This window comes from Nocardioides caeni (assembly GCF_004912195.1).
GTDB classification, from domain to species: Bacteria; Actinomycetota; Actinomycetes; order Propionibacteriales; family Nocardioidaceae; genus Nocardioides; species Nocardioides caeni.
This window is the reverse complement of record NZ_STGW01000002.1, coordinates 166,184-210,860: the sequence shown is the minus strand read 5'-3', so window position 1 is coordinate 210,860 and position 44,677 is coordinate 166,184. Positions and strand designations below refer to the sequence as shown.

Here is a 44,677-nt window from a genome sequence, read left to right as displayed (position 1 = left end):
CTGCGCGGCGAGCACCCCGCCCAACGCCCTTTTCTGCGAGGCCTGCGGCTACGACTTCACCACCGGTGCGATGCCCCGCCCGGTCGCGCCCCCGAACCTCGACAACGTCCTCGACCTCGCGACCCCGGCCACCCCTGCTGCTCCCGCAGCGTCCGTCGCGCCGCCCCTGACCTCGGGATGGGTCGCGGAGGTCTGGATCGATCCCGACTGGTACGCCGAGCAGGAGTCGAGCGATCCGCTGCCGTCCGCGGGCGTGCCCGCCGTCGTACCGCTGCGGGCGACGTCGGTCCTCGTCGGCCGCACCTCCCGCAGCCGCGGCATCCACCCCGACATCGACCTCACGACCGACAACGGGATCAGCCGCCGCCACTGCCAGCTGACGACCGACGGCTCGCGTTGGTGGGTCGAGGACCTCGGCTCCTCCAACGGCACCTATGTCGGGTCGGCCGTCGGGCAGCTGCCCAAGGCCCCGATCGCCGCCGGCGCCAAGCGCGAGCTCGGACCCGACGACCGGGTCTTCCTCGGCGCCTGGACCTGCATCGCCCTCAGGAAGGCCCAGCCCGGCGAGGTGTGAGCCCGTCCTCCCGTGCGAATCTGCTCCCTTCCGGGCGATGTGACGACAGATTCGCCCGGGACGACGCGCTAGCGACGGGTGGCGATCAACGCGGAGGCATCGGCGGCGACCATCACCTCGACGGTGGTGAACCGCTCGTCGGTCAGCCACTCCTCACGCAGCGTGTCGACGCGGCCGCCGGTGATGGGGGGCCACATCTCGCAGGGGAAGAAGTCGTCGAGGACGACGATGCCGCCTGGCTCGACGAGGTCGGCGATCTTGTCGACGCGCACGGCCTCCCGGTCGCCCGAGTCGAGGAACAGCAGCGAGTAGGGCCCCTTGTCGAGGAGGGTCGACCAGTCCGCCTCGAGTACGTCGACCAGCGGATCCTCGTCGAAGATCTCGCCGGCCGCCGCGGCGAGCTTCGGGTCCAGCTCGGCGGTCAGGATGCGGGCCTTGTCGTTGCGCACGCCCGAGCGCAGCCACGCCGTACCGACACCGCAGCCGGTGCCGAACTCGGCCATCGTGCCCTCACGCGTCGCGGCGAGGGTCGCCAGCAGTCGGCCGGTCTCGTTGCGGCAGAAGGACACGTAGCCGGCGCGCCGGGAGACGTCGAACGCGCGGGTGACGACGTCGGGAAGCTCCGGGGGCGCGCTCATGGATCGAGTCTCACCCGCCGTACCAACGCCACGGACCGGGGTCTCGCATCGCGAACACCCGCACGGATTGTCGGGACAGGGCGTCGCGCATGTCCTACGCTTTCCTCACCATGCGGAGCGCTTTCCTCGTAATCGTGCGCCGCGGCGAGGCCTGAGAGAGGCCACCTCGCCGCGGTGATTGCGGCGTTCCCACACCGCGTGGGCTTCTCGACTCCCGTTCGATCGAAGCCCCGAAGGAAACCAGCAGCATGTTCACCACTGCCGCCAGCACGACCCGTCGCAGCACCGCCCGTTACCTCGACTCCCGCGAGTGGGGGCCGGCCAAGCACGACCCCGACCACCCGCTCCACCTCGAGGTCCTCGAGACGCCGGCCCACGGGATTGACCTGCGAGACGGTGACGACCGCCGTCCGGACGACAACTAGGGTTTTCGGTCATGAGCGACTCCACCGCATCCTCGACCACGCCCGTGACCACCGGACAGGTGGCGCTCGGCGTCATTCCCGGCGACGGCATCGGCCCCGAGGGCACCGCCGAGGCGCTCAAGGTCCTCGAGGTCGCGGCCCCGTCCGACCTCAAGTTCGCCCAGACGTCCTACGACCTCGGCGCCGAGCGCTACCTGCGCACCGGCGAGGTGCTCCCCGACAGCGTGCTGGAGGAGATCCGCGGCCAGGACGCCCTCCTGCTCGGTGCCGTCGGCGGCAAGCCCAACGACCCGAACCTGCCCCCGGGCATCCTCGAGCGGGGGCTACTTCTCAAGCTGCGCTTCGAGCTCGACCACTACGTCAACCTGCGGCCGTCGCGGATCTACCCCGGCTCGGTCGCGCCGCTCTCCGACGCGGTGCTGGCCAAGGGCGAGGTCGACTTCGTCGTCGTCCGTGAGGGCACCGAGGGCCCCTACACCGGCAACGGCGGCGCGCTGCGCGTCGGCACCCCTGCCGAGGTCGCCACCGAGGTCTCCGTCAACACCGCCTTCGGTGTCGAGCGCGTCATCCGTGACGCCTTCGCCCGTGCCCAGAAGCGGCCAGCCAAGTTGCTGACGCTGGTCCACAAGACCAACGTGCTGGTCAACGCCGGCCAGGTGTGGTGGCGCCTCTTCCAGGAGGTCGCCGCCGAGTACCCCGACGTCACCACCGACTACTGCCACATCGACGCGGTCATGATCTACCTGACCACCGACCCGCAGCGCTTCGACGTCATCGTCACCGACAACCTCTTCGGCGACATCGTCACCGACCTCGCCGCCGCCATCTCCGGTGGCATCGGCCTGGCCGCCTCCGGCAACGTCAACCCCGACCGCACCGCGCCGTCGATGTTCGAGCCCGTCCACGGCTCCGCCCCCGACATCGCCGGTCAGCTGATCGCCGACCCCACCGCCGCGATCCTCTCCGGCGCGCTGCTCCTCGACCACCTCGGCCACCCCGAGGCCGCCGCCCGCGTCGAGACCGCCGTGCTCGCCGACCTCGAGGCACGCGAGCCGGGTCAGCAGCGTCGTACGCCGGAGGTCGGCGACGCGATCGCCGCGCGAGTAGCAGGCTGAGCCCGGTTCAGGGGAATCCCCCTGAGCGCGGGCAGACGGCCCACTCCCGACCCGCGTTAACGAGGACTAACCTGATGACCATGCAGATCACCACCACGCTCTCTGCGAACCCCACCGACGACGCCCGGCTGGCAGAGATCCTGGCCAACCCCGGCTTCGGCACCCACTTCTCCGACCACATGTTCACGGTCGAGTGGACCCCCGAGCGGGGTTGGTACGACGCGCGCATCACGCCGTACGGACCGATCACGCTCGACCCGGCGGCGGCTGTCCTGCACTACGCGCAGGAGACCTTCGAGGGGATGAAGGCCTACCGTCACGACGGTGCCGACGGGGACTCGCTGTGGCTCTTCCGTCCGGAGGCCAACGCCGAGCGGATGAAGCGCTCCAGCCACCGCCTGGCGCTGCCCGTCCTCGAGGTGCCCGACTTCATCCAGGCGGTCGAGGAGCTCGTCAAGGTCGACGCCCGCTGGGTGCCCGGCAACGCCGACGGCGGCGAGAAGAGCCTCTACATCCGGCCCTTCATGTTCGCCTCCGAGAAGTTCCTCGGCGTGCGCCCGGCCCAGCACGTCACCTTCATGGTGATCACGAGCCCTGCCGGCGCCTACTTCAAGGGCGGCATCAAGCCCGTCACGCTCTGGCTCACCGAGGACTACACCCGCGCGGGACGCGGCGGCATGGGCGCCGCCAAGACGGGCGGCAACTACGCCTCGTCGCTGGTCGCCCAGCAGGAGGCCTACGCCGAGGGCTGCGACCAGGTGGTCTTCCTCGACGCGCAGGAGGGGAAGTACGTCGAGGAGCTCGGCGGGATGAACATGTACTTCGTCTACGACGACGGCTCCATCGTCACCCCCGAGACCGGCACCATCCTCGAGGGCATCACCCGCGCCTCGATCATCGAGCTCGCCGGCAAGATGGGCCACCAGGTCACCGAGCGCCGCTTCGGCATCGACGAGTGGCGCGACGACGTCGCGAGTGGCCGGATCACCGAGATCTTCGCCTGCGGCACGGCCGCGGTCGTCACGCCCGTCGGCTCGTTGAAGTACGCCGGTGGAGAGACACCCGCGCCCGCGAGCCAGGACCTCACCATGCGGATCCGCGAGGCACTCGTCGGCACCCAGCTCGGCCGCAACGAGGACACCTTCGGCTGGATGCACAAGGTCGTCTGAGGCTCGCCCGTGGCGCACCCGATCATGTTCAGCGGGGACGAGCCGGAGCTGATCCGGCTCCGGGAGGCCTGCGCCGCCCTGCCGTCGGCCGTGGAGTTCGTGAGCCACGGCCGACCGAACTTCAAGGCGGGGGAGAAGGGCAAGGTCTTCGCGGTCTACGGCGGAGGCGAGAAGCGCGCTCCCGGCGAGCACCATCGGGTCGACACCGCGCTCCTGGTCAAGATCGACCCGGCCGAGCTGACCGCCGTCGACGAGGACGAGCGCTTCTTCGTGCCCGCCTACTACGGTCCGGCCGGGTGGCGTGCCCTCGACCTCGCCGACGAGCGGACCGACTGGGACGAGGTGGGCGAGCTGCTCGACGCGTCGTTCCGCCTCGTCGCCGGCAAGCGGCTGATCGCCGAGCTGGACGCGTCGTCCGAGTAACCTCGCTGCGTGACGACCCGACCCGGCGAGCCCCCGACGTACGTCGGTGACTACCGCCTGCTGACCCGCCTCGGCGAGGGCGGCATGGGCATCGTCCACCTCGCGCAGGGCGCCGACGGCCGCCGGGTCGCCCTGAAGCTCCTGCGCCCCCAGGTCGCCGGTGACGAGGAGGCGCGGGGACGGCTGGCCCGGGAGGTCAACTCGCTGCAGCGGGTGCGCAGCCCGTGGATCGCCGAGATGATCGACGCCGACCCGTGGGCCGAGGTGCCCTATGTCGTCACCCGCTACGTCCCCGGCCTGTCGCTGCACGAGCACGTGCAATCCGAGGGGCCAGTGGTCGGCAGCGACCTGCACTGGCTGGCCGGCTGCCTCGCCGAGGGCGTCGCGGCCGTGCACACCGTGGGCGTGCTGCACCGCGACGTGAAGCCGGGCAACGTGCTGATGGAGGGGCGTCCGCCGATCCTCATCGACTTCGGCCTCGCGAGGGTCGCGGACGACGTACGTCTCACCCAGACCGGCTGGCTCCTCGGCACCCCGGGCTACCTGGCGCCCGAGATCCTCTACGGCGACGACGCGACCCCCGCAGCCGACGTGCACGCCTGGGCCGCCACCGTCGCCTACGCGGCGACCGGACGCGCGCCCTACGGCCGTGGTCCGTCGGCGGCGATCATGGACCGCACCCGCCGCGGCCAGCACGACCTGGCCGGCATCGAGCAGCCGCTCGCCGACGTCCTCGCCGCGGCGCTCCACCCCGATCCGCTCGAGCGGCCGCTGCTCGCCGAGATCCTCGCCTGGCTGCGCCCACTGAGCACCCGGCCCGACCTGCCGTCGGTGGCGCCGCCGGGCGTGCTCTTCGCGCCGCCTCCGCCCGAGGACGACGACTTCACGCTGCCGCTGGCTCTCGCGGGTGGCCTCGACGTCGCGACACCGCCACGCCCGCCTGCGCCGGTCCGGGCGACGCCGGCCCCACCCCTGCCACCGGCCCCGGCCATGCCGGCAGCCGCGCCGCCTCCGTCGCGTCCGGCGTCCCCGCCACCACCGACCCTGCCGCCCACCCTCGCCGCGCCCGTCGCCCGCACCGACGCGATGACGCGGATGGAGCAGGAGTGGGACCAGGCCTACGGCCTCGTCGAGCCGGGCCCGGCGCCGAAGGCGCCGTTGCCGGAGCGGCTGCGCCAGTGGGTGGCGATCGGGATCGGTGCCGTCGGACTCGGCGCCGGCTTCGCGGCCGTGCCGTGGGTGGCCAGCGTCGTCGTGGTGATCGCGGTCTGGCTGCTGCGCGCCGGCTCCCTCGCGACGTCGGCGGTGGCGGATCGCCGTACGGTCCGCGGGGTCAAGTGGTACGACGCCCTGCGCTGGATCTCGACGAGCCCGTGGCACCTGGTCCGTGCGATCACCGGGACGGTGGTGCTGGTGTCGTGGAGCGTCGGCCTGGGGTTGGCCGCGGGCCTGCTCTGCTACGCCCTGGCCCTCGACGTCGGGAGCACGCTGCTGATCACGGGGACGACGCTCGGCGTCGCGCTGTGGTCAGGCCCGGGCGCGAGCCGCTTCCGCTCGCCGATCTCACGGGTCCTGCACCCGGCGTGCCAACGCACCGGCTCCTGGCTGTTCGTCTGTGCGGGACTCCTGGCGGTGGCCGTCGTGCTCGGCCTCCTCGCGATCAGCGGCGTCAACTGGATGCCGTGGTCGACCGGCCCGTTCGGCTGGTGATTCGACCTGTGAGACGCCCGTCTCACCCACGTGGGAGACTGAGCCCGCGATGAACGAGCAGCTCGACCTCCACGGTTCCTTCCACGTCTACGACACCACCCTGCGCGACGGCATGCAGCAGGAGGGCCTCAACCCGACGGTCGCCGACAAGCTCGCCATCGCGCGTCACCTGGACGGGCTCGGCGTCGGCTACATCGAGGGCGGCTGGCCGGGAGCGAACCCGAAGGACACCGAGTTCTTCCGTCGCGCGGCGGCGGAGCTGGACCTCGAGCACGCCCGCCTCGCCGCCTTCGGCGCGACCCGCAAGGCCGGCATCCGCGCGGCCGACGACCCGCAGGTCGCCGCGCTCCGCGACAGCGGCGCGGGCGTCGTCACCCTCGTCGCGAAGTCCCACATCGGCCACGTCGAGAAGGCGCTGCGGACCACTCCCGAGGAGAACCTCGCGATGGTCCGCGACACCGTCAGTCACCTCCGGGCCGAGGGACAGCAGGTCTTCCTGGACGCCGAGCACTTCTTCGACGGCTACCGGCTCGACCGCTCCTATGCGCTCGAGGTGCTGCGCACGGCCTACGACGCGGGCGCGGAGGTCATCGCGCTGTGTGACACCAACGGCGGCATGCTGCCCGGCTGGGTCGCCGACGTGGTCAACGACGTGGTGGGCACGACCGGCGTCCGGGTCGGCATCCACTGCCACAACGACACCGGCCTCGCCGTCGCGAATACGCTGGCCGCCGTCGACGCCGGCGCGACGCACGTCCAGGGCTGCATCAACGGCTACGGCGAGCGGACCGGCAACGCCGACCTCGTCAACGTGGTCGCCAACCTGGAGCTCAAGCTCGACCGGCAGGTGCTGCCGCCGGGCCTGCTGTCCGAGGCGACCCGGATCGCGCACGCGGTCGCGGAGGTCACCAACATGCCGCCGTCCGCGCGTCAGCCCTACGTCGGCACGTCGGCGTTCGCGCACAAGGCCGGCCTGCACGCCAGCGCCATCAAGATCGACCCCGACCTCTACCAGCACATGGACCCGGCCGGTGTCGGCAACGACATGCGCCTGCTGGTCTCGGACATGGCGGGTCGCGCCACGATCGAGCTCAAGGGCAAGGAGCTCGGCTTCGACCTGTCCGACTCACCCGAGCTGGTGACCCGGGTGACCGCGCGGGTCAAGGAGCTGGAGTCGCGCGGCTACACCTTCGAGGCGGCCGACGCGTCCTTCGAGCTGCTGCTCGCGGAGGAGGTCGAGGGCCGGCGTCCGTCGTACTTCGACGTGGAGAGCTGGCGCGTCATCACCGAGACGCTGACCAACGCCCAGCCGGGCGAGGAGGCCGTGTCGGAGGCCACCGTCAAGCTGCACGCCGGTGGAGTCCGCTATGTCGTGACGGGTGAGGGCAACGGTCCGGTCAACGCGCTCGACCAGGCGCTGCGCTCGGCGATCGGTCAGGCCTTCCCGGAGATCGCGAAGTTCGAGCTCATCGACTTCAAGGTCCGCATCCTCGACCAGGGGCACGGCACCGACGCGATCACCCGCGTGCTCATCGAGACCTCCGACGGGGAGTCCTCGTGGGTCACCGTGGGGGTCGGCGCCAACATGATCGAGGCCTCGTGGGAGGCACTGGCCGACGGGCTCACCTACGGTCTGCTGCGCCACCACGAGGATTGATCGGGGACCGAGCAGCGGCTCACAGGCAGCGTTGGGCGAGCGATTCCACCCGGCTCTGCAGCTCGGACGAGGCCTGGCTGCTGCTGAGCTCCGCGATCGACAGCTCGCGCACGAGGACGTCGGCGTAGCAGCGCGCGAACTCCTCCGGCGCGCCGCCGGGCAGCACCTCGATCGCGATCTGCCCGCGCGCCGCCGCCAGCTGCAGCGCATCGGCCGATCCGCCGTTGCCCGCTCGTGAGCGCTCGCCGGGGTCGCAGGACTCGAAGCGGAGGCCCTCGTCGTGGTCGGAGACGCTCGCCGTACCGCCCGGACCCTCGGCGATCCACGAGCGCAGGGCGGAGCGGAGCTCGGTGACGTCGCGCCGGCTGTCGCCGACGTAGTCGACGCGGATGCAGGTGCGGTCGTCCTGCTCGTAGGCGACGTAGTGGTCGCCGCCCCAGCCGTCCGCGGCCCCCAGCGCGACCTGGGGCGAGATCCGCTCGGCGAGCACGAAGAGCAGCGAGGGCGAGCCGAAGGTGCCCGCGTCGATCTCCTCGGCGCCGTCGGGGATGTCCGGCTCATCGACCGAGGTGGCTGACTCGTCGTCGACCAACGCCGTCCACGGATCGACCAACGCCTCCTCGCTCACCGGTGGGTCGGAGAAGAGGTCGTCGATCCCGTCGGTGCCGTCGAGCTCGTCGGCGAGGCCCAGCAGGATGCTGCCGAGGGCGTACGACGACCCGATCAGCGTGGTGAGGAAGGGCGGGACGTCCGCGAGGTCGTCGGCGGCGTCGCGTGACTGGTCGGCCTGGGCCCGCGTCAGCTCCTTGCGGTCCTCGGGCGAGAGGGACTCCGCCCAGGCGTCCTCGACGCGGTCGGCGTCGCCCTCGACGATCGCGCTCCACACGGCCGCGGCGCTGCTGTCGTCGCTCTCCTCGTGCTCGTCGGCCTTCTCCTCGAGGTCGAAGTGCTGGTCCTGGAGGGCGTGGGTGAGCTCGTGGACCAGCGTGGAGCGGACCTCGGGTGTCAGCTTCGTGCCCCGCATCCGGATCCGCTTGTCCTCGGGGTCGTAGAGGCCGATGACGGCGCCGGTCAGCAGGTCGTTGGTGGCGTCGAGCAGGTCGACGTCGTGAGGGAGCAGGCCCAGGGCGCGCAGGATGCCCTCCGACTGCTGGATCTCCTCGCGGTCCTCGTCAGTGAGCTCGGAGTCGTCGGAGCTGACCTCCTTGTCGAACTCCTCGTCGGTGAGGAAGTCGACGTACACCGGATGCTCGAAGTCGAGGCCGCGCTCGTCCTCGACGAAGTCCACGAACTCGACCACCCGGGGATCCCACTTGTCGGGGTGGTCGGGCTCGCGCTGGAGCCACCAGGCGCCGAACGCGGCCGCCGAACCGAGCAGCAGCACCCCGGCGGTGGCGAGGGCGATCGGGCGGCGTCGACTGCGCCGGGGCTGCGGGGCCGGCGGCTGGACGTCGATCATGGAGTTCCCTTCACGATGCGCTGGACCAGCTCGGACCAGCCGGCGAGCACCTGCTCCTCGGTCATCCCACCATGGTCGATCTGTTGACGCAGGACCGGGATGCCGAGGGGAGCGATGATCGCGGTGGCGAGGTAGGGGAGGTTGCCCTCGACGCCGAGGAGGCCGAGAAGGATGCGCACGTGCATGCTCGCGAAGCCGAGCACCGCGTAGTTCTCGCCCCAGGTCCGTCCGGCCGCCTCGATGAGTGCGCCCTGGTCGAGGTGCAGGCGCAGACGTGAGGCGCCGAACGCCAGCAGGCGGTCCATCGGCTCCGCGCCGGGGCCGAGCGGCGGCGGGCCGCTGATGACGGCCGCCTGCCACTCCTCCTCGCGGTGGTTGAGCAGCGAGGCCATCAGCCCCTCGCGGCTGCCGAAGCGGCGAAACACCGTGCCCTTGCCGACGCCGGCCCTCGCGGCCACGGCGTCCATCGTCAGGGCCTCGGCGCCACAGCCACCCATCAGCTCCGCCGCCGCGTCCAGCAGCGCCCGTCGGTTGCGGGCGGCATCCCGCCGCTCCGCGGGCGCCGAGACGAGCAGCGGGAGGTCCTTCGACATGGTTGCGTCAGCCTAGGCGGTGGCTCCGACACCCGCCCGGGAAAAGGATCGGAGGCGCGGGAATGAAAGCGGACCACGGTCCGTTTAGCCCGTCATGACTGACACCACCCGCATCGCCGTCCTCGTCGGCAGCCTCCGCGCCGACTCCCTCAACCGCAAGCTCGCCGAGCTGCTCCGCGACGAGGCGCCCGCCGGCGTCGAGCTCGACATCGTCGAGGGCCTGGGCGAGCTGCCGTTCTACAACGAGGACCTCGACGCCGCCTCCGCGCCGGCCGCGGCCGTCGCCCTGCGCGAGCGCGTCTCCGGCGCCGACCGCGTCCTCGCCGTCACGCCGGAATACAACGGCACCATGCCGGCTGTCCTCAACAACGCCATCGACTGGCTCTCGCGGCCCTACGGCGCGGGCGCGCTCGTCGGCAAGCCGTTCGGTGTCGTCGGGGCGACCCCGACGCCCTACGGCGGCAAGTGGGCCCACGCCGACACCGTGCGCTCGGCCGGCATCGCCGGAGCCGTCGTGGTCGAGGAGGTCACCGTCTCCCAGTCGGCCATCGAGGTCGACCCCACCACCGACGCCGACGTCCGCGCCAAGCTGGTCGCCGCCGTCACGACGCTGGCCGAGTTCGCGCCGGCGGTCTCTGCCGCCTGACGTCCCCGAGGTTTGGAGGCTCGCAAGCTCGCACCTCAACCACCGGCATAGGGTCGGGGCGTGGCCGAACTCCACGACCTGACCGCCCTCGAGCAGGGGGAGCTGATCCGCTCCGGCGAGACCAGCCCCGTCGAGCTCACCGAGCACTACCTGCAGCGCATCGAACGCGCCGCCGCCGTCTCCTCGGAGTACGTCGACGGCGCGTTCGCGTTCCTCGACCCCGACGCCGCGCGCCGGCGTGCCCGCGAGGTCGCCGCGGTGGGTCCGGTGGGCGACGGTGCGTCACCGCTCGCCGGCGTACCGACCGCGATCAAGGACCTCAACCTGACCCGCGGGGTGCCGACGGCCTTCGGCTCGCCCGCCTTCGCCGGCTACGTGCCGGAGGTGTCGGACGGCGTCACGCTGGCGATCGAGGACGCCGGCATGGTGAGCCTCGGCAAGACCAGCACGCCCGAGTTCGGCTCACCCTGCTACACCGAGCCGGAGGGGCGGCCGCCTGCGGTGACGCCCTGGGACACCACCCGGATGGCCGGCGGCTCGTCCGGTGGTGCCGCCTCGGCGGTCGCGGCCGGACTGGTCTCGGTGGCGCAGGGGTCCGACGGCGGCGGCTCGATCCGGATCCCGGCATCCTGCTGTGGCCTGGTCGGCCTCAAGCCGACCCGCGGCCGGATCTCCGGCTTCCCGATGTACGGCGACCCGGTCGGTCTCGCCACGTCGGGCTCGATCGCCCGGTCGGTCGCGGACGCGGCCGCGCTGCTCGACGTGCAGGCGGGGCGGCGGATCGGCGACCCGACATGGGCGCCCGCGGCGGGTGAGACCTTCCTGGCAGCGACCCGGCGCGAGCCCGGACGCCTGCGGATCGCCTGCTTCGACGCGCCCGTGATCGCCGAGGTCGACATCGACCCGGAGGTACGGGCGGCCTATGACGCCACGACCGCCTTGCTGTCCTCGCTCGGCCACGTGGTCGAGGACATCGCCGTCCCGATCCCGCCGGAGGCCGTCGGCGTCTTCGAGACCTGCTGGGCCGTGCTGACGGCCCTGTCGACCGTGACCCTGACGCCGGAGCAGCGCGGCACGCTGCGGCCGTTGACCCGGTGGCTGGGCGAGCGCGGGGAGGCGGTGTCCGGCCCGGAGTTCGGGCTGGCGATCGGTCAGCTGCGACGGCATGCGGCGGACGCGCTCGTCGCGCTCACGCCGTACGACGCCGTGCTGACGCCGACGCTCGCCACCGTCCCGCTGCCCGTCGGCGCGATCCGCGACGACACCGATCCGGCCGCCGACTTCGAGGCGCAGAAGCGGTTCACCCCGTGGACCTCCGCCTGGAACGTCACCGGCATGCCCGCCATCTCGCTGCCGCTCCACCAGTCGTCGACCGGGCTGCCGATCGGCATGATGCTCGCCGCGCGCCCCGCCGAGGAGGGCGTCCTGCTCTCCCTCGCCGCCCAGCTCGAGGCCGCGCAGCCGTGGCGGGGCCGGCGGCCGCCGCTGTGGTGATGTAACACGTTGCTGGCCGATCAGGGCGACCCGAGTCGGATGTAACACGTTGTTGGCCCGCCTACGCGACCCGTGTCGGCGAAATCAGGCTCTGCACGGTCCCCGAACATCCGACACGGTCCCCCAAGGTCGGCCGACGACGTGTTACATCCGACTCAGGGCTGCCAGGCCGGCGATCAGCGTGTTACAGCCCGAACCACCCCGGCGCCGCGGCCCGGAAATCGGGAGGGGCGAGGGAGCCGGCGCCTGCCGGGAGTACGCCGAGCACGGGCACGCCGGTGATGCGGGGGAGGTCGTCGCGGTTGCAGGACTCAGCCAGCGCGGGCTCGGCCGGCCAGGCGCCGATGATCAGGCCGGCCGGCTCGACCTGGACGGCGCGCAGGGCGGTGACGGTGAGCTCGGTGTGGTTGAGGGTGCCGAGGCCGGCGCGGGTGACCACGACGACCTCGACGGGGGAGGAGACGACGTCGTCGGGTCCCCGGCGGCGCAGGGCGAAGGTGAGGTCGCGGGCGATGTCGAGCAGGGTGCCGCCCTCGGCGTCGAGTCGGACGAGGAGGCCGCCGGCGCCCTCGACGATGACCAGGTCGTACGACGCCCCGGCGATCAGCTCCCGGATGCGGCTGACGTGCTCGCGCACGGGCGGGATCGGCACCCCCTGGCGGCGGGCGGCGGTGTCCGGCGCGAGTGGCTCGTCGAGCGCCACGAACTGCACGGCCTCCACCCCGGCCAGCCCCCGCACCGTGGCGACGTCGGGCACGTCGGGGTGCGCGCCGCCGATGCCGGTCTGCACCGGCTTCACGACGAGCACCCGCTCGCCGGCGGCCACCGCTCGGGCAGCGAGCGCGGCGGTGGCGACGGTCTTGCCGACCCCGGTGTCGGTGCCGGTCACCACCACCACGCGGGTCACTGGTGCTCCTTCACGAGTGCCACCAGCGTCTCGACCGCACGCGCCCAGTCGTCGGCCGGCACGCCGGCGGTGACCGTGATCCGCAGCCGGGAGATGCCGTCGGGCACGGACGGCGGGCGGAAGCAGCCGACCCGCAGCCCGGCCTCGAGTGCGGCAGCCTGCGCGGCGACCGCTGCCTGCGGCGAGGACATCGGCACGGACAGCACGGCGCCCGCGGGCGCGACCACGCCGAGCGCGTCCGCCAGCGCGGCGACCCGCGCGCGCACGGTCGCGCCCAGCTCGGGACGACGCCGGATCTCCCGCAGCGCCGCCAGCGCACCGGCAGTCGACGCGGGGGCGAGCCCGGTGTCGAAGATGAACGGCCGCGCGCGGTTGACCAGGTGCTCGCGCAGGGCGACCGGCCCGAGGATCGCGCCGCCCTGGCTGCCCAGCGCCTTCGACAGCGTCGCACTGACGACGACGTGCGGCAGACCGGCCAGCCCCAGCTCGGCCACCAGGCCGGGGCCGTGGACGCCGACGCCGTGGGCCTCGTCGGCGACCAGCAGGGCGGCGTACTCCTCGCAGAGCGCGGCCAGCTCGACCAGCGGAGCGGCGTCGCCGAGCACCGAGTAGACGGACTCCGCGAGCACCATCGCGCGCTCACCCGCCTCCGCGGCGGAGACCAGGCCGGCGCGGACGGCCTCCACGTCACTGTGCGGCACCACGGTCAGCTGCGCGCGGGAGAGCCGGACCGCGTCGACCAGCGAGGCGTGGATGTGCGCGTCCGAGATCACCCGCGTGGTGCGGTCCGCGAGCGCGGAGACGATCGCGAGGTTGGCGTGGTAGCCGGTCGAGAAGACCAGCGCGGACGGCTGCCCGAGGTAGTCGGCCAGCTCCTGCTCGAGCTCGGCGTGCAGTGCGAAGGTGCCGGTGACGAGCCGCGAGGCGCTGGCGCCGGACCCCCACTCCAGCGCGGCATCCGCGGCCGCCCGCCGGACGGCGGAATCGCGGGCGAGGCCGAGGTAGTCGTTGCCGGCGAGGTCGGTCGTCGGGTCGTCGGCCGGCCGCTCGCGCAGCCGCCGGGTCAGCCCCGCCTCTTCGCGCGTGCTCGCCTCGTCGGCCAGCCACTGCTGCCAAGCGCTGGCTTTTCCGGGGTCCCCGCGGCGTTGTTCGGGGGAGCGCAGCGGAGGAGAAGAAGGTCGTGGGGTGATTTTCATCCGGCTCGCACCGCCGCTCCGATCCCCGCGACGAGCGTGTCCAGCTCGTCGTCACTGATGACGTAGGGCGGCATGGCATAGACCAGGTCGCGGAAGGGACGCAGCCACACGCCTGCCTCGATGGCCGCGTCGGTCGCCGCCACCACGTCGACGTCGTGGTCGAGCTGTACGACGCCCACGGCGCCGATCGTCCGCACGTCGGCCACGCCCGGCGCCTCCCGCAGCGGCTCCAGCCCGGCCGTCAGCCGGTCGGCGATCCGGCCCACGTCGGCGGCCCAGTCGGAGGAGACCAGCAGGTCGATCGACGCGCTCGCGACCGCGCAGGCCAGCGGGTTGCCCATGAACGTCGGGCCGTGCATCACCACGCCGGCCTCGCTCGCGGAGATGCCGCGGGCGACCTCGTCGGTGGTCAGTACCGCGGCGAGGGTGAGGTAGCCGCCGGTCAGTGCCTTGCCGACGCAGAGGATGTCGGGGGTCACGAGCTCACTGACGAAGAGGTGGCCGGTGCGGCCGAAGCCGGTCGCGATCTCGTCGAAGACGAGCAGCAGGTCGTGCTCGTCGGCGAGGTCGCGCAGCACCACGAGGCACTCGGGGTCGTAGGCCCACATGCCGCCCGCCCCCTGGAGCAGCGGCTCGACGATGATCCCGGCGAGCTCGCTGCGGTGCGCGGCGATCTCGTTCACCAGATGCGATGCCCACATCTCGACGTAGCCCGGCCCCGCGCCGATCCGCGGTGGGACCTGCCCGAAGACCTGCGTCGGCAGGACTCCCTGCCACATCGCGTGCATCCCGCCCTCGGGATCGGTGACGCTCATCGGGTGCGCGGTGTCACCGTGATAGCCGCCGCGGACGGTGAGCATCCGGGTGCGCTCGGGGCGCCCGCGCCCGCGTTGGTACTGCAGCACCATCTTCATCGCGACCTCGACCGACACCGACCCGGAGTCGGCGAGGAAGACCCGCTCCAGCGGCTCCGGGGTCATCGACACGAGCCGCTGCCCGAGCTCCACTGCAGGCGCGTGGGTGAGCCCGCCGAACATCACGTGCGAGAACTCGCCGGCCTGCCGGGAGAGGGCCGCGTCGAGGACCGGGTGCCGGTAGCCGTGGATCGCCGCCCACCAGGACGACATGCCGTCGACGACCTCGCGGTCGTCGTACCCGAGCCTCGGGTCGGTGAGGGTGAGCCGTGCGCCGGACGCGCCGGTGACGAGCCGCACCGGGGTGGGCTCGGTCATCGACGTGTAGGGGTGCCAGAGGTGCTCGCGGTCGAAGGCGAGGGTTTCGGCGGTCGCGAGCACGGGCGTGGTCCTCAGGCGTTGGCGGCGACTTCGGTGCCCGCGCCGCGGGCGCGGATCACCGGCTTGTTGTCCTCGGCGGGCGCCTGGGCGATCGAGCAGCCGCCGCAGCCGTCGCCGCACCCGGTGCCCGCCGACGAGCCGCACGGCGTGGTCGACACCGCGTGCGACCGGTGCACGGTCGCGGCGTTGGCTGCGTTGAGCTCGTGGGTGGCGATCAGCTCGGCGAAGCCGGCGTCGTCGAGGCCGAGGATCGAGAAGCCGTTGTCGCGCAGCATGTGCAGGTCGGCGAGTGCGTCCTGGCCCTCGGAGGTGAGGTAGTCGCCGAGGAAGATCGAGTTCGCGACGTGCAGCGCGGTCGCCTGCAGCGTCCGCAGGTGCAGCTCGCGGCCGCCGGCGATGCGGATCTCCTTGTCGGGGCACACGAAGCGCGCCATCGTCAGGATCTTGACGCAGCGGGTGGGGGAGAGCTCCCAGGTGTTCTCGTACGGCGTGCCGTCGAACGGCATCAGGAAGTTCACCGGGATCGAGTCGGTGTCCAGCGCCTTCAGCGCGAAGAGGGCCTCGACCAGCTGCTCATCGGTCTCGCCGAGTCCGGCGATCAGGCCGGAGCAGGGGGACAGGCCGGCCGACTTGGCCCTGCCGATGGTGTCGATCCGGTCCTCGTAGGTGTGGGTCTGGACGATGTTGTCGTGGTGGGACTCGGCGGTGTTGATGTTGTGGTTGTAGGCGTCGACCCCGGCGTCCTTGAGTCGCTCGGCCTGGCCGTCCTTGAGCAGGCCCAGACAGGCACAGACCTCGACGCCTTCGTATTCATCCTTCAGCGCCTCGGTCATCTCCACGACCTTGTCGATGTCGCGGTTCGACGGCCCGCGGCCCGAGGAGACCATGCAGACGCGGGTGGCGCCGCCGCGGAGGCCGGCGCCGGCCTGCTCGAGGGTCTCCTCCTTGGAGAGGTAGGAGTACTTGAGGATCGGCGCCTCGGAGCCGACGGCCTGGCTGCAGTAGTTGCAGTTCTCCGGACACAGGCCCGACTTGAGGTTGACCAGGTAGTTGACCTTGACCGTGTTGCCGAAGTGCTGGCGGCGCAGCCGACCGGCTGCCGCGACGAGAAACATCAGTTCGAGGTCGGGCGCCTGGAGGACCGCCAGGGCGTCGGCCTCGGTGGCCTCGCTGTCGGGGCCGCCGTCGAGGATGCGGGTCGCCAACGCGTTGAAGTCGATGCTCATGGGGCTCCTTCGGCCGAACTGAACAGTGTTCAGGTCGAGAGGATACGTGAGGCCCGATGGCCTACGCCACCCGTCTCAGTCGTCACCCAGCCCGCGCGCGTGCAGCGCGTCCCCGGTCGCGCGGGCGTGGGCGACCACCCGGATGACCAACGGGGTCAGCAGCGCGCGCGGGTTGCGCTCGAGGCCGCGCGCCCGCGCGGCGTCGCGGGTCTCGGCGGCGATCTCGAGCGTGAGCGGGATGCTGCGGATGGTCAGCGAGAACGCCAGCGCCACCAGCTCCGGGCTGACCCCGAAGCGGCGGAAGGGCTCGAGCCACCGGGTGACCGCGTCGATCATCTGCTCCGCCGACGTGGTCGTGGTGAAGACCGTCGCGAGCAGCACCATCGCCACCAGCGCACCCACGACGACGAAGGCATGCTCGGGACCCCGCTGCCAGGTCTGGTACGCCGACAGCAGCACCAGTCCGATCAGCACTCCGCGCAGCGCCCGCACGGCCCGGCCGAGCCGCACGCGCGCGACGAACGCGAGGACCAGGGCGAGTGCCAGCAGGCCACTGGTGGTCGGCACGCCGCGGAACACGACGGCCAGCACGCTCAGGACGACCAGGCCCGACAGCTTCGCGCCGACCGGCAGCCGGTGCAGCACGGTGGTGCCCGGCTGGTAGTCCCCGATCGGGCTGGCCGCCATCAGGTGTCCTGCGGGGTGACGGCGAGGGCCCGGTAGTGCGCCACGACCTCGGCCGGCGCGCCGTCGGCGACCACGGCGCCGTCGTCGATCAGCAGGGCGCGGTCGCAGCGCTGCGCGAGGTCGAGGTCGTGGGTGGCGAGCACCAGCTGCTGTGGCAGCCCGAGCAGCAGGTCGCCGATGCGCCGGGCGTTGCGGAGGTCGAGCAGGGTGGTCGGCTCGTCGGCCACGAGGATGGCCGGATCGGTGGCGAGCACGCCCGCGATGGCGAGGAGCTGGCGCTGGCCGCCGGAGAGCGTGTGGACGCTGCGATCTGCGAGCTCGGCCAGCCCGTAGCCGGCCAGCACCGTCCGGGCGGCCTCGCTGCGTGCCTCGCGGCCGCGGACGCGGTGGCGCAGGGACAGGGCGACGTCCTCGAGCACCGTCGGCATCACGAGCTGCGCGCTGGGGTCGGTGAAGACGAAGCCGACGCGGCGTCGTACGTCCCGACCTTTGCGGGCGACGTCCAGGCCGTCGACCACGACCCGCCCGGCGGTCGGCTCGACCAGCCCGTTGACCAACCGGGCGAGCGTCGACTTCCCCGAGCCGTTGGGGCCGATCAGGGCGATCCGCTGCTCGGTCAGCTCGAGGCTGGTCTCGCGCAGGATCGTCACCTCCGGCGCCGGTCCACCCGGCGTCGGGGCGGTGACGACGACCCGCTCGAGCTGGATCCGGCTCATGCCGGGCTGAGCTCCTCGGTGACGTCGACGGGGCGCCGCCGGCGGGCGATCAGGTCCGGGAAGGCGCGATGCACGGCCGTGGCGACCAGCGCCATGACGATGTTCTTGGCGATGTCACCGGGGAAGTAGGCGGCGTCGTACGTGAAGGCCTCGCGGATGCTCAGGTCCGCCCGCCAGGCGAGGTTCAGCGGGCCGAGGGTGTGGACGAAGACGAAGCTGCTGAGCAGGCCGCAGGTGAAGACGAGGGTGAAGTCCGTGGCGCGCGCGGCGTTGCGGTGGACGAGGTAGCCGCAGAGCGCCGCCGCGAGCGGGAAGGCGACGAGGTAGCCCGCCGTCACGCCGCTGTAGTGCGCGATGCCGGACGAGCCGCCCGAGTAGATCGGCAGCACCAGGCCCAGGGCGAGATAGAGCACGACGGCCAGGAAGCCGCGGCGCGGACCGAGGACGGCGCCGGCGAGCAGGACGCCGAAGGTCTGCAGGGAGTACGGCACGCCGACCCCGGTCTTGATGTCGGGGAGGATCGCGCACACCGCGATGAGCGCGGCGAAGGCGGCGATGAGGGCGACGTCCATCAGGGGGCGGCGGGTCATGGAGATGCTTTCGTCGAAGTGAGCGGGGCCGGCCGAGGCTCGGCCCGGACTGAACGGTGTTAAGGTTAGAGTGGGGTCTCAGATCGGGCCAGTCAGGGGGAGGGGGAGATGCGTTACCGCAAGACCGACGTCGTCGCCCGGGCGATCGCCCTGCTCGACTCGACCGGGGTCGACCAGCTGTCCATGCGCAAGCTCGCCGCCGACCTCGGCATCCAGCCCAGCGCGCTCTATCACCACTTCACCAACAAGGACGCCCTGCTCGCTGCGATCGCGGAGGAGCTGCTCGTCCGTGGCCGCCGGGGCGCCGAGATCGTCACCTGGGACGCCGAGCTCCGCCTGGTCTGCGCCGAGCTGCGCGACGCGATGCTCGCCTGCCGTGACGGCGCCGCCCTCGTCGCACGCGTTCACGCCCTGGGCCTGGGCGCCACCGGTCCCGAGCAGCGGATGGCCGATGCCCTGTCCCGGGCGGGTGCGGACGGCGATCTCGCGCGCGTGGGTGCCCGGACGCTGCAGCACTTCGTGTTCGGCCACGTGATCGACGAGCAGCTCCAGCAGCAGGGCCGACCGACGGCAGACCGCGCCTACGACACCGACGACTTCCACGTCGGCCTGACCGTCGTGCTCGCCGGACTCCGCGCCCGCCTCGGCTGACGCCGGCTCTCCGCTTCGCGTCAGCCAGCCGGGGGTCGCTTGTCGTTATCGTGGCGGAAACACCGAGGAGGCACAGTGGAGGACATGGCATCGAGGACGCAGAAGCCGGTGACGGTGGTCCTGTTCGGGGCGACCGGCGACCTGGCTCGCCGCAAGCTGCTGCCGGGGATGCTCCACCTGTTCGAGACCGGCCTGCTGCCCGACCTGCGCATCGTCGGTACGTCGCTCGACGACCACACCACCGAGTCCTTCGTCGCGTTCGTGCACGAGGCGGTCAAGGAGTTCTCCGGGGACGACGGCGACATGGCCGCCTGGCCTGAGTTCGCCCAGCAGCTGCACTGGGCGCCCGGCGCCGAGGGTGCCTCCGGCCTGCGGGCCGCGGTCGAGAAGGCCGAGTCCGGGCGCGACGGCGACCGGATCCGCCTGCACTACCTGAGCGTCCCGCCCAAGGCCGCGCTCTCGGTCGTGAAGACCCTCGACGAGGCCGACCTCGTCGAGGGCAGCCGGATCATCATGGAGAAGCCGTTCGGCGTCGACCTTGCGTCCGCCAAGGCGCTCAACGCCGAGCTGCACCAGACCTTCGAGGAGTCGCAGATCTATCGGATCGACCACTTCCTCGGCAAGGAGGCGGCCCAGAACATCCTCGCGTTCCGGTTCGCCAACGGTCTCTTCGAGCCGATCTGGCACCGCAACAACATCGACCACATCCAGATCGACGTCCCCGAGGAGCTCGGGCTCGACCAGCGCGCCAACTTCTACGAGTCCACCGGCGCCTACAAGGACATGGTGGTCACCCACCTCTTCCAGGTGCTCGCCTTCATCGCGCTGGAGCCGCCGACCGAGCTGACGCCGCACGCCATCAACGAGGAGAAGAACAAGGTCTTCCGCTCGATGCTGCCGATCGATCCTGCGGACGTGGTGCGCGGGCAGTACCAGGGCTACCGCGACATCCCCGGCGTCGCACCCGAGTCGGAGACCGAGACCTTCATCGCGCTCAAGTGCTACATCGACAACTGGCGCTGGGCCGGCGTGCCGTTCTACCTGCGCACGGGGAAGCGGCTGGCCGAGGGCGCGCGGATCATCTCGATCGCCTTCAAGGAGCCCCCGAAGTCGATGTTCCCGAGCAATTCGGGCGTCGGCGACCACGGGCCCGACCACCTGACCTTCGACCTCGCCGACAAGGCCAAGATGTCGCTGTCCTTCTACGGCAAGCGACCGGGTCCCGGCATGAAGCTCGACAAGCTCTCCATGCAGTTCGCGATGACCGACACCACCTGGGCCGGCTCCGTCCTGGAGGCCTACGAGCGGTTGATCTACGACGCCGCGCGCGGCGACCAGACGCTGTTCACCTCCGCCGAGGGCATCGAACGGCTGTGGGAGGTCTCTGCGCCACTGCTCGACAACCCGCCCGTCGTGCGGCCCTACCGTCAGGGCAGCTGGGGACCGAACCAGATCCACCAGCTGATCGCCCCCTATGCCTGGCGGCTGCCGTTCGAACGCGCCTGGCGCGACCCGAACGCGACGGGTTGACGGATCGGTTCTCCGCAGAATCGCCTGTCACCGTCGGCCCACTCTGGAAGGCTGCCGGCTGACCCCCTGGTTCCCTTCTGAAGAGGTTGTGATGTCTTCACGTCTGCGCCCGCTCGGTGGCGCGTTCCTTGCCGCTGCCCTCGCCCTCCCGGTGATCCCGACCGCCGCTCACGCCGACGACGGCAAGGGGCCCGGCGCCGCGTCGGGCCCCACCGCCCGCCAGGCAGCCGCGTCGGCCACCCTGGCCAGGGCCGAGGCCGCCTTCGAGGGCCCGGCCGCGGGCGATCCGTCCCGCTCCGCGACCCTGGCGCTGCGCGACCTGCGGGTCGCGCTCGGTGATCTGCCCCGCGCGGACCGCGCGGTGGCGAGAGCGCTGCTCGCCCGCCCCCTGGGGCCACAGACCGTCTGCAGTGCCTCCACGTGCGTGCACTACACGACCGTGGGCGAGGACGCCGTGGCCAGTGTGGACAACAGCGGCAACAGCATTCCCGACTACGTCGACACCGTGCTCGCCACCGTCGATCAGGTGCGGCAGACCTACGTCGACGCCGGCTACCGGCCCCCGCTGTCGGACGCCGACTCGCCCGACAACGGCGGCGACGGCAGGCTCGACGTCTACCTCGAGGACCTGGTCAACGAGGACGAGTCGCTCTACGGCTACTGCGACAGCGACGATCCGAAGACCCAGCCGGGATCGCTGGAGCCCGGCTACGACGTGTCCGCCTACTGCGCCCTCGACAACGACTTCTCGGTCGAGGAGTTCGGCGCACCGCCGCTGGACAGCCTCCGGGTGACGGTCGCCCACGAGTACTTCCATGCCGTGCAGTACGCCTACGACTTCCTCGAGGACGGCTGGCTGATGGAGGCCACGGCCACCTGGGCCGAGGACGAGCTCTACGACGACGTCAACGACAACCGGCAGTACCTGTCCGCCGGGCAGCTCCGACGGCCGTCGGTCTCGCTCGACACCTGGAGCGGAAGCACGCACTACGGCAACTGGATCTTCTTCCGTCGCCTCTCCGAGCGCTTCCCCGCAGCTCAGGGCGGACTCCCGACCATCGTCCGCGACATCTGGAACCGCCTGGACGGGCGTGCCGGTGCCGTCGACGACTTCTCGATGGGGGCCATCACCCGCGTGCTCAAGGCTCGCGGGACGACCTTCCAGCGGGAGTACGCCCTGTTCGCGGTCGCCAACCGCAACTCCCGCAGGGCCTATGCGGAGGGAGCTTCCTATCCGGTCGCGCCGGCGAGGGCCGTCAACGTGAGTGCCACCCGACGGGGCAGCAACCCGGCGGCGTACGCGCCGCGGATGCGGCACCTCACCTCGGCCACGGTGCGCTACGTCCCGCGGGGCCTGACCGCGCGCAACTGGAAGCTCAAGCTCGCCTTCAACCTGGACAACAGGGTCCGCGGCTCCTTCGCCGCGGTCACCACGATCAGGCGCAACGGCACACGCAGCACCACCCTGGTGCCGCTCAACGCTCGGGGCGACGCGGTGATGCGGGTGCCGTTCACGACCGCCACGGTCGCAGCGGTCGAGGTCACCCTGCTCAACACGAGCATCCGCTACCGCAACTGCTGGGACTTCGCGACGCCCTACGCGTGCGGAGGCGGGACCTCGGCCGACGACAACCTGCGGCAGAGCGTCGATCCGATCGCCTACCGCTGAGCGAGCCGCGTCAGGCCGTGCGGAACTCGTAGTCGTCCAACGGGAACCGCGCGGCCTCGCGGTGGGCGGACAGCGTCGAGGTCGGGCGCAGTAGCACGGCTTCGCCGTGCTGGTTGTAGTAGTAGCTGCGCGCGGTCGAGCACTGGCCGGCGTTGAACACCGAGTTGTCGAGCAGACCGGTCATCCGGTCGAGGAACTCGGTGTTCGCCTGCTCGGTGACCTCGAAGACCTCCGCCTCCCTCTTCTCCATTCCCTTGAGCAGGCGTGCCATGTGCGCCATCTGCGTCTCGATGGTCGTGAAGTAGGACAGGCCCGAGTAGGAGTACGGGCTGTTGAGCGAGAAGAAGTTCGGGAACTTCGGCACCGCGATGCCCTCGTAGGCGCTGAAACGGGTCTCGCGCCACCACGTGCCGAGGTTGCGGCCCTCGCGGCCGATGATCTCGATGGCGGGGAAGTTGGTCTCCCACAGGTCGAAGCCGGTCGCGAGGACGAGCACGTCGAGGTCGGCCCGCTCGCCGTCCGCGGTCACGATGCCGGTCGCGTCGACGTGGTCGATCGAGGTGGTCTCGAGGTGCACGTGCGGCTGCGTCAGCGTCGGGTAGTAGGTGTTGCTGAAGGTGGGTCGCTTGCAGCCGAAGTCGTAGTCGGGCGTCAGCTTCGCGCGCAGCTCGGGGTCCTTGACCTGGCGCCGCAGGTGCGCCTCACAGGCGCGCCTGCCGATCTGGTTGGCGGCCGGCAGGTTCCGGAAGTGCAGCACCCCGGCGACCATCATCAGCTCGAGGATCGACGTACCGGCGAGGCGGGCGACCCGCTGCGTCAGCGGCAGCTTGGCGAAGGCGCCGCGGACCAGTCCCGGCACGGGGCCGTCCAGCTTCGGGCTGACATAGATCGGCGTCCGCTGGAAGACGGTGAGGTGGCCGGCGATCTTCGCCAGCTCGGGGATCAGCTGCACGGCGGTGGCGCCGGTCCCGATGATGCCGACCCGCTTGCCCTCGAGCTCCACGTCGTCGTCCCACCGGGTGGTGTGCACGACCGTGCCGGCAAAGTCCTCGATGCCCGCGATGTCGGGCAGCTTCGGCTGCGAGAGGAACCCGGTCGCGGTCAGCAGGAAGCGGCCGACGACCGTCTCGCCGGTGGTGAGCCTGACGTGCCAGGTCGAGCTCTCCTCGTCCCAGCGGGCGCCGTCGACGACGGTGTCGAAGCGCATGTGCCGACGCAGGTCGTACTTGTCGGCGACGTGCTCGGCGTACTTCTTGAGCTCGGGCCCCGGTGCGAAGAGACGCGACCAGTGCGGGTTGGGCTCGAAGGAGTAGGAGTAGGTCGCCGATGGGATGTCGACGGCGAGGCCGGGATAGCGGTTGACGTGCCACGTGCCGCCGAGGTCGTCCTCGCGCTCGAGGATCGCCAGGTCGTCGTGGCCGAGGCGCTTGAGCTGGATGGCGGCTCCCATCCCGCCGAAGCCGGCGCCGACGATGACGGCGTCGTGGACGTGGGTCGCGGCACTCATGCGTTGCTCCGATCGGTGCTGTCGTTGCTCCGGGTGGCGCCGGCAGCATGGTCGAGACGTGCGGAGTACGACGCCCGCGCCGACTCGTCGGGGTGGAGGGCGCGGTCGCCCTTGATCACCTTGCGGACCCGGTCCAGCACCGGGACGGGGACGAGGTGACTGCCGGCGGCCAGCGCCCCGACGTAGCGGGGGACGGCGATCTCCGCGGCGCGGTTGGCGACGGAGGCGATCACCGCGTGGGCGATGTCCTCGGGCGCGACCTTGGGGATCGGCTTCATGTCGAAGCCGGAGGCGAGGTCGGTGTCGACGGCGCTCGGCAGGATCGCGGTGAGCGTGACGCCGTGTGGTGCCATCTCCAGCCGGGTCGCGGCGGTGAGACCGACGACGGCGAACTTGCTCGCGTTGTAGACCGCGAGGCCCGGCACGGGGAACTTGCCGGCGAGGGAGGCGATGTTGACGACGTGGCCGTGGCGGCGCTCGACCATGCCGGGCAGCACCCGGCGCATGCCGTTGAGGACGCCCTGGACGTTGACCTCCATCGTCAGCCGGTCGACGGCCGGGGTCTGGTCGAGGAAGGCGCCGCTCGGCATCACGCCGGCGTTGTTGACCAGCACGTCGACCGGACCGTGCTCGGCCTCGGCAGCATCCACGAAGGCGTCGTACGACGCCGCGTCGGCCACGTCGACGTGGTGGGCGCTGGCGCCGGTCTCGGTCGCCATGGCGGTGGCGGCGTCGAGGTCGAGATCGCCGATGGACACACGCGCGCCGCGGGCGAGGAAGGCCTCGGCGGTCGCACGGCCGATGCCGCGGGCGCCGCCGGTGATGACGACGTGGGCGCCGTCGAGATCGATGCGGGTGGGTCGGGTCATGACAGGGGCTCCAGGGTCGTGAGGCGTCGGGAGACGAGGGTGGGGGCCGAGGCCCGGGCGGTGGCGCGCACGTCCTTGAGACGAGCGGCATCCATGAAGTTGGCACCCATCGCGTCGAGGTCGGCGCGGCTGGGCTCGATCCGGGCGACGCGGGCTCCAGCGGCGCGCAGCGCCGCGACCTCGCGGTCGACGCGGCGGGTCATGGGGTGGCGCAGCAGCCGCTCCCCGCGGACAAGGCCGCGCGCGGGCGCGCCGCCGTGGCTCGACATGGGCGCCACGATGACGACCTCGTCGATCCGGCCGTCGGCGACCTCGGGCAGCAGCAGGTCGGCCGAGGTCGGGGACACGGCGCCACCGTCGAGCAGCCGTCGGCCACCGACCTTGACCGGCGGGAACCAGCCGGGGATCGCCCAGCTCGCGGAGATGGCGGTGCCGAGCGTGGTCGCGGGTGCGTCGGGGTGGCCCAGCGGGACCCGCTCGCCGGTGCGGGCGTCGGCCGCGACCAGCCACGTGGCGGGGTGCTTCGTCCAGCCGCTCCGGGTGGCGAGCGCGTCCCCCAGGTCGACGAGCCAGTGCGCATCGCCGCCGCCGCGGGGAAGCAGGCCGGAGAGCCCGGCGAGCAGGTCGACCCGGCGGCGCAGGGCGGCCAGCGTCAAGCCGATCCCGGGCAGTGAGGGCCGGGGAAGGCCGGGCAGCTTGCCCGGGGCGTCGGGGGAGGAGAGGTGCGCGGCGACCGTGCGGTCGGCGGCGGTGTCGATCGCCGAGGCCCGGATGCCCGAGCCCAGCATCGCGACGAGCTCGGCACCGGCCGACGTACCGACGAGGACGTCGGCAGTGCGCGGGTCCCAGCCCTGCCGCTCCAGCTCGGCGAGGACGGCGGCCGTCCACGCGAAGCCGAGGGTGCCGCCGCACCCGATCACCAAGGCACGTCCCACGAGGTCCCCCTGACCGAACGGAATGGAATGTCAGTTTCGGAACGTATCGTCATTTTCGCCGGCGCTGCAATAGGCTCGACGGCATGACGACGGTGGATCCCGGGCTCTCGCGGGTGGAGCGGCGCAAGGCCGAGACGCGGCGCGAGATCATCGACGCGGCCTTCACCTGCTTCGCCGAGCAGGGCTATCACGCCACGGGGATCGCCGACATCGCCACGCGGCTCGGGATCGGCCACGGCACCTTCTATCGCTACTTCGAGAACAAGCGCGACATCGTCGAGCACGTCATCGACGACCTGATCGAGCGGATCGTGGCCACGCTCGCTGCCGAGAACGCGCCGGACGCGGTGAGCACGCTGGAGGACTATCGCGCGCAGTCGGAGCGGATCGGTGCCGGCCTCGCGCGGATCTTCAGCGAGGACCCGCGGGTGGCGCAGCTGCTCCTCTCCGCGGCCGGCATCGACGACGCGATGCGCGAGCGGATGCTCGATCTCTTCGACACGACGACGCCGCTCACCGCGGCCTACCTCGAGCACGGCGTGCGACTCGGCTACCTGCGCGCGGACCTCGACGTGGAATCCACCGGCCAGGCGATCAACGGCATGATCCTCGGCTCGGTCCTCGCCGCGCTCCGTGATCCGACACCGGAGCGTCAGGCCCGCTTGAGCGCGGCCATCCGGGCGGTGATGTACGACGGCATCGCCGCTCGGTGAAGTGCGGACGAAGGCGCAAACTGGACATTGTCACGTTGATAGGTAGTCTTTATCACCAATCGTAACTTGGCGATGGGGGTCCACTCATGTGGCTGGTCGCAGCATTCGCCCTCGCTGGCGGTCTCGCGCAGCTCGTCGACGGCACACTCGGCATGGGGTTCGGGGTCACCTCCGCCACCGTGCTGCTGGCGCTCGGCGTCGCCCCGGCCACGGCCAGCGCGGCGACGCATGCCGCGAAGCTGCCGACCACGTTGATCTCCGGCCTGTCGCACTGGCGTGAGGGCAATGTCGACCGCGCGGTGCTGCTGCGGGTGGCGATCCCCGGCGCGATCGGTGGCTTCCTCGGCGCCGTCATCCTGACCTCGATCAGCCTCGAGGCGGCGAAGTCGTCGATGGCCGGGCTGCTGGTCTTCTTCGGTGTCGTGATCCTGGTGCGCTTCGGCTTCGGTCTGCGGATCATCCCGGTCCCGAAGGGCGGCCACACCGCCCGCTGGCTCTCGCCGATCGGCCTGCTGGGTGGCTTCGTCGACGCCACGGGCGGTGGCGGCTGGGGTCCGGTCGTGACGCCGAGCCTGATGACCGTCACGCGACACGAGCCGCGCAAGGTCGTGGGCACCACCAACGCTGCCGAGTTCGTCGTCGCCGTCTCGGTCTCGACGGGGTTCATCACCGGCGCCGCCCACCAGGACATCCCGTGGCTCCCGGTCCTCGGTCTCGTCCTCGGCGGCGTCTGCGTCGCCCCGATCGCCGCCCGACTGGCCGGCCGGCTGCCCCACGCCCCGATGGGCGCGATGGTCGGTGGCCTGGTGATCCTGGTCAACGCGGTCACCATCGTCGGCGCCTTCGGTGATCTGCCGCTGTGGCTCGACCTCGCGCTGATGCTCGGCTGGATCGGCTTCGTCTCCCGGATCGCCTGGGCGGCCTGGGGTCGCGAGAAGGCCGAGCGCGCCGCTGTCGAGGAGGGTGAGCTCACGCTGCCAGTTGGCTGATCAGCCGTGCGGTGAAGTGGGCTTCGAGGCGCGAGCCGCTGGCCCCACTGCTGGTGTCGGTGGTGATGCGTCGTGTGCCGGTCGGGTCGACCAGGTAGTGGGCCCCGTAGGGATCTCGCCCGATGGTGATCTCAGGGGTTGGGTTGTCGTACTTCCCAGTTGTCGTGAGTCTTGATCCGGTGGTGGCTTCTCGTGACGGGGCCCAGGTTGTCCGTGGACGTCTCTCCGCCTTCGCCGTGGGGGATCTGGTGGTCGAGGTCCATCTCCCTGCTGAGGTTGACGGCGTAGGGGAACACGTCGCCGGGGTGGATGAGCCGGACGGCTTGACGGAGTCGGTGGGGGATCTCGTAGGCGTCGACGGCGATGGTCTGGTTGAGGTCGCTCACGGGTTGGACGCGGACGTGTCCGGCGATGTCGCGCACGGGGTGGCGGACGTAGTCGCGGGTGACGGGCCCGTGGCCTTCCATTCGGGCGATGGGAGAGCCGGGGGCGAGGTGGAGGTAGATCTTCACCCGCGGCCCATTCCTCTTCCCGGTGCCGGTGCCGGTGCCGGTGAGCCCGAGTCCTTCGGCGAGCGCGGTGATCTGGCGTTGGCCGAACGTCGTGCCGGGCAGGTCGGGTTCGAGTTCCTTCGCGCGCTGCCGTGCGGCGTGCGCGATGCTCATGATGGTGGCGGCGTCGCCGCGGACGGTGAGGGTGGCGGATGCCGTGCTCGAGCGCAGCAGCACGTTCTTTCGCGGCTGCGGTGGTGGGGGCTGCAGCGGCGACCTTGCCCTCGACGAGTGCCTCGGACCGGGCCCACCCGAGCCGCCCGTCGGCCGCCTCGTGGACCTCTGCGTCGACCCAGGCTGCGTCGTCGTCGCTCAGGTCGCGGGTCGCGGTCGCGACATGCCGGGCGTGCCCGACCCGCACCGTCCCCGCAGCGCCCCCAGCCTGGAGGCGGGGGAGGCGGTGGTGGATGTCCACCGCGTCGGCGATCAGCCGTTTCGCCCCGAACGGGGTGGTCTGGATGCGGGCGCCGAACGCTGCGGCGGCGTACTCGGTGATCAGCGGTGTCCCGGCCGCGCCGGCGGGCCGGGCGCGGTCCGCGGCGCGTTTCGAGAACGGGGCCAGCGCGTCGGGGTTGTGCAGGACAGCCCACTGATACGCCGCGGCCAGCAGTTCGCGCTCGGCCTGGAGGCGGGTCTCGTGGCGCGTGGTCGCGAAGGACAAGACGTCGGTCTTGCCCATCTCCCGTAGCTCGTCGAGCACCCGATTGCTCATGAGGAGAGTCAACACGGAGGCACCGACACAACCCTGCCGTCGCCGACCGTTGTCCACAGAGGCATGGGACACTCGCCGCCGTGACCGACCTGACCGCTGTCTGGAGCGCCCCCGTCCGCTACGCCGAGTGCGACCAGCAGGGCGTGGTCTTCAACGGTCACTACCTGACGTGGGCGGACGAGGCCGCGACGGCGTGGTGGATCGCGGTCGGGATGCCCTACGACGAGCTGGCTGTCGGCGGCGACACGATGGTCAAGGCCGCGGCGCTGTCCTGGCGCTCCTCGGCCCGCTGGGGCGAGACGGTGACCGTCGACGCACGGCTGGCCTCGCTGGGCCGGACGAGCCTGTCGCTGGAGCTGGACGTCCGCGTCGACGACCGTCACTGCTGCACGGTGACGATGACCTACGTCTGGGTCGAGGACGGTGCCGCCGCTCCGTGGCCGGAGCGAGTTCGGGCAGCGCTCAGTCAGTAGGCGAGGAGTCGCGTCGTCTCCTCGATCAGTCGCGCCCGCAGCGGCGCACCCCGCTCGGCGAACTCGCGCTGCGCCTCGACGTACGCCGCCTTGCCCTCCGCGGTCTCGATCCTGACCGGCTCGAAGCCGAGGTCGGCCAGGTCATAGGGCGCCGCGCGCATGTCGAGGGTGCGGATGTCCCAGGCGAGCTCGAAGCAGTCGGCAACCAGGTCGGAGCTGATCATCGGCGACAGCCGGAAAGCGTGCTTGTAGAGATCCATCCCGGCATGCAGGCAGCCGGGCTGCTCGAAGGCCGGGCGATCGTCCCTCCCGGGCGACAGCATGTTGAGCGGACGGGCCGGGGGAGTGAAGAAGCGGTAGGCGTCGAAGTGCGAGCACGCGACGCGATGACCCTCGACGACCTGGTCGGTGCCGGCAGGCCCGAGACGAAGTGGCCAGTCGGCGTGGCGGGTCTCGTCCTCGGCCAGGCGATAGACCATCGCCCACTCGTGCAGCCCGAAGCAGCCGAAGTGGGGTGCGCGAGAGGACGTCGCGGTCAGCAGGTCGAGCAGTGAGGAGAGCACCGGCCGCTGCGAGACGACGTACGACGAGGACACCGTCGCCCCCGACGGAGTCGTCGTGTAGCCCTTGAGGTCGGCGTACTCCGGCGCGTCCGCGAGCACCTCGCCGAAGCCGGGGTGCCAGCGACGCAGCTGGGTGGGCCGGTGGGAGTAGTAGGTGAAGAGGAAGTCGAAGACCGGGTGCTTCACCCGCGCCTCGCGCCGGGCGAGGTGAGGGGCGACGTACCTGTCGATGCGCTCGGCGTGTGACGCGGCCCGCTCCTGCCACGCTCCGCGGTCCATCACCTCCACGGCAGCCAAGGGTAGGTGGATAGGCTCACACGGTGCGCATCGTCAGATTCACGACAGGCGAGGAGCCGTCCTACGGCGTCCTGACCGGCGACCTCGACGCCTACGGCCAGCCGGAGGACGACGCGGTGATCGTCGGCCTCGCCGGCGACCCGCTCTACGTCGGCATCAAGCTCCTCGAGAAGGAGTACCGGCTCGACGACGTCCGTCTGCTCGCGCCGGTCCTGCCGCGCAGCAAGGTGATCGGCATCGGCAAGAACTACGCGGCCCACGCCGCGGAGATGGGTGGCGAGGCGCCGAAGGAACCGCTGATGTTCCTCAAGCCCAACACCAGCGTCGTCGGTCCCGGCGACGCCGTCGTCCACCCGCGCCAGTCGGAGTTCATCTCCTACGAGGGCGAGGTCGCGGTCGTGATCGGCCGCATCTGCCGCGACGTACCGCCCGAGCAGGCGACGGACGTGATCCACGGCTACACGATCGCCAACGACGTCACCGCGCGCGACCTGCAGAAGTCCGACGGGCAGTTCACACGGGCCAAGGGTTTCGACACGTTCTGCCCGCTCGGCCCGTGGATCGAGACCGACCTCGACCCGCACGACTTCTCGCAGGGCCGCCGGATCCAGACCTTCCTCAACGGCGACGTCGTCCAGGACGGCTCGACGGCCGACATGATCCACGACATCCCGACCCTCGTCGCCCACGTCAGCAGCGTGATGACCCTGCTGCCCGGCGACGTGATCCTCACCGGCACCCCCGAGGGTGTCGGCCAGATGGTCCCCGGCGACGAGATCGAGATCTCGATCGAGGGCCTCGGCACGCTCACGAACAAGGTGGAAGCACGCGCATGACCGTACGAGTCCGGATGGCCCCGTCCCCGACCGGCAGCCCGCACGTCGGCCTGGTCCGCACGGCGCTCTTCAACTGGGCGTTCGCCCGCCACCACGGCGGGACGTTCGTGTTCCGCATCGAGGACACCGACCGGGAGCGCAGCACCGACGAGTCGTTGAGCTCGATCATCGACCTGATGCGCTGGCTCGGGCTCGACTGGGACGAAGGCCCCGAGGTCGGCGGCCCCCACGGCCCCTACCGCCAGAGCGAGCGCGGCGAGCTCTACGCCGACGCGCTGACCCGGCTCGAGGGCAGCGGGCGGGTCTATCGCTGCTACTGCACCAACGACGAGGTCGACGCGCGCTTCAAGGTCCGCAAGGCCGCCTACGACGAGGCCAAGAAGGCCGCGGCAACGGGCGGCGAGAAGCCGGAGGCCCCGGTGATGGGCTACGACGGCTTCTGCCGTGACCTCACCAGCGAGCAGATCGCCGCCTTCACTGCCGAGGGCCGGGCCTCGGTGCCGCGGCTGCGGATGCCCGACGGCTCGATCACGTGGGACGACCTTGTCCGCGGCGAGGTCACCTTCGAGACGAAGCACGTCCCCGACTTCGCGCTGGCCCGCACCAACGGCGACCCGCTCTACACCCTGGTCAACCCGGTCGACGACGCGCTGATGGAGATCACCCACGTGCTCCGCGGCGAGGACCTGCTGTCGAGCACGCCGCGTCAGATCGCGCTCTACGAGGCCCTCAAGGAGGTCGGGATCGCGAAGGTGACGCCGCAGTTCGGCCACCTTCCCTATGTCATGGGCGAGGGCAACAAGAAGCTCTCCAAGCGCGACCCCGAGGCGCACGCGCTGGCCTACCGCGACCAGGGCTACCTGCCCGAGGGCCTGCTCAACTACCTCGCGCTCCTCGGCTGGGCGATCGCGGCCGACCGCGACATCTTCACCCTCGACGAGATGGTCGAGGCGTTCGAGATCGGCGACGTCGTCGCCAACCCCGCGCGCTTCGACCTCAAGAAGTGCGACGCGATCAACGCCGCGCACATGCGCCGGCTCTCGATCGAGGAGATCACCCACCGCGCGCTGCCGTTCCTCAAGGCCGACGGCGTCGTCGCCGATCCCGTCAACGACGCCGACGCGCAGCTGTTGGAGCTCGCGATGCCGCTCATCGCCGAGCGGATCAGCAAGTTCACCGAGGCCGGCGCCCTCCTTGCCTTCCTGTTCGTCGACGAGGACGCCTTCGAGGTCGACCCCGAGGACGCCGAGAAGCAGCTCGGTGAGGCGGGGAAGCCGGTCCTGCAGGCGTCGTACGACGCACTGTCGGCGTTGTCGAGCTGGTCGACCGACGCGATCCAGACTGCCCTGCAGGCAGCGCTGGTCGACGGCCTCGGCCTCAAGCCGCGCAACGCCTTCGGGCCCGTGCGCGTCGCGATCACCGGCAAGCGGATCTCGCCGCCGCTCTTCGAGTCGATGGAGCTGCTCGGGCGCGAGCGGAGCCTCGGGCGACTGCAGCGTGCCCTCGGCTGACGAGGCACCCGGCCGCTCCGGCGGACGGCGCTACGACGAGCTGCAGCTCCTCGGCCCACGCGGGACCTGGCGACCGCTGCTGGGGATCGTGCTCGTGGCGTTGCTGTTCGTCCTGTGCCAACTCCTGCTCAGTGCACTGTTCGGCATCTATGGACTGCTGTTCTCCGACGACAGCTACGACGTCACGGAGCTGTTGAGTGGCGACCCGGTCACCCCGGCCTTCCTGGCCTACGTCAACCTCGGCTGGGCAGTGGCGATCCCGATCACCTGGGTGGTCGCCCGCTCGCTGCACCTGATCCCGCAGGGCTTCCTCGCCTCGGTGGCCGGCCGGTTGCGTTGGCGCTGGTTCGCCACCTGCCTGGTGCTGGCCGTCGTGGCACTGATCCTGACGCTGACGGCGTCGTCGCTGCTGCCCGACCAGGGGGACGCGACCGTCGAGATGGACGGCACCGTCAACGCCTGGACGTCGGCCACGCGCGACTTCCTGCTCGTGATCGTGCTCTTGACGCCGCTGCAGGCTGCGGGGGAGGAGTACGTCTTCCGCGGCTATCTCGCGCAGGCGTTCGGTGGCCTGGTCTCCCGCTGGGGATCGCGGGCCAGTGCAGCGGTGGCGGTCGCCCTGCCGGCGGCGCTGTTCGCGCTCGCCCACGGCGCCAGCCAGGACGTCCCGATCTTCTTCGACCGCTTCGCCTTCGGGGTGGTCGCCGGCGCGCTCGTGCTCCTGACGGGCGGGTTGGAGGCCGGCATCGCGATGCACGTCCTCAACAACTTCCTCGCCTTCGGCCTCGCCCTGGCCTACGGCGACATGACCGAGGCGCTCCAGCCGACCGGCGGCTCGTGGTGGTCCATCCCGGTGACCCTGACGCAGTCGGTGAGCTTCCTGCTCCTGGTGCTGTGGGCTGCCCGCCGGAGCGGCATCGAGACCCGGACCGGGCCGGGCGTTTTGGCTGCGCGCGGCGGGCCTGTGTAGAGTTGTTGATCGTTCCGGCTGCCTTCTGGAGGCGGTCCGCAACGGTGGTCTATGGTGTAATTGGCAGCACTAGGGATTCTGATTCCCTCAGTCTAGGTTCGAGTCCTAGTAGACCAGCCACTCAACGCCGACGAGCCGGGCATTCGCCCGGCTCGCTGCGTTTTCCTCTGTCGTCGTGGGCGGTTCAGGCGGACTTGCCGGCGGCGAGGACGCCCTTGATCATCGGCCATTGCAGTGGCAACCGGGCCAGCATTAGGGCCTTGAGGCCCGTGTTGTCGGTCTTGAGTGCATCAGCCGCCATCTGCAGGTTGGCGGGATAGACCCCGACCAGCAGGGCGGCGCTGGCGTAGCCCGCCAGGCGCCGCGTCGGCGGGAACGCGAGGCCCGCGGCGCAGGCCAGCTCGGCGACGCCGCTGGCGACGATGACCTCGCGGTGGGCCGGCACCCACGAGGGCATGCCGACCTCGAACACGTCGGGCTTGACGAGGTGGACGATGCCGCTGACGGTGAACGCCCCGGCGACCACCTTGGCGGCGCGGGGCAGGGACGATGCACTCATGTCGGCATCCTAGGTGCGGGCGGGGCCCCGATTTTGTGGCGGTCGCGGCGATCCCCTAAAGTACTCATCGTTGTCAGGGCCAACGGCCACGACAGCATGTTGCCCCCGTCGTCTAGCGGCCCAGGACGTCGCCCTCTCACGGCGGTAACGCCGGTTCAAATCCGGTCGGGGGTACGAACCCCAGCAGGGCCCGGTCCATCGGACCGGGCCCTGCTGCTTTCGTCAGTCCGGCCACCGGTAGCGTCGTCGCCATGGCACAGGTGACCGCAACCGTCGACGCGACCATTCCTGCACCGCATGCGGAGGTGCTCGCCGCGCTCGCCGACTACGCCGTCGTGCGTCCTGAGATCCAGCCGGCCAACTACTCGGCCTACGAGGTGCTGGAGAACGGCGTGGGTGACGGCACCGTCGTCACCTGGCGGCTCCAGGCCACCAAGAAGCGCGTGCGCCACGTGATCGCCGACGTCACGGTCGCCGCCGACACCGTCGTCGAGACCGATCGCAACTCGACCATGGTCACCACCTTCGCCGTCGCCTCCGACGGCCCCGGCAGCAAGGTCACCGTCACGACCACGTGGGACGGAGCCGGCGGCATCGGCGGGTTCTTCGAGAAGACCTTCGCGCCCCTCGGCCTCGGTCGGATCCACGCCGAGCTGCTCGCGAACCTCGCATCCCGCTTCCCGGGCTGACGCCGGGCAGGGAGCTGCCTACTTCGCTGGAGGGACCGCGGCCCCCTTGCCTGCGGCCGCGGTCTTCTTCGCCGCCCGCGTCTTCGGCGGGGTCGGCTCCGCACCGACGATCGCGAACACCGGGGCGGTGACCTTCTCCAGGGCGCTGACGGCGTCGGCATGCCGCTCGGCGAGCTTCGCGACCACGCCGGCGAGCTCGGCCTGCGCCTCGGCCAGGGTGTGCACGGTGTCAGCGAGCTCGCGCTGCCGGACGATGAAGTCCTGCAGCGGCTGGGCGGTGGCGCCGGCGATGCCGGTGACCGCGGTGGCCATGCCGGCCACGGCGCCAGCGAGCTCACCGACCTGCTTCGCGAGCTCGTCGGGCTGGGTGACCCCGGTGACCGCGGTGTCGCGGACCGTGCGGAGCACGTCGGTGGTCAGCTTGAGAGCGACCTGCTGGGACTTCACCAGGAGGTCGAGTGGGTTGAGCGCTTCCGCCATGTCCACAGCGTGACAGACGCGCGCACCGTCGTGGCGAAACTCGCCGTGTCCGATTTCCGCCAGTGACAGTCGGTGGCGACGGGCAGGATGGTGGTCATGGACACGACGACCGAGCAGGCGGGCGAGCCGGGGCAGCTCGACTTCGGCCGCTGCTACACGGCCGTCCAGTCGCGGGACCGGCGCTTCGACGGCGTGTTCTACACCGCCGTTCGCACGACCGGCATCTACTGCCGGCCGTCCTGTCCGGCGCGTACGCCGGCCGCCGTCAACGTCTCCTTCCACCGCACCGCGGCCGCCGCGCAGTCCGCCGGCTATCGCGCCTGCAAGCGATGCCTGCCCGACGCGACCCCCGGCAGCCCCGAGTGGGACGTGGCCGCGACAGTGGCCGGGCGCGCCATGCGGCTCATCGGCGACGGCGTCGTCGACCGTGAGGGCGTGCAGGGCCTCGCGGCCCGCCTCGGCTACACCTCGCGCCACCTGTCCCGACTGCTCACCGCCGAGCTCGGCGCGGGCCCCCTCGCGCTCGCCCGCACCCAGCGGGCCCAGACCGCGCGGGCGCTCGTCGAGAGCACCACGCTCGGTCTGACCGACGTCGCGTTCGCTGCCGGGTTCTCCAGCGTGCGTCAGTTCAACGAGACGATGCAGGAGGTCTACGCCGCCACACCGAGCGAGCTCCGCGGTCGACGCGCCGCCGCGGGCAGGTCCTCGCCCGGCGGCATCGAGCTGCGGATCGCCGTCCGCACGCCGTTCCGGGGCAGCGCGCTGCTCCGGTTCCTGGCCGACCGTGCCGTCCCGGGGATCGAGGTCGCGGAGGTCCGCGACGACGGCTCCGGCTACTACGCGCGCACCCTCGATCTGCCGCACGGCCCCGGCACCGCGCGGGTCGAGCTCGCCGACCTCGACGGGGCCGGGACGTCGTACGTCGGGCTGCGGCTGGGTCTCGACGACCTTCGGGACACGGCAGCCGCGGTCGCGCGGATGCGGGCGCTGCTCGATGCCGATGCCGATCCGGTGGCCATCGACCTGCACCTCGCCGCCGATGCGCTGCTCGCGCCACTGGTTGCGCGGCGACCGGGACTGCGCGTCCCCGGCCACGTCGACGGGGCCGAGCTCGCGGTCCGCGCGGTCCTCGGCCAGCAGGTCACCGTGGTGGCGGCCCGGACCGCAGCCGCGCGGCTGGTCGCCCAGCACGGCCGGCCGGTGGCGACGGACGTCGACGGACTCACTCACCTGTTCCCGGACGCCGCGATCGTCGCCGGCCTGGATCCCGCCGAGTTCCGGATGCCACGCGCTCGCGGCCGAGCCCTCGTCGGCCTCTCCGCCGCGCTCGCCAGCGGTGACCTCGTCCTCGACCGTGGCCCGGACCGCGCCGAGGTCCGCGAGCAACTGCTCGCGCTGCCCGGCATCGGACCGTGGACGGCCGACTACATCGCGCTGCGCGCGCTCGGACACCCGGACGTGTGGCTGCCGACCGACGTCGGCGTCCGCAACGCACTGGCCGGCCATCCGGGATCCGCCGTGGTGCCGGAGACCTGGGCGCCGTGGCGCTCCTACGCCCTGCTGCATCTGTGGACCTCGCTGGAAGGATGAACCAACCATGTGGACCGTCATCGACTCACCGATCGGGCCGCTCCGCCTCGTCGAGCAGGCCGGCAGCATCACCGCGATCGAGTTCTCGCCGTTTCGCGACGGCGACGGTCGACCGCGCGGGGAGCGCGGCGACGACGCCCCGGTGCTCCGGGAGGTGACCCGTCAGCTGGGGGAGTACTTCGCCGGCGACCGCACCGAGTTCGACCTGCCGCTCGCCCCCATCGGGACCGAGTGGCAGCAGGCGGTGTGGACCCAGCTGCTCGGCATTGCCTACGGCGAGACCGCGTCGTACGGCGAGATCGCAGCCCGGCTGGGCAAGACCAATGCCGCCTCACGGGCAGTGGGCGTGGCCAACGGCGCGAACCCGATCCCGATCGTCATCCCCTGTCACCGGGTGATCGGCGCCAACGGCACGCTGACCGGCTACGCCGGGGGACTCGAGCGCAAGCAGACCCTGTTGGAGCTCGAGCAGGATGCCCTCTTCTGAGGACGCGAGGAACGAGCGCCCTCAGAAAACGAGGGCAGGTTGAGCAAGCGCACGACCGAGCTTGCGAGGTCGTGATCGCGCGTCGAAACCCGTGCGGCATGGAAGTGGTGGGCGCTGGGCCTCACGGCGCCGCGAGCAGGCCCCGCTCGACGAGGTCGGTGGCTGCCCGGAGCAGCTCGCGCAGCTCGGCCTCGTCGCGGCGCAGCCCGTCGGGCCGCCAGGCCAGGCCGATGATGCCGTTCCATGCGGCCCAGAGGGCGGTCGCGGTCAGCTCGGGGTCGACCGTGCGCAGCTCGCCGGCCGCGATGCCGCCCCGGATCGCCGCGACCAGTCGGTCGTTCTGCTCGCGGACGCGGTCGGCCAGCTCCTCGGCGGTCCGGCGGCCGGCCTCGTAGCGGCCGGGCTCCCGCGGGAAGGCCAGCATCTGGAAGTGCTCGGGATGCGCGAGAGCGAACTCCAGGTATTGCTCGGCCGCCGACCGGATCTGGTCGACCGGGCCGCGGTCCTCCACGTAGGCGAGGTCCATGTGGGCGCGGTCGACCTCGAGGGCCTGCTCGACGGTGGCGGCATGCAGGCCCGCCTTGGAGCCGAAGTGGTTGTAGACCGAGCCGACCGCCACGCCCGCCGCCGCCGCGATCTCGTCGAGGGTCACCTCGTCGAGCCGGCGGTCGAGGAAGAGTCGCTCGGCGGCCAACAGCAGTGCCTCACGGGTGCGCTGGGTGCGGGGGTCCATCTTGCAATCATTGCAAGAAGTGTCGGATCCGACTACTCTCGCACTTCTTGTAACCATTGCAAAAGGAGTCGTGATGTCCGGAACGCCTGCCGTGACACCGTCGATCGCCCCGGCCCTGTCGGTCGACGCCGTTGCCTTCGTCGCCGAGGCCGAGCGCCTGACCAACGCCCACGACGCCGCTGGAGCGGCGCGGGTCTATGCCGAGGACGCGAGCCTCGAGCTCGTGACGGACGGTGCCGTGGAGTGGCACCACGGCCGTGACGCGATCGAGCGGGCGTGGCGGATCGTGCTCGAGGCCGGAGGTGAACGTGGCTTCGCCGTCACCAAGACGGTGGTCGCCGCCTCGGCCACCACGGTCGTCAACCGGTGGGAGGGCAGCTTCGGTGGCGGCGGTGCGTGCCGCGGCATCGAGTCCTGGACGTTCGGCGCCGACGGGCTGGTCGTGGAGCACCGTGCGGAGACCTTCCTCGTGGTGCGGGCCGCCGCCACCTGGCGCTCGCGATTGCGCCTGCTGCTGGGATCGCCCCGCGTGGCGCTGGCCTTCGCGCGCGCCGAGCGCCGCCTCGACCGGGCCGCGGTGGCCTGATGGCGATCTCCGAGGTGTTGGGCGAGGAGCACGTCGTGGAGCTCGCGGCCGGTCCGATCGCCTACCGGGTGTGCGGTCAGGGCCTGCCGGTGGTGCTCGTGCACGGCGGCCTCGCGAACGCCGACCTGTGGCGCGAGGTGGTGCCCGCTCTCCGGGACCGCGGTGCCTATCGCTTGATCAGCCCCGACTGGCCGATGGGCTCGCACCGTCACCCGATGCGACCGGGTGCCGACGTCACGCCGCCGGGCATCGTGCGGATCATCGTCGACTTCCTCGATGAGCTCGGGCTCGACCGGGTCGTGATCGTCGCCAACGACGCCGGCGGTGCGATCAGCCAGATGCTGGCCGCGGCCCATCCCGAGCGGATCGACCGGCTGGTGCTGACGTCGTGCGACCAGCACCTGCAGTTCCCGCCGCGCTACCTCAAGCCGGTGCGGTGGCTCGCGGCCACCGGGCTCGGGGACGCGATCGCCCGGTCGTTCGGTCGTCGCGTCGTGCATGGCCCGTTCTTCTGGTCCGTCGCGCGTCGTCCCCTCCCGGCAGGGATCCGGGCGTCGTACCTCTCGCCGATGCTCGAGGACCGCCGGATCCGCGACGAGCTCGTCCGCTTCTTCCGCGGGACGCGTCCCCGGCACACGCTCGCGGCAGCGCGCGCTCTCAAGGACTTCGATCGTCCGGCGCTGGTGCTGTGGGGCGGATCGGACCTGTGGTTCTCCCGTCGCGGCGGACGACGGTTGGCGCGGACGATGCCGAACGGGCGGTTCGCCGTGATCCCGGGAGCGCGCACGTTCGTGCCGGAGGACGCGCCCGTCGAGCTGGCGGAGCGGGTTGCGGCATTCCTGGACGAGACGGCTCCCGCAGCGTCCGCCTGAGGCACGGGCCGGGGCGACTACTCCGCGGCGGCGCGGCGCAGCGACTCGGACAGCCGCTCGGCGGCGGCGAGTACGGCGGGCGCGTGCATGCGACCGGGCTGGCGGGAGAGCCGCTCGAGAGGACCGGACACCGACACGGCGGCGATGACCTTGCCGCCAGGGGAACGCACCGGCGCGGAGACGGACGCGACGCCCTGCTCGCGCTCGCCGACCGACTGGGCCCAGCCGCGGCGGCGGATCGCCGACAGCTCGGCCGCGGAGAAGGCGGCGTTCTGGAGGCCGCGGTGGATCCGCTCGGGGTCGTCCCAGGCCAGCAATGCCTGGGCGGCGGAGCCGGCACGCATCGTCAGCTGCGAGCCGACCGGGATGGTGTCGCGCAGCCCGGAGGGCCGCTCGGCGGCGGCGACGCACACGCGGTGATCGCCCTGGCGCCGCCAGAGCTGCGCGGACTCGCCGGTGATGTCGCGCAGTCGAGCCAGCACCGGACCCGCGGTCGCGAGCAGACGGTCCTCGCCGGCCGCTGCCGACAGCTCGGCGAGACGCGGGCCGAGCACGAAACGGCCCTGCATGTCGCGGGCCACCAGTCGGTGGTGCTCGAGCGCGACCGCGAGCCGGTGCGCGGTCGGCCGGGCCAGTCCGGTGCCCGCCACCAGGCCGGCCAGCGTCGCTGGTCCGGACTCCAGTGCCGTCAGCACCAGGGCCGCCTTGTCGAGTACGCCGACGCCGCTCGAGTTGTCCATATGGCAATACTGCCGTCTCGGATCTTGGGATGCAAGCGTTAGCATGGTGATACCGGTCAAACAGGTCGGAAGAACAGTGAGGAGCGAGTCATGGGCAAGACCCTGGCGGAGAAGGTGTGGGACGAGCACGTCGTCCGATCGACCGAGGGAGAGCCGGATCTCCTCTTCATCGACCTCCACCTCATCCACGAGGGCACCAGCCCGCAGGCCTTCGACGGTCTGCGACTCGCCGGCCGCAAGGTCCGTCGCCCCGACCTGACCCTGGCGACCGAGGACCACAACGTCCCGACGCTCGACTGGGACAAGCCGATCGCCGACCCGGTCAGCAAGACGCAGGTCGACACCCTGCGCAAGAACGCCGCCGAGTTCGGCGTACGGCTGCACCCGCTCGGCGACATCGAGCAGGGCATCGTCCACGTGGTCGGCCCGCAGCTCGGCCTGACCCAGCCGGGCATGACGATCGTGTGCGGTGACTCGCACACCAGCACCCACGGCGCCTTCGGCTCGATCGCCTTCGGCATCGGCACCTCCGAGGTCGAGCACGTCCTCGCGACGCAGACCCTGCCGCAGGCCAAGCCGAAGACGATGGCCGTCACGGTCAACGGCAGCCTCCCCGAGGGCGTCACCGCCAAGGACCTCGTCCTCACCCTGATCGCGCACACCGGCACCGGTGGTGGCCAGGGCTACATCGTCGAATACCGCGGCCAGGCCATCCGCGAGCTCTCCATGGAGGGCCGGATGACCGTGTGCAACATGTCGATCGAGTGGGGAGCCAAGGCCGGCATGATCGCGCCGGACGAGACGACCTTCGCCTACATCGAGGGCAAGCCCGAGGCGCCCAAGGGTGCCGACTGGGACGCGGCCGTCGAGCACTGGCGGACCCTCGTCACCGACGACGACGCCACCTTCGACAAGGAGATCGTCCTCGACGCCTCCACGATGACCCCGTTCGTCACCTGGGGCACCAACCCCGGTCAGGGCGTGGCGCTCGGCGCGAACGTCCCGAGCCCGGAGGACTTCAGCGACCCGTCCGACAAGCTCGCGTGCGAGAACGCCCTCGACTACATGGGTCTCGAGGCCGGCCAGCCGATGCGCTCGGTCAAGGTCGACACGGTCTTCGTCGGCTCCTGCACCAACGGCCGCATCGAGGACCTGCGCCTCGCGGCGGAGATCATCAAGGGCCACAAGGTCGCCGAGGGCACGCGTCTGCTGGTCGTCCCCGGCTCGGTGCGGGTGCGCCTCCAGGCGATGGAGGAGGGCCTCGACCAGGTCTTCATCGAGGCCGGCGCGGAGTGGCGTGGCGCGGGCTGCTCGATGTGCCTGGGCATGAACCCCGACACCCTGCAGCCGCAGGAGCGCAGCGCCTCGACGTCCAACCGCAACTTCGAGGGACGCCAGGGCAAGGGCGGCCGCACCCACCTGGTGTCGGTGCCCGTCGCCGCCGCCACCGCCGTCCGCGGCACCCTGTCCTCGCCCGCCGACCTCGTCCCTGCAGGAGTCTGACCATGGACAAGTTCACCTCCCACACCGGCCGGGCGCTGCCGCTGCGCCGAAGCAATGTCGACACCGACCAGATCATCCCGGCGGTCTATCTCAAGCGCGTGACCCGCACCGGGTTCGAGGACGGCCTGTTCGCGGCCTGGCGCAACGACCCGGACTTCGTGGCCAACAAGCCGGAGTACCAAGGCGTCTCGATCCTCGTCGCCGGCCCCGACTTCGGCACCGGCTCCTCGCGGGAGCACGCCGTGTGGGCGCTCATGGACTACGGCTTCAAGGTCGTGCTCTCGAGCCGCTTCGCCGACATCTTCCGGGGCAACTCCGGCAAGGCGGGCCTCCTCTCGGTCCCGGTCGAGCAGGACGTCATCGAGCAGCTCTGGGCGGCGATCGAGGCCGACCCGGCCACCGAGCTCACCGTCGACCTCGAGGCCCGCACCGTCACGTGCGGCGACCTGGTCGCGCCCTTCCAGATCGACGACTACACCCGCTACCGGCTGCTCAACGGTCTCGACGACATCGGCATCACCCTCGGCAACGAGGCCGACATCGCGGCCTACGAGGCACGGCGACCGAGCTGGAAGCCGGTCACGCAGGGCGCCTGAGCGTCCTCAACGATGTGAGGTGGCACGGGGTGGACGACTACTGTTCACCCCGTGTCCACGTCGGTCGAGCCCGAGCTCACGGGTGCGGCTGAGGCGAGCGAGCCGGTCCCCGCACCACCTCCCGCCACGCCCGCGCAGGTCCTGCGCCGAGGCCTGATCGGCAGTCTGCTGGCGGCCTTCGTCATCACCCTCGTTCTCGAGGCGTCGACGTTGGGGATCTTCTATCCGCGCTGGTTCAAGGACCAGGTGTTCGACGGCGGGGCCCTGTGGATCGACACCCTCGTCGTCTGGGTGCTCATCGGCTTCCTGTGGGCGCTCATCGGGCGCCTGTGGTGGACGATCGGCGTCGTCCTCGCCCTCGCGGTCGTCGTCGGCGCCGCCACCCTGGTCAAGATCCGGGTGCGGGAGGAGCCGCTCTATCCCAGTGACCTGGACTTCGTGCGCGAGCCCGACTTCCTGATGTCGATGGTCTCGCCGATCTTCCTGGTGGTCGCGGTGGGGATCGTGGTCGCGATCGTGGTCGCCGCCGTGCGGATCGGACGACGTCAGGCCACCCGCTATCCCCGGCTGAGCATCCGCCGCCTCCCGCGCCAGCAGGCGCTCGCGCTGGCCGGGGCGCGCGTCGCGCTCGGGGTCGTCACCGCGCTGCTGCTGGTCCAGGCCACGCAGTTCAACCAACCGGGCAACGTGTGGCGCGGTCTCTACGAGCTGCGCGGCGACCACTGGCGCCCCTGGTCACAGAAGACGAACTACCGCTCCAACGGCTTCGTGGGCGGCTTCCTCTACAACATGCCGGTCGAGGCGATGGCCACCCCGGCCGGCTACGACGCCGCACGGATGGCTGCGCTGGCCGACGAGTACGAGACCGTGGCCGCACGGATCAACCGCACCCGGACCGGGTCCCTGGCCGACACCAACGTCGTGATCGTGCTCAGCGAGTCGTTCACCGACCCGACGCGTCTCGACGGCTTCGACCTGGACGAGGATCCGATCCCGCGGACCCGTGCGCTGATGCAGACCACGACGTCCGGCAGCATGCTCGCCCAGATGTACGGCGGTGGCACCGCCAACATGGAGTTCGAGACCCTGACCGGGCAGTCGCTCGCGCTCTTCCGCCCGCAGATGATCTCGCCCTATCAGATGCTGGTGCCCGAGCACGCCGACTATCCGTCCGCGGTCGGCTGGTTCAAGTCCCACGGCCACGATGCCGTCGCCGTTCACCCCTACCGGGTGGGGATGTACAAGCGCGAGCAGGTCTATGAGCGCTTCGGCTTCGACGACTTCATCCACGACACGACGATGCACGACCACGACATGATCGGCGACGGCGACTACATCTCCGACGCCTCGGCGTTCGGCGAGGTGCTCGACCAGATCGACGAGCACGATCGGCCGTTGATGGTGAACCTCGTGACGATGCAGAACCACATCCCGGTCAACGGGGCCTACGACGACCCGATCGGCGTGAGTGGTCTCGACGGCTCCGAACGCGAGCGGGTCGGCCAGTACGCCCGCGGTCTCGCGCACACCGACGAGGCGTTGGCCGACTTCCTCGCCGCGCTGCAGGACAGCGACGAGAAGACGGTGGTGCTCTTCTACGGCGACCACCTGCCGGGCATCTACGGCTCCGGCACCAAGAACGACAACGCGGGCCTCGGTCTCTATGAGACGCCGTTCTTCCTGTGGAGCAACCAGCCGGGCACGAACCAGCCCCGCCAGGCGCCGATCACGAGCCCGGTGTTCTTCCTGCCGATGCTCTACGAATTCGCCAATGCCCCCATTCCTCCGTACTTCGCACTGCTGCAGCGCGTGCACGAGAGCATCCCGGCCCTGCAGCAGGGACGCATGCTCGACACCTCCGGGAGCGTCGTCGATCCGGGTGACCTGTCGCCCGACGCCGAGGAATTGATCGACGCAATGCGCCTCGTGCAATACGACTTCTCGATCGGCCAACGCCACGTGCTGGCGCGGATGTGGCCGGGCGCAACGTCCTGAAGAGCGCCAAAGGGCCCGAATTTCGCGAGATTCCGCGAAAAACTCCCCAAATCCTCGGCGTGGTGATTGTGACTGTGCCCACTAGTGCCTAGCGTTCGCTGAAAGGACGGCTGGGCGTGGGTTCGGCCGCAGGCCCAAAGGAACGCCCATTGAGGTGCGTTTCGGAAGGACAGGTAGTGAACAAGTCTCAGTTGATCGACGCCTTGGCTGACCGCTTCGAGGGAAGCCGCAAGGACGCCGCCCACGCGCTCGACGCGGTGCTCGACACGATCACCCGCCAGGTCGCAAAGGGCGAGAAGGTCGCCATCACGGGCTTCGGCTCCTTCGAGAAGGCCGTGCGCAACGCTCGTTGGGTCCGCAACCCGCAGACCGGCGAGCGCGTCAAGACGAAGAAGAAGTCCGTCCCGAAGTTCAGCGCGGGCGCCGACCTCAAGAACGTCGTCTCCGGCGCGAAGAAGCTCCCGGCGCTGCCGAAGCCGGCCAAGAAGGCCGCTGCTCCGGCCAAGAAGGCGGCCGCGGCTGCCGCTGCTCCGGCCAAGAAGGCCGTGGCT

The 44,677-nt window shown here is 71.3% G+C and carries 47 protein-coding genes and 2 tRNA genes; 30 read left to right on the top strand and 19 right to left on the bottom strand.

Annotated elements, in window-relative coordinates; translation table 11 throughout:
• Positions 1-574 (top strand): FHA domain-containing protein (locus E9934_RS19520; protein WP_158294928.1); only part of this gene is annotated, 574 nt, incomplete at its 5' end.
• A 68-nt stretch (positions 575-642) separates the two neighbouring features.
• Here the strand turns inward: E9934_RS19520 and E9934_RS04770 are convergent.
• The gene (locus tag E9934_RS04770) at positions 643-1,212 is read right to left on the bottom strand and encodes an O-methyltransferase (protein ID WP_136561718.1); all 570 of its coding nucleotides are present in this window, start codon (positions 1,210-1,212) and stop codon (positions 643-645) included.
• 248 nt (positions 1,213-1,460) lie between these two features.
• On the opposite strand from E9934_RS04770, the gene E9934_RS19515 reads away from it, so the two are divergent.
• The 6 genes from E9934_RS19515 (at position 1,461) to cimA (ending at position 7,711) form a co-directional block, all read left to right on the top strand.
• Positions 1,461-1,637: a hypothetical protein gene (locus E9934_RS19515; protein WP_158294927.1), complete on the top strand. Its 177-nt coding sequence runs from the start codon at positions 1,461-1,463 to the stop codon at positions 1,635-1,637.
• Positions 1,638-1,648: 11 nt separating this feature from the next.
• Entirely contained in the window at positions 1,649-2,752 is a 1,104-nt protein-coding gene (locus E9934_RS04765; protein ID WP_136561717.1) for a 3-isopropylmalate dehydrogenase, read from the top strand.
• A gap of 80 nt (positions 2,753-2,832) precedes the next feature.
• Positions 2,833-3,921, top strand: coding sequence for a branched-chain amino acid aminotransferase (locus tag E9934_RS04760; RefSeq protein WP_202977208.1), 1,089 nt, complete (start codon positions 2,833-2,835; stop codon positions 3,919-3,921).
• Between the two features lie 9 nt (positions 3,922-3,930).
• Positions 3,931-4,344, top strand: coding sequence for an MmcQ/YjbR family DNA-binding protein (locus tag E9934_RS04755; RefSeq protein WP_136561715.1), 414 nt, complete (start codon positions 3,931-3,933; stop codon positions 4,342-4,344).
• A 9-nt stretch (positions 4,345-4,353) separates the two neighbouring features.
• On the top strand, positions 4,354-6,054 hold the full coding sequence (locus tag E9934_RS04750; protein WP_136561714.1) for a serine/threonine-protein kinase: 1,701 nt from the start codon (positions 4,354-4,356) through the stop codon (positions 6,052-6,054).
• A gap of 49 nt (positions 6,055-6,103) precedes the next feature.
• Complete coding sequence (gene cimA / locus E9934_RS04745) at positions 6,104-7,711, top strand: citramalate synthase (protein WP_136561713.1); 1,608 nt, start codon at positions 6,104-6,106, stop codon at positions 7,709-7,711.
• Between the two features lie 19 nt (positions 7,712-7,730).
• Here cimA and E9934_RS04740 read toward each other — a convergent pair whose 3' ends face one another.
• Positions 7,731-9,170: a hypothetical protein gene (locus E9934_RS04740; protein WP_136561712.1), complete on the bottom strand. Its 1,440-nt coding sequence runs from the start codon at positions 9,168-9,170 to the stop codon at positions 7,731-7,733.
• Complete coding sequence (locus E9934_RS04735) at positions 9,167-9,763, bottom strand: TetR/AcrR family transcriptional regulator (RefSeq protein WP_136561711.1); 597 nt, start codon at positions 9,761-9,763, stop codon at positions 9,167-9,169. The genes E9934_RS04740 and E9934_RS04735 overlap by 4 nt, the downstream gene beginning before the upstream one ends.
• A 94-nt stretch (positions 9,764-9,857) precedes the next feature.
• Between E9934_RS04735 and E9934_RS04730 the strand changes: the two genes are divergently transcribed.
• Both E9934_RS04730 and E9934_RS04725 read left to right on the top strand, forming a co-directional pair.
• A complete protein-coding gene (locus E9934_RS04730) occupies positions 9,858-10,409 on the top strand; it encodes an NAD(P)H-dependent oxidoreductase (protein WP_136561710.1) in 552 nt (183 codons plus the stop codon).
• A gap of 60 nt (positions 10,410-10,469) precedes the next feature.
• Complete coding sequence (locus E9934_RS04725) at positions 10,470-11,903, top strand: amidase (protein WP_136561709.1); 1,434 nt, start codon at positions 10,470-10,472, stop codon at positions 11,901-11,903.
• A 184-nt stretch (positions 11,904-12,087) separates the two neighbouring features.
• Here E9934_RS04725 and bioD read toward each other — a convergent pair whose 3' ends face one another.
• From bioD to E9934_RS04690, 7 genes are all read right to left on the bottom strand, one after another.
• Positions 12,088-12,810 (bottom strand): dethiobiotin synthase, encoded by a 723-nt coding sequence (gene bioD, locus E9934_RS04720; protein ID WP_136561708.1) that lies wholly within the window; start codon positions 12,808-12,810, stop codon positions 12,088-12,090.
• The gene (locus E9934_RS04715; protein ID WP_136561707.1) at positions 12,807-14,006 is read right to left on the bottom strand and encodes an 8-amino-7-oxononanoate synthase; all 1,200 of its coding nucleotides are present in this window, start codon (positions 14,004-14,006) and stop codon (positions 12,807-12,809) included. The genes bioD and E9934_RS04715 overlap by 4 nt, the downstream gene beginning before the upstream one ends.
• The gene (locus E9934_RS04710) at positions 14,003-15,301 is read right to left on the bottom strand and encodes an adenosylmethionine--8-amino-7-oxononanoate transaminase (RefSeq protein ID WP_136561706.1); all 1,299 of its coding nucleotides are present in this window, start codon (positions 15,299-15,301) and stop codon (positions 14,003-14,005) included. The genes E9934_RS04715 and E9934_RS04710 overlap by 4 nt, the downstream gene beginning before the upstream one ends.
• Positions 15,302-15,312: 11 nt before the next feature.
• The gene (bioB, locus tag E9934_RS04705) at positions 15,313-16,527 is read right to left on the bottom strand and encodes a biotin synthase BioB (protein ID WP_136561705.1); all 1,215 of its coding nucleotides are present in this window, start codon (positions 16,525-16,527) and stop codon (positions 15,313-15,315) included.
• Positions 16,528-16,602: 75 nt separating this feature from the next.
• Positions 16,603-17,214: an energy-coupling factor transporter transmembrane component T family protein gene (locus E9934_RS04700; protein ID WP_136561704.1), complete on the bottom strand. Its 612-nt coding sequence runs from the start codon at positions 17,212-17,214 to the stop codon at positions 16,603-16,605.
• The gene (locus E9934_RS04695) at positions 17,214-17,930 is read right to left on the bottom strand and encodes an energy-coupling factor ABC transporter ATP-binding protein (protein WP_136561703.1); all 717 of its coding nucleotides are present in this window, start codon (positions 17,928-17,930) and stop codon (positions 17,214-17,216) included. The genes E9934_RS04700 and E9934_RS04695 overlap by 1 nt, the downstream gene beginning before the upstream one ends.
• A complete protein-coding gene (locus E9934_RS04690) occupies positions 17,927-18,520 on the bottom strand; it encodes a biotin transporter BioY (protein WP_136561702.1) in 594 nt (197 codons plus the stop codon). Before E9934_RS04690 ends, E9934_RS04695 begins: the two co-directional genes overlap by 4 nt.
• Before the next feature lie 108 nt (positions 18,521-18,628).
• On the opposite strand from E9934_RS04690, the gene E9934_RS04685 reads away from it, so the two are divergent.
• From E9934_RS04685 to E9934_RS04675, 3 genes are all read left to right on the top strand, one after another.
• Complete coding sequence (locus E9934_RS04685) at positions 18,629-19,171, top strand: TetR family transcriptional regulator (protein ID WP_136561701.1); 543 nt, start codon at positions 18,629-18,631, stop codon at positions 19,169-19,171.
• Between the two features lie 84 nt (positions 19,172-19,255).
• Positions 19,256-20,701 carry a glucose-6-phosphate dehydrogenase gene (gene zwf, locus E9934_RS04680; protein WP_136561700.1) on the top strand — a complete coding sequence of 482 codons (1,446 nt, stop codon included), beginning with the start codon at positions 19,256-19,258 and terminating at the stop codon, positions 20,699-20,701.
• A gap of 91 nt (positions 20,702-20,792) precedes the next feature.
• Positions 20,793-22,370 carry an MXAN_6640 family putative metalloprotease gene (locus E9934_RS04675; protein ID WP_136561699.1) on the top strand — a complete coding sequence of 526 codons (1,578 nt, stop codon included), beginning with the start codon at positions 20,793-20,795 and terminating at the stop codon, positions 22,368-22,370.
• A 10-nt stretch (positions 22,371-22,380) separates the two neighbouring features.
• Here E9934_RS04675 and E9934_RS04670 read toward each other — a convergent pair whose 3' ends face one another.
• From E9934_RS04670 to E9934_RS04660, 3 genes are read right to left on the bottom strand one after another with little or no spacing between them, the layout of a single operon-like run.
• Positions 22,381-23,877 carry a flavin-containing monooxygenase gene (locus tag E9934_RS04670; RefSeq protein WP_136561698.1) on the bottom strand — a complete coding sequence of 499 codons (1,497 nt, stop codon included), beginning with the start codon at positions 23,875-23,877 and terminating at the stop codon, positions 22,381-22,383.
• On the bottom strand, positions 23,874-24,746 hold the full coding sequence (locus tag E9934_RS04665; protein ID WP_136561697.1) for an SDR family oxidoreductase: 873 nt from the start codon (positions 24,744-24,746) through the stop codon (positions 23,874-23,876). The genes E9934_RS04670 and E9934_RS04665 overlap by 4 nt, the downstream gene beginning before the upstream one ends.
• A complete protein-coding gene (locus E9934_RS04660; RefSeq protein WP_202977198.1) occupies positions 24,743-25,681 on the bottom strand; it encodes a patatin-like phospholipase family protein in 939 nt (312 codons plus the stop codon). Before E9934_RS04660 ends, E9934_RS04665 begins: the two co-directional genes overlap by 4 nt.
• An 83-nt stretch (positions 25,682-25,764) precedes the next feature.
• Here E9934_RS04660 and E9934_RS04655 point away from each other — a divergent pair, with 83 nt between their 5' ends.
• Together E9934_RS04655 and E9934_RS04650 are read left to right on the top strand one after the other, a co-directional pair.
• Complete coding sequence (locus E9934_RS04655) at positions 25,765-26,394, top strand: TetR/AcrR family transcriptional regulator (protein WP_136561696.1); 630 nt, start codon at positions 25,765-25,767, stop codon at positions 26,392-26,394.
• Between the two features lie 86 nt (positions 26,395-26,480).
• The gene (locus E9934_RS04650) at positions 26,481-27,383 is read left to right on the top strand and encodes a sulfite exporter TauE/SafE family protein (protein WP_136561695.1); all 903 of its coding nucleotides are present in this window, start codon (positions 26,481-26,483) and stop codon (positions 27,381-27,383) included.
• 131 nt (positions 27,384-27,514) lie between these two features.
• Here E9934_RS04650 and E9934_RS04645 read toward each other — a convergent pair whose 3' ends face one another.
• Positions 27,515-28,048 carry an HNH endonuclease signature motif containing protein gene (locus tag E9934_RS04645; protein WP_136561694.1) on the bottom strand — a complete coding sequence of 178 codons (534 nt, stop codon included), beginning with the start codon at positions 28,046-28,048 and terminating at the stop codon, positions 27,515-27,517.
• On the opposite strand from E9934_RS04645, the gene E9934_RS04640 reads away from it, so the two are divergent.
• Positions 28,041-28,622, top strand: coding sequence for a hypothetical protein (locus E9934_RS04640; RefSeq protein WP_136561693.1), 582 nt, complete (start codon positions 28,041-28,043; stop codon positions 28,620-28,622). The genes E9934_RS04645 and E9934_RS04640 overlap by 8 nt on opposite strands.
• Positions 28,623-28,726: 104 nt before the next feature.
• Positions 28,727-29,119 (top strand): acyl-CoA thioesterase, encoded by a 393-nt coding sequence (locus E9934_RS04635; protein WP_202977197.1) that lies wholly within the window; start codon positions 28,727-28,729, stop codon positions 29,117-29,119.
• On the opposite strand, the gene E9934_RS04630 is transcribed toward E9934_RS04635, so the two are convergent.
• Positions 29,113-29,961 carry a 3-methyladenine DNA glycosylase gene (locus E9934_RS04630; RefSeq protein ID WP_136561947.1) on the bottom strand — a complete coding sequence of 283 codons (849 nt, stop codon included), beginning with the start codon at positions 29,959-29,961 and terminating at the stop codon, positions 29,113-29,115. The two genes, E9934_RS04635 and E9934_RS04630, sit on opposite strands and share 7 nt — an antisense overlap.
• Positions 29,962-30,002: 41 nt before the next feature.
• On the opposite strand from E9934_RS04630, the gene E9934_RS04625 reads away from it, so the two are divergent.
• The 4 genes from E9934_RS04625 (at position 30,003) to E9934_RS04610 (ending at position 33,416) form a co-directional block, all read left to right on the top strand.
• Positions 30,003-30,815 carry a fumarylacetoacetate hydrolase family protein gene (locus E9934_RS04625; protein WP_136561692.1) on the top strand — a complete coding sequence of 271 codons (813 nt, stop codon included), beginning with the start codon at positions 30,003-30,005 and terminating at the stop codon, positions 30,813-30,815.
• Positions 30,816-30,829: 14 nt separating this feature from the next.
• Positions 30,830-32,326 carry a glutamate--tRNA ligase gene (gltX, locus tag E9934_RS04620; protein ID WP_338036677.1) on the top strand — a complete coding sequence of 499 codons (1,497 nt, stop codon included), beginning with the start codon at positions 30,830-30,832 and terminating at the stop codon, positions 32,324-32,326.
• Positions 32,313-33,296, top strand: coding sequence for a CPBP family intramembrane glutamic endopeptidase (locus tag E9934_RS04615; protein ID WP_238694767.1), 984 nt, complete (start codon positions 32,313-32,315; stop codon positions 33,294-33,296). Before gltX ends, E9934_RS04615 begins: the two co-directional genes overlap by 14 nt.
• A gap of 45 nt (positions 33,297-33,341) precedes the next feature.
• Positions 33,342-33,416: transfer RNA gene (locus tag E9934_RS04610), tRNA-Gln, on the top strand.
• Positions 33,417-33,480: 64 nt separating this feature from the next.
• On the opposite strand, the gene E9934_RS04605 is transcribed toward E9934_RS04610, so the two are convergent.
• Positions 33,481-33,855: a DoxX family protein gene (locus E9934_RS04605; protein ID WP_136561690.1), complete on the bottom strand. Its 375-nt coding sequence runs from the start codon at positions 33,853-33,855 to the stop codon at positions 33,481-33,483.
• A 101-nt stretch (positions 33,856-33,956) separates the two neighbouring features.
• Here E9934_RS04605 and E9934_RS04600 point away from each other — a divergent pair.
• A tRNA-Glu gene (locus E9934_RS04600) sits at positions 33,957-34,029 on the top strand.
• Positions 34,030-34,106: 77 nt separating this feature from the next.
• Positions 34,107-34,544, top strand: coding sequence for an SRPBCC family protein (locus E9934_RS04595; RefSeq protein WP_136561689.1), 438 nt, complete (start codon positions 34,107-34,109; stop codon positions 34,542-34,544).
• A gap of 18 nt (positions 34,545-34,562) precedes the next feature.
• Here the strand turns inward: E9934_RS04595 and E9934_RS04590 are convergent, their stop codons facing one another.
• Positions 34,563-35,024 (bottom strand): hypothetical protein, encoded by a 462-nt coding sequence (locus tag E9934_RS04590; protein ID WP_136561688.1) that lies wholly within the window; start codon positions 35,022-35,024, stop codon positions 34,563-34,565.
• Between the two features lie 96 nt (positions 35,025-35,120).
• Here E9934_RS04590 and E9934_RS04585 point away from each other — a divergent pair, with 96 nt between their 5' ends.
• Together E9934_RS04585 and E9934_RS04580 are read left to right on the top strand one after the other, a co-directional pair.
• Positions 35,121-36,614: an AlkA N-terminal domain-containing protein gene (locus tag E9934_RS04585; protein WP_136561687.1), complete on the top strand. Its 1,494-nt coding sequence runs from the start codon at positions 35,121-35,123 to the stop codon at positions 36,612-36,614.
• Between the two features lie 7 nt (positions 36,615-36,621).
• On the top strand, positions 36,622-37,101 hold the full coding sequence (locus E9934_RS04580; protein ID WP_136561686.1) for a methylated-DNA--[protein]-cysteine S-methyltransferase: 480 nt from the start codon (positions 36,622-36,624) through the stop codon (positions 37,099-37,101).
• 121 nt (positions 37,102-37,222) lie between these two features.
• On the opposite strand, the gene E9934_RS04575 is transcribed toward E9934_RS04580, so the two are convergent.
• On the bottom strand, positions 37,223-37,834 hold the full coding sequence (locus tag E9934_RS04575; protein WP_136561685.1) for a TetR/AcrR family transcriptional regulator: 612 nt from the start codon (positions 37,832-37,834) through the stop codon (positions 37,223-37,225).
• 73 nt (positions 37,835-37,907) lie between these two features.
• Here E9934_RS04575 and E9934_RS04570 point away from each other — a divergent pair, with 73 nt between their 5' ends.
• Together E9934_RS04570 and E9934_RS04565 are read left to right on the top strand one after the other, a co-directional pair.
• Positions 37,908-38,420 carry a nuclear transport factor 2 family protein gene (locus tag E9934_RS04570; protein WP_136561684.1) on the top strand — a complete coding sequence of 171 codons (513 nt, stop codon included), beginning with the start codon at positions 37,908-37,910 and terminating at the stop codon, positions 38,418-38,420.
• Entirely contained in the window at positions 38,420-39,292 is an 873-nt protein-coding gene (locus E9934_RS04565) for an alpha/beta fold hydrolase (RefSeq protein WP_136561683.1), read from the top strand. Before E9934_RS04570 ends, E9934_RS04565 begins: the two co-directional genes overlap by 1 nt.
• A 17-nt stretch (positions 39,293-39,309) precedes the next feature.
• Here E9934_RS04565 and E9934_RS04560 read toward each other — a convergent pair whose 3' ends face one another.
• Positions 39,310-40,032 (bottom strand): IclR family transcriptional regulator, encoded by a 723-nt coding sequence (locus E9934_RS04560; protein WP_136561682.1) that lies wholly within the window; start codon positions 40,030-40,032, stop codon positions 39,310-39,312.
• Positions 40,033-40,122: 90 nt separating this feature from the next.
• Between E9934_RS04560 and leuC the strand changes: the two genes are divergently transcribed.
• The 4 genes from leuC to E9934_RS04540 all read left to right on the top strand — a co-directional run.
• Positions 40,123-41,535, top strand: coding sequence for a 3-isopropylmalate dehydratase large subunit (gene leuC, locus E9934_RS04555; protein WP_136561681.1), 1,413 nt, complete (start codon positions 40,123-40,125; stop codon positions 41,533-41,535).
• 2 nt (positions 41,536-41,537) lie between these two features.
• Entirely contained in the window at positions 41,538-42,131 is a 594-nt protein-coding gene (leuD, locus tag E9934_RS04550; protein WP_136561680.1) for a 3-isopropylmalate dehydratase small subunit, read from the top strand.
• A gap of 51 nt (positions 42,132-42,182) precedes the next feature.
• A complete protein-coding gene (locus E9934_RS04545) occupies positions 42,183-44,126 on the top strand; it encodes an LTA synthase family protein (protein WP_136561679.1) in 1,944 nt (647 codons plus the stop codon).
• Between the two features lie 203 nt (positions 44,127-44,329).
• Positions 44,330-44,677, top strand: a 348-nt coding sequence (locus E9934_RS04540; protein ID WP_238694766.1) for an HU family DNA-binding protein, incomplete at its 3' end; no start/stop codon positions are given.

Bases quoted from the DNA above. Each gene is read 5' to 3' on its own strand.
- E9934_RS04560 (WP_136561682.1), bottom strand. From the start codon at position 40,032: ATGGACAACTCGAGCGGCGTCGGCGTACTCGACAAGGCGGCCCTGGTG.
- E9934_RS04590 (WP_136561688.1), bottom strand. From the start codon at position 35,024: ATGGCGGAAGCGCTCAACCCACTCGACCTCCTGGTGAAGTCCCAGCAG.
- E9934_RS04730 (WP_136561710.1), top strand. From the start codon at position 9,858: ATGACTGACACCACCCGCATCGCCGTCCTCGTCGGCAGCCTCCGCGCC.
- E9934_RS04735 (WP_136561711.1), bottom strand. From the start codon at position 9,763: ATGTCGAAGGACCTCCCGCTGCTCGTCTCGGCGCCCGCGGAGCGGCGG.
- E9934_RS04685 (WP_136561701.1), top strand. From the start codon at position 18,629: ATGCGTTACCGCAAGACCGACGTCGTCGCCCGGGCGATCGCCCTGCTC.
- E9934_RS04690 (WP_136561702.1), bottom strand. From the start codon at position 18,520: ATGACCCGCCGCCCCCTGATGGACGTCGCCCTCATCGCCGCCTTCGCC.
- E9934_RS04740 (WP_136561712.1), bottom strand. From the start codon at position 9,170: ATGATCGACGTCCAGCCGCCGGCCCCGCAGCCCCGGCGCAGTCGACGC.
- E9934_RS04655 (WP_136561696.1), top strand. From the start codon at position 25,765: ATGACGACGGTGGATCCCGGGCTCTCGCGGGTGGAGCGGCGCAAGGCC.
- E9934_RS04595 (WP_136561689.1), top strand. From the start codon at position 34,107: ATGGCACAGGTGACCGCAACCGTCGACGCGACCATTCCTGCACCGCAT.
- E9934_RS19515 (WP_158294927.1), top strand. From the start codon at position 1,461: ATGTTCACCACTGCCGCCAGCACGACCCGTCGCAGCACCGCCCGTTAC.
- E9934_RS04715 (WP_136561707.1), bottom strand. From the start codon at position 14,006: ATGAAAATCACCCCACGACCTTCTTCTCCTCCGCTGCGCTCCCCCGAA.
- E9934_RS04585 (WP_136561687.1), top strand. From the start codon at position 35,121: ATGGACACGACGACCGAGCAGGCGGGCGAGCCGGGGCAGCTCGACTTC.
- E9934_RS04670 (WP_136561698.1), bottom strand. From the start codon at position 23,877: ATGAGTGCCGCGACCCACGTCCACGACGCCGTCATCGTCGGCGCCGGC.
- leuD (WP_136561680.1), top strand. From the start codon at position 41,538: ATGGACAAGTTCACCTCCCACACCGGCCGGGCGCTGCCGCTGCGCCGA.
- E9934_RS04675 (WP_136561699.1), top strand. From the start codon at position 20,793: ATGTCTTCACGTCTGCGCCCGCTCGGTGGCGCGTTCCTTGCCGCTGCC.
- E9934_RS04665 (WP_136561697.1), bottom strand. From the start codon at position 24,746: ATGACCCGACCCACCCGCATCGATCTCGACGGCGCCCACGTCGTCATC.
- bioB (WP_136561705.1), bottom strand. From the start codon at position 16,527: ATGAGCATCGACTTCAACGCGTTGGCGACCCGCATCCTCGACGGCGGC.
- E9934_RS04770 (WP_136561718.1), bottom strand. From the start codon at position 1,212: ATGAGCGCGCCCCCGGAGCTTCCCGACGTCGTCACCCGCGCGTTCGAC.
- E9934_RS04765 (WP_136561717.1), top strand. From the start codon at position 1,649: ATGAGCGACTCCACCGCATCCTCGACCACGCCCGTGACCACCGGACAG.
- E9934_RS04630 (WP_136561947.1), bottom strand. From the start codon at position 29,961: ATGGACCGCGGAGCGTGGCAGGAGCGGGCCGCGTCACACGCCGAGCGC.
- cimA (WP_136561713.1), top strand. From the start codon at position 6,104: ATGAACGAGCAGCTCGACCTCCACGGTTCCTTCCACGTCTACGACACC.
- E9934_RS04695 (WP_136561703.1), bottom strand. From the start codon at position 17,930: ATGAGCCGGATCCAGCTCGAGCGGGTCGTCGTCACCGCCCCGACGCCG.
- E9934_RS04645 (WP_136561694.1), bottom strand. From the start codon at position 28,048: ATGAGCATCGCGCACGCCGCACGGCAGCGCGCGAAGGAACTCGAACCC.
- E9934_RS04565 (WP_136561683.1), top strand. From the start codon at position 38,420: ATGGCGATCTCCGAGGTGTTGGGCGAGGAGCACGTCGTGGAGCTCGCG.
- leuC (WP_136561681.1), top strand. From the start codon at position 40,123: ATGGGCAAGACCCTGGCGGAGAAGGTGTGGGACGAGCACGTCGTCCGA.
- E9934_RS04580 (WP_136561686.1), top strand. From the start codon at position 36,622: ATGTGGACCGTCATCGACTCACCGATCGGGCCGCTCCGCCTCGTCGAG.
- E9934_RS04700 (WP_136561704.1), bottom strand. From the start codon at position 17,214: ATGGCGGCCAGCCCGATCGGGGACTACCAGCCGGGCACCACCGTGCTG.
- E9934_RS04760 (WP_202977208.1), top strand. From the start codon at position 2,833: ATGCAGATCACCACCACGCTCTCTGCGAACCCCACCGACGACGCCCGG.
- E9934_RS04575 (WP_136561685.1), bottom strand. From the start codon at position 37,834: ATGGACCCCCGCACCCAGCGCACCCGTGAGGCACTGCTGTTGGCCGCC.
- E9934_RS04605 (WP_136561690.1), bottom strand. From the start codon at position 33,855: ATGAGTGCATCGTCCCTGCCCCGCGCCGCCAAGGTGGTCGCCGGGGCG.
- E9934_RS04650 (WP_136561695.1), top strand. From the start codon at position 26,481: ATGTGGCTGGTCGCAGCATTCGCCCTCGCTGGCGGTCTCGCGCAGCTC.
- gltX (WP_338036677.1), top strand. From the start codon at position 30,830: ATGGCCCCGTCCCCGACCGGCAGCCCGCACGTCGGCCTGGTCCGCACG.
- E9934_RS04570 (WP_136561684.1), top strand. From the start codon at position 37,908: ATGTCCGGAACGCCTGCCGTGACACCGTCGATCGCCCCGGCCCTGTCG.
- E9934_RS04640 (WP_136561693.1), top strand. From the start codon at position 28,041: ATGCTCATGATGGTGGCGGCGTCGCCGCGGACGGTGAGGGTGGCGGAT.
- zwf (WP_136561700.1), top strand. From the start codon at position 19,256: ATGGCATCGAGGACGCAGAAGCCGGTGACGGTGGTCCTGTTCGGGGCG.